Below are 49,170 nucleotides of genomic sequence, written 5' to 3'. Positions count from 1 at the left end.
TATTTAGTTTCTACTAATGCTGGTGATGATGGTATTGACTTTGCTGATGGATGGAATGGTAACGGTGAATTCTGGTATGTTTCTGGTTCTGCTAAAGCTGGTTTAGAAGGCTCTAACCTTAAAAACGAAACTGCTTCTGTAAATCCTGTAACTACAACTACATTAAGTAACATTACTGTTGTTGGTCCTGTAACAGAGGGGGCATTATTTTACAAAGAAGGTGGAGGAAACTTTACAATAGACAACTTTTACACTAGTGGCGTAAACAAAGGAATATCTGTAAAAGATTCTGATACTCCTGCTGCAACAAGAATTGAAGCTGGTAACTTAGTAATTACTAACATCCAATTTGATGCTAAAGCAACTGGATTTGTTGAAACTGATTACACAGGTGCTAAACAAGACTTCTACACAGAAGGTACTGCAACTGGTGCTGGTAATGGCGCTGATGCTCCTGACTGGGCTACCGGTTGGACAGTTGGATTATAAGAGACATAAAAAATAAATGATTAACCGCCTAAACACAGTTTAGGCGGTTTTTTTATGCTTAAAACAGACTTATAGTTTGTGAGGTTTTTTCTTTCTTTTAAAAAAGTTTTTTCCGTTTATCGAAAATGTTAAATTTATTGCAACGTTAAAAGCTTCAGTTTAGTATATTTGTAGTATATTTATTGTATACAGCTTTATATGAAACAATTATACCTTGTATTATTCTTTGCTTTTTCTACAGTGGTTGCCTTTGGGCAAGACACTAAAAAGGTGTCTGATATTGAAGGTTTAAAGCTTTACCCCAACCCTGTGACTAATGGCAAAATCTACATTAGCACTAAAAAAAATGCTCCTAAAAAAATATTAGTTTTTGATGTTTTAGGAACAAAAGCACTAGATACTAAATTAATTGGCAAAGAGTTAAATGTTTCTAATTTAGATGCTGGCGTATATGTAATACGCATTTTTGAAAAAGATAAAGTTGCTACACGTAAACTTATTATTAAATAGAAAGTTGCAGTTCATCCGAGCAACGCATTTTTCAAAATTTTATTTCTTAACAACTAAAAAAAGGTGATTTAACCTACAATAATTCCCTTTTCACAACATTAAATATTTTTAAGCTTACACTTACTCTACATTTACACAGCTAATCCCAAATCAGCAAAAAAAAATGAAGAAAATCTACATTTTGTTTTTAATGACGTTTTGCTTGCTAGTTTCTGCCCAAGAAAAGGTAGTTAACTTACCTATGCAAAATAGCAATATTCCCCAAATTGCAGATTTTAAACTATACCCTAATCCGGTAGCGGACAGAACCGTTTATATTACTACTAAAGAAAACAGAGCTAAAGACATTGTTGTTTATAATATTTTTGGCGAAGTAGTTTTAAAACAACGGTTAATTGCTAAACAATTAAATATTTCTAAGTTAATTCCTGGGATGTATTTAATGCAAGTAACAGAAAATAAAAAAACAGTGACACGCAAATTAGTCGTGAAATAAAAATTAAACCCAAACAACCACATAAAGGCCCTAACAACTTGTTAGGGCTTTTTGTTTTTTACAACTAAGTAGTTGCTTACTTTTGTACTATTATTTGTAAAAATGAATACAGAAACTATTTTTAACATACAGACTAAAGAAGATTTTAATACAACGGCATTAGATGTATTTAAATTTCAGTACAACAATAATTTAGTCTATCAGGAATTTTGTAATCATCTACACAAAGATTGTAGCAACGTAATTAATTACACAGATATTCCTTTTTTACCTATTCAGTTTTTTAAAAGTAAAAAGGTACTTATAAATAATACCACTCCTCAAATAACTTTTAGCAGCAGTGGTACCACTGGTATGGTCACCAGCAAACACTACGTATCTAATGTGCAAGTTTATATAGATAGTTACTTAAAAGGGTTTAAGCACTTTTACGGTAACATAAAAGAATATTGTGTTTTGGCTTTACTACCGTCTTATTTAGAACGAGAAGGATCTTCTTTAATATATATGGCAGACGATCTTATTAAAAAAAGTGAACACCCAGATAGCGGCTTTTACTTGCATAATATTGATGCTCTGGTTACCAAACTAAAATCACTAGAAGAAAAAGGCACAAAAGTACTTTTAATTGGCGTTTCTTTTGCTCTATTAGATGTTGCTGAACAATACAAACTTCACCTTAAAAACACCATTATTATGGAAACTGGTGGTATGAAGGGAAGAAGAAAAGAATTAATTAGAGAAGAGCTACACCAAGAATTAAAAAATGGTTTTGGCGTTGCCAACATACATTCTGAGTATGGAATGACCGAGTTACTTTCTCAAGGGTATTCTAAAGGAAATGGTATTTTTAATACTCCTCCGTGGATGAAAGTACTAACTAGAGACCCAGAAGATCCGCTAACACTACAAAAAACAGGAAAAACAGGCGGAATTAATATTATAGATTTAGCCAATGTAAACTCCTGCTCGTTTATTGCCACACAAGATTTAGGTAAAGTACACCCTGACCAAAGCTTTGAAATTATTGGTAGGTTTGACAATTCTGATATTAGAGGATGTAATTTATTAGTATTATAAACTAATCAAAAACAGTTAGTTCACCTTCTATAATGTTTCTTATCCCTACCAGATTAGGGTATCCATTAATTTTGGCTTCATTAAAATATTTTTCTCTAGAAATTGAATCTCCTGCATAATGAAAGGCAACGCATAAATTTGCTGCTATAACAGGGTTTCCTTTATCTAACTCATAACTTTTAACTCCTACCTCTGTTGCTTTTTCAAACTCTTTCTGCTTTAAATAAATTACAACTAAACTAGAGTAAGCCTCTGCGTATTTAGGGTTTATTGCTATTGCTTTTTCATACAACTCAGCTGCTTTTTCATAATCACCTTCTATACGAGCAACAATTCCTAAACCTGTAATTGCTTCTTCCATTTTTGGATCTACTCTTACTGCATTTTCAAAGGCATTTTTAGCTTTAGCATCCTCCTCCAAATCAATATACGTATTACCTAAAAGTGCCCAAGCATACTCATTCTCTTTTTCGCTTAAAACATAAGTTTCCATTAACTGACTAGCAACTTCAGAATTGCCAGATAAATACTTTTCGCTTGCATCAGAAATATCTAATCGCTTGCTAAGATCAGATTTCTCACTATTACCACAGCTTATTAATGTTAGTAATAAAACAAGCATTAAAAAATTATTTCTCATATTTTTATTTTAGTCGTTAATATAAAACCCTATCAAAATTAGCTGGTAACATATTTCTTGTTTTTATAAGTTTACCAGTTGCAGAAAACCAATACTCTTTATATACTTTTTTATTATCTTTTTTACCTTTAACCAATAGTTTGTACTCCATATTTGGCACCATTAAATTCATAAAAGCACTTTTGTACACAGTATCTTCGTCTTCTTTAGATTTTACAGGATATTGCTGGTACATTCTTCTAATTTTAAATTGATCAAAAGATTCTACTAACTGATTATTTATGGCGGTAAAAGCTTCAAAAGGAAAATCTACTTGCTTTATTCTAAATCCTATATTTTGTAAATCTCCATTTGCAGAATACTGCATTTGATATTGCAATTTTACCTTTTTAAATTTTGCTCTGTACACAACTTCTTGCGCACCAATTTCTTTGTAATATTTTATTTTTTTTACATCATTACCCAACAATTCTTTGGTGTAACTAATTTCTGGGAACTGAGATTTTAAAATTCTGTGTTCTCTTTCTATTTTATTTTGAGCTGCAACTGTTATCACACAGAAAAAAAGTAGAACAACAGAGAAACCAATATTTTTTAATCTAAACATACTATACTTCATTATATCTAAAGCAATTAACCTCATGATCATTAACCATACCCGTTGCCTGCATAAAAGCATAAACAACTGTACTACCTACAAATTTAAATCCTCTTTTTTTTAAGTCTTTACTTATAGCATCAGACAAAGGCGTGTTTGCAGGTGCTTCTTTATAATTAGTTAACGCATTTTTTATTGGCTTGTTGTTTACAAAGCTCCATATGTACACACTAAAACTACCAAACTCTTTTTGTATTTTTATATAAGCAGCTGCATTGGTTATAGCAGAGTTCACTTTTAGCTTATTTCTAATAATGCCTGCATCTTGTAGCAAAACATCTATTTTATCTTGTTTGTAATTTGCAATTTTTTTATAATCGAAATTATCAAAGGCTTTTCTAAAATTTTCACGCTTGCGTAAAATTGTTATCCAACTTAACCCAGCCTGAAAAGTTTCTAAAATTAAAAACTCAAATAACAATTTATCATCTTTTACAGGAGTTCCCCACTCTTCATCATGGTATGCTTCATACAAGTCATCTCCTACACACCAACCACATCTATGTTTTTCCATAATTTTAATTAGTTATATGTTTTAAAGGTATGTAAGTTTATTTTAAATTTTTATAATTCATTTAATTTAAAACAATAATAAGTCTAAAGAACCAAACAAAAATATGCTTGCAAACACACAAAAAATAATTAAAAAACTAAATTTATAGTTTTCAGCATTACAACTCCTATATTATCAAATATTAAACTTAAGGTTAAGTCCGTAAGTAATGTTAAAAACTAACATTTTTCAGTTTGTTGCTGCCACTACTTTTGCAGCCAATTAAATAACAAACTATACAAAATGAAAACAAAATACAAGAATTACTTACGGGTAATAGCTTTATTTATTTTACTAGGAACTTCACTAAACTCCTATTCACAAGCTACAAATGCAACTATTAAAGGCTCTGTAAAAGATAACATTGGAGAACCTCTTATGGGTGCAGAAATTGTAATAAAAGATATTTCTACAGGCTTTATCTCTGGTACATTAACTAATGAAAACGGAGATTTTAAATTTCAACAACTTCCATTAGGCGGACCATACAAGGTTACGGCAAAATACTTAGGTTTCTCAGAATCTGTTAGAGAAGGTATTATGCTTAATTTAAGTGATGCAGTTACTATTAATTTTGAACTACAAGAGTCTTCTACAACATTAAATGAAGTTGTAGTATCATCTAACAGTTTATCTAAAAGAATTGAACAAATTGGTGCTTCTACAAAAATTGGAGCTACCCAAATTAAAAAACTTGCTACTGAAGGAAGAAACTTTACTGGCTTAACTAGTTTATCTCCACTGCAAGGTGGCGGAAGCTATAATTTAAGTGGACAAAGAGGAACTTCTACCAATGTAACTATTGATGGTACTAATGCAAGAAACCAACTAACTGCTGGCGATATTGGTAGCGGACCTTACACAATATCACAAGAAGCTATTAGAGAATTTGAAGTTTCTACTAATGATTATAATGTTACACAAGGCAGACAAGCCGGAGGATCTATCTCTGCTGTAACCAAATCTGGTACTAATGAATTTAAAGGTAGTACTTTCTTTTACCACAGAGCAGATGGCCTACAAAGTAAATACAACATTCAAGGACAAGAGCGTACTGCAGATTTTTACAATTCTCAGTATGGTGTTAGTTTAGGCGGACCAATAGTTAAAGACAAACTTCATTTTTTTGCTGTTTTTGAAAGACAAGATGCCGGAGAACCTAGGTATATTGCAGATATACAAAGTACAGATGATGAGAATAGATTAGGCATAACACAAAACAATTTAGACCGCTACTTAAGCATTGGTAGAAACTCATACGGCTTGGGTAACCAACAACAAATTGGTCAGTTTGATCGTGAAACTGAAGCAAATAACCTTTTTATTCGTTTAGATTGGCAAATAAATGACAAGCACAGACTTACACTACGTAACTTATACAACAAATGGGATAATCCTTTTAGTGTTAGTGACAACTCTAGCATAGAATTAGCAGAAACATATTCAGATTTTGCATCTAAAGAAAATAGTACTATGCTTTCTTTACGCTCTATGTTTAGTCCTACTGTTACTAACGAATTTAAGTTTCAATACCAACACGCAGAAAGGGCTTACACACCTAGCTCACAACTGCCATCATCTAATATGCCAAGAGCAATAGTACAGGTATCATCTGTTTTACCAAACGGGAACAACAGTACTAAAAGTGTACAGTTAGGTGGGCAACGTTATTCTCCTGAAACTAATGTAGAAAATCAGATACAGTTTACAAACACTACTTACATTAATACAGACAATGCAAACTTTACATTTGGTACAGATAATATGATTACGTCATTAGAGACATTACTTTCTAATGAGCAAAATGGTCGTTTTTATTTTGATTCTTTAGATGATTTTGAAAACTTAACTCCTTCTAGATACGCTAGAGAAGTACCTTTACAAGGTTTACCTATTGTTAAGCAAACCGTTTTAGATTTATCTTTATTTGCACAAGTAGATTTTGATATTACCCCAGATTTAAATTTGGTAGCCGGCGTACGTTGGGATGCAACTAAGTTTTTAGACGCTGCAGAATACAATCCGGTAGTAGACCAAGAATTAGGTATACGTACAGATGAGAAGCTAGATGACTACAACAATATACAACCTAGGTTTCAGCTTACATACAACCTAAAAGGAGAAAATAAAGACGTATTTAAATTAGGAGGAGGCGTTTTTTCTGCTCAACCTCACTACTACGCACAAGTAAACAATATTCAAAATAGTGGCACGCTATTAGGCGCAATAGATGTTACTGGCAGTAATGTTCCTACGCCAGATTTTCAATCATATCGTAATAACCCTAATACTGTTCCTGGTGTACCTGCTGGTGTTACTCCTTTTTCTACAATAAATGCTGTGGGTAAAGATTTTGAAGTACCAACAACATACAAAGCTAACTTAAGCTACACTCACTTTTTTGGCAGTAAATATAGTCTTGGCTTTAATACTTTATTTAGCCATACCAAAAATAATTACACATACCAAGAAGCTAATTTAGTTAAAGAACCTTACTTTGTTACACAACAAGGAAGAGAGGTTTTTGTACCTGCAAATACTATTACAGAAAACGGATCTGTAGACTGGAAAAACTCTAGAATATCTAACCAAGTTGGTAGAACTTTAGTAATGACTTCTGATGGTGTGTTAGACAACCTTGCTTTTGTTTTAGAAGGCTCTGCACAAATTGGGAAAGATGGTTATGTAAACGCAAGTGTTACTTTTAATAGATCTAAAGATAACTCATCATACAATTGTTGTGTTGCTAACACCTCTACTTTTTTACCTGTATCTGGAGATCCTAGAGATTTAAACTATGGCTTTGCAGACAACCATTTTGACACTAAACTTGTTGTAAACGGTGCTACACCTACCTGGAAAGGTTTTACATTAGGTGCAAAAGTAATTGGCCAAGGAGGTACTAGATATACTTTTAAAGTAAATAGTAACACTAGTGCTAACGGAGACTTTAACCTAAGTAATGATGTTGCTTATATTTTTGATCCTAATGACCCAAGTACTCCACAAACTATTATAGACGGCTACAACCAAATACTAAACGACCCAGAAACTCCAAATGGTTTTAAAGAGTATTTAAAAGATAGTTACGGAAGTTTTGCTGAGCGTAACGGCGGAAAAAACCCTTTTTCTGCATTTGTAGATCTAAGATTGCAAAAGCGTTTTGAAACTAAAAATAAAAAACAAGGTTTAGAGTTATCTATGGATATTTTCAACTTTGCCAATATGCTAAATAAAGATTGGGGACAGTCTCACAACTTTGGCAATAGAAACTTAATGAGAATAACTGGCTTTGATCAAACTAACCAAAACTATAATTATTCTGTACAAACTTCTAGCGGAACAGAGCCTATAAACGGAACTCCTTGGAGATTGCAATTGGGTGCTAGATATACCTTTAATTAAGAATTTTAATTTTTGTTTAATAGTAGAAGGGTTTGCTAATAATAATTAAGCAAGCCCTTCATTTTAAAAATAATATGAAAAAAATTGTATACTTATTAAGCCTTTTAATTTCCTCTCAAATTTGTGAGGCGCAAGAAAAGTTAATTACAGAACACGTAATCTTAATTTCTGTAGATGGTTTTAGACCAGATTTTTATTTAGAAGAGAAGTGGCCGGCTCCTAATTTAAAAAAAATGGTTAAAGAAGGCGTATCTGCTAAAGGAGTTAGAGGTATTTTTCCATCTGTAACATACCCTTCACACACTACTTTAATTACAGGTGCTTACCCAAAAGAACACGGCATTTACTACAATAGTCCTTTTGAAGAAAAAGGACAAACTGGTCGTTGGTATTGGGAAAACAATCTTATTAAAACAAAAACACTTTGGACCGCTGTTAAAGAAGCTAACAAAACAAGCGCTAGTTTTCTTTGGCCTGTGTCTGTAGGCGCAGATGTAAACTACAACATACCAGAATATTGGTATTTAAAAGGAGATTACGGTAGTATTAAACCTATGCGAGATTTTGAAACTCCTAAAGGTTTTTTAGCTGAAATGGAAGAAGAAGTATTGGGAAAATTAAATAAGAATACATTTAATGGCGATTATCTAAATAGAGAAGATAGAATTGGAGAGATGGCGGCATATACACTTGAAAAATACAAGCCAAACTTTATTTCTATTCATTTATTTGCTGTAGATCATTTTCAGCACGAGCAAGGCAGAGATGGCGAAAAAGTATACACTTCTATTGCTGCAGTAGACAGGGCTATTGGTAAAATTATGGAAGCCTCTAAAAGAGCTGGCATAGAAAATAAAACAACATTTATTATAACTGGTGATCACGGTTTTGTAGACATACATTCTGCATTAAACCCTAATATTTGGTTGGTAGAAGAAGGTTTAATGGAGAGTAAAAAAGATAGAGGAAATTGGAAAGCTACTTTTCACACATCTGGAGCTTCTGCATTTTTAATGGTAAAGGATAAAAAAGACAAAAAAACGATTGAAAAAGTTCGCAACAAACTAAATAATTTACCTGATAATATTAAAAAATTATTTAGAGTGGTTAACAGAGAAGAATTAGATAAAATTGGTGCAGACCCAAATGCTGTATTAGCTTTAGCACCAATACCTGGTATTGCAATGTCTGCTAGGTCCAATGGCAGTATACTATCTCCTAGAAGAGGAGGCACGCACGGTTTTTTTCCGGACTTTAAAGAAATAGAAACTGGTTTTGTTGCTTTTGGAGCAGGCATTAACAAGGGTAAAACCATAGAAAAAATAGGACTAGAAGATGTAGCTCCTGTAATTAGTGAGTTACTTAAATTAAACTTTACCGCAAAAGACGGAATTCTCTACCCAGGTATTTTATCTAAAACAAACTGATTATTTTTTAAAGCATTAGCTATAGTTTGTCGGGTGGCCCCAATAAGGTCACCCTTATCTTTTTGGGTTAATAAACAATGTATATTATAAGCTTTACCGTTAGCATCTAAAACATTAAAGTTATATACTGTTTTTAAAAAGTTTAACTTATCTGTAATAGACCTTTCATTTACTTTGCAAAGCTTTTTTTCTGCCATATACCACCTTTTGGTTAAATAACTAAAAAACCATTCTGCAGAAATAGGGTGACTTTTTACTTCTTTCTTAAAAAAATTTAAATCGTATACTCTAACTCTTACATCTACTAATGCCTTAGCAAACTCAGAAAACTGACCGTTTAAATACATTAAGTTTCCAAAAAACTCTCCTGTGTGTAATACAGCGTAAGTATACTCATCTCCTTTTTCTGAGTACCCTCCCAGCTTTATAGCGCCTGTTACTATTTCATAAATATAGTTTTCTACTTTAGGCGGCTCGTATAAATATTCATTTTTATCAAAAACTACCTCAAAAACATTCTCATTTAAGCTATCCATCTTTTTCTCCTTTAAAAATTTATAAAGAGAAAATGTTTCATAATCACGTAAATCTGGTCGTATACTTTTCATAAAAAATGGATCAACAATTAAAAAAATCAAATCTATTTTTTCTATGTTAGAAATCTATTATTTAAAGTTTAAGTTTACTCTACTATGTTAACTAATTGTAATGCAATTCTGTTAAATTTATCTTAACAATATACATTGTAAGTTTTTATAATTTTCTACTACCAATATGACGATTATCAGCTTATAAAAATAGTTTCTATATTATTTTTGAATAAAAAAGTAAAGCCTTTAGTTATGAATTCTACAAACACAATAAATAATACAGTAACCACATTATTAACCAATGCAATCTCTTCTGCTATGCCTTACTTAGAGTATAGAGAACTAATGCGTAATTTGGTTGCTAACAACAAATCTACTGGTATTGTACAAACAGATGCTTTAGCAAATTACACTATGCTTAATGATAAACGTATGAAGCGTTTAGATAAAACAACAAAACTACCCGATGCTACTATTGGCAAAATAAAACAAGTTAAAGCCAAAACAACGTGGTTGGTTTTAACAGAGAGCTGGTGTGGAGACGCTGCACAATCTATGCCCGTAATGCAAAAATTTGCAGATCAAAATCCTAATATTGATGTAAAAGTGATTCTTAGAGATGAAAACCTAGAGTTGATGAATCATTTTTTATACAATAACACATTATCTATCCCTAGACTTATTGCCTTTAATGAAGACACGCAAGAAGTTATAGGTGATTGGGGGCCAAGACCTAGTAAACTAACTAAAATTGTTGAAGATTTTAAGGCTAAAAATGGTGGTTTAACACCAGAATTTAAACAAGATTTACAAGTTTGGTACAATAAAGATAAAGGCCAAAATACTATTGAAGACTTAACACAATTACTTGCCTTGGAATAGGTAGGTAATTGTTCCTTTTTGCTTTTCTTTAGATGAGTTACTAAATTTAGATTTTAATGCATACTCTATAGCATTATCTACCAAACACCCATTACTAGTACCAGAACTCTTTTTATTAAATTCTGCATCTGTAACGTTACCAAAGCTATCTACCTCTATATTTATAACCACTTTACCACCTTCTATACACGTATATGTTGGTGGTGGTAAATCATAAGCATTTCGTTTTACTAAAGAAAAAGAAATAGATGTTTTACGTTTTGCTAAGTTATGAGAAACCTCATCTTTTTTTGCATCTTTTTCACCTAACTTTTGCTTGGCTTCTTCTCGTTTTTTTGCTAATTCTTTTAGACTAGCTGCGTAACCATTTTCAGAACTTATTAGTTTGGAGTTTGGGTCGCTTTCTGCATCAGACTTAGCTTCCTCCATTAACTCTTCTAGCGTTTTTAAAGGCTCTGGATTACCATAGGTTGGCTTTGCCTTTTCATTATACGCCATATGGCTTTTAATCTCTTTTTGTTGGGTAGGCTGCTGTTCTTCTTCTTTCTGCATCTCCTCTAACTCTTCATCTTCTTCTAGCATTGCTAGTTCTACCACATACTCTTCCTTCTCCTTTGCTCCTAAGTGTATATTGTACAAAGACAATACTACAATAGACATAGAAAAGAATGTGATTAAAAATGATAAGTATCTACTATCTTTAAGCATATAACTAATAACCCGTTTTTTAAAAAAATATTTTATACTCTTTTTAAAAAATATAGATTTAACTACTCTTTTGGTTTAGGCATCCCCAACACTATGGTATGAAAATCTGCAGGGGTTACTGCTTTATCTACGTTAAAATCACCTATTTTGGTTCTTCTAAGGGCAGATAAGTATCCGCCACTTTGCAATGCTTTACCAAAATCGTTGGCCAAAGAACGTATATAGGTGCCTTTACTACACACTACTCTAAACTCTACTTCTGGTAAATTTATCTTTGTAATTTCAAATTCTGTAATCTCTACTTCTCTAGATTTTACTTCTACAGCTTGCCCTTCTCTTGCATACTCATACAAACGTTTACCATTCTTTTTTAATGCTGAAAAAACGGGTGGAACTTGCTGTATTTTCCCCATAAAATTAGCAGTAGCAGCGTTTATTTGCTCTTCTGTAATATGTTCTGTTGGGTAACTTTGGTCTACTTCAGTTTCCATATCATAAGATGGTGTTGTACCGCCCAATGTTACAGTTCCTGTATATTCTTTAACTTGACCTTGTAGTGTTGGTATCTTTTTAGTGAATTTACCAGTGCAAATAATTAATAAACCTGTAGCCAAAGGGTCTAATGTACCTGCGTGGCCAATTTTAATTTTTTTTAGTTCAAATTTTCTGCGAATACCCCATTTTAAAGCATTTACTGCCTGAAAAGATGACCAGGTTAATGGCTTATCTATAAGCAATATTTGCCCTTCTAAAAATTCCTCTTTGGTTGTCACGCTTTAAAAATTAGATTACTGTTAATGGGTATACAAAATAGTGAATTGCCAATATTGCTAACCCAACTACAATACGGTAGTAACCAAACATTTTAAAGCCGTGTTTACTTAAGTAGCCAATAAAAGTTTTTATAGCAAATAAGGCTACTAAAAAACCAACTACGTTACCAATAATTAACAAGTTAACCTGCTCCCCTGTTAATGTATATCCTAGCTTATAAAAGTCGTAACTCTTTTTTAAAGTTGCACCTAACATTGTAGGTACCGCTAAAAAGAAACTAAATTCTGCTGCTACTGTTCTAGATAGTTTTTGAGACATACCACCTACTATACTTGCTCCACTTCTACTAACACCAGGTATCATAGCTAAGCACTGAAAAAAGCCAATTTTTAGTGCTGTTAAGTATGTAATTTCTTTTTCTTCAGAGTCTACAAACCAATGGTCTACTCGCAATAAAATAAAACCTCCTAATACTAAAGATATGGCTACCGTTATTGGACTTTCTAGCAAAGAGTCTATAACGTCGCTAAGCAACAAACCTAAAACTACTGCGGGTATAAATGCAACTAGTAACTTTAAATAAAAATCTACACTCTGAAAAAAGCGTTTAAAGTAAAGTACAAATACAGATAGTATTGTTCCTAATTGTATTACTATGGTAAATAATTTTGTAAATTCTTCTTGGGCAATCCCAAAAAAAGAAGAAACTATAATCATATGCCCTGTAGATGATACTGGTAAATACTCCGTTATACCTTCTACAATTGCTAAAATAATTGCTTGTAATATGTCCAAAATTTAGTTTTTCTTCTTGTGTGGATTTAACAAAATGGCATACACCTCTATACCTAAACCAATTAACACCAAAGTTGGTGCAAGGCGAATTCTTCTAAAATTATATATTTCAGGATTAAAAACATTTGGATCATCACTACCACCACCACTCATTAACACAAAACCAAGCGTTAAAAAAGCAAGACCTACAGCCATAAAAATATAATTCTTCTTTTGAAAAATAAATTCTCTTTTAGAATCTTCTCCTGTGGTATTACTATTTTTTTTCATTTTGTAAAAAATTTAATCCTTATCTAATTTTTAACAGTGCAAATCTAATAATATAAATCGTCTGTCCTAAGATTTAAGAAACGTTGTGTAGCTAAAAATGTACTTATAAACGAAATTAATACACCCAGAACAAAAATTGCAGCAAATAACAACCCTAATGTTAATGGATCTTGAAATAAAGTTAATTCTGGAAAAAAATCGTTTACATAATATATAGTTATAGCCAAACCTATCATTGCTATTAGCGCACCTAACATTCCTAACTTTATATTTGTCCATAAAAAAGGCCTACGTATAAAGCGTTTTGTTGCCCCAACCATTTGCATTGTTTTTATTATAAAACGCTTAGAGTATACAGACAAACGTATAGAACTGTTAATTAGTAAAAATGCAATAAATGCAAATATGCCACTAGCTACTAATATCCACAAACTAATTTTTTTTACATTATCATTTAATAAAGAAATAAGGGGTTTATCATAACTTACTTCCTCAACATAATCTTTTGCTTGTATATTTTCTGCTATTTCTTCAATTTGGGTAGGCGATACAAAGTCTGCTTTTAATTGTACATCAATAGAATTTTTTAAAGGATTGTACCCTAAAAATTCTATAAAATTCTCTCCTATTACCTCTGTATGTTGCTCGGCAGCTTCTTCTTTAGATACAAAAATAGCCTGCTTAGTATAATCTGCCATTGCTAAACTTTTTTGCAATTGGTCTATTTCTACTTGTTTTGCCTCGTCCTTTAAAAATACCGAAACCGTAATTTGCTCTTTAAAATGATCTGCCATTTTTTTGGTATTAAGCACCAATAAGCCAAGCATACCTAGTAAAAATAATACTAAAGCTATACTAAGCACTACAGAAAAATAAGAGGAAATTAATTTCCTTTTTTGATAACGTTCAAAAGATTTACTCATAACTTAAAACATTACGTAAAAATAGTAAAGTAATTTGGATTACAATACTTTCTATACAGATAGACTTTAAAAGCACAACAATACACTTTCTGCTTTCAATGATTAACCTTATTTTTGCCCCAGTATTTAACACTAGATAACGTCTAGAAAGACAAGCATATGAACTACGATTTTAAAGAAATTGAAGCCAAGTGGCAAAAATATTGGGCAGAAAACCAAACTTTTAAAGCAGAAAATAATTCTGACAAAGAAAAATTTTACGTTTTAGATATGTTCCCTTACCCTTCTGGTGCAGGGTTACACGTTGGCCACCCACTTGGGTATATTGCAAGTGATATTTATGCTCGTTATAAAAGACACCAAGGGTTTAATGTGTTACACCCAATGGGATACGATTCTTTTGGTTTACCGGCAGAACAATATGCTATACAAACAGGGCAACACCCTGCAGTTACTACTAAAACAAATATTAACAGGTACAGAGAACAATTAGATAAAATTGGTTTTTCTTTTGATTGGAGTCGTGAGGTACGTACTTCTAATCCTGATTATTACAAATGGACACAGTGGATATTTATTCAGTTATTTAATTCTTGGTACAATAACAACACCAATAAGGCTGAAGATATTTCTACCTTAATTCAGGTTTTTGAAAAAGAAGGAAACGCAACCGTAAATGCTGTTTCTGATGATGATATTAATGTTTTTTCTGCTGATGAGTGGCAAGCATACGACACTAAAAAGCAACAAGAAATTTTATTACAATACAGACTAACATACTTAGCAGAAACCGAAGTAAACTGGTGTCCTGCTCTTGGTACTGTGCTAGCTAATGATGAAATTGTTAACGGAGTGTCAGAACGTGGCGGACATCCTGTTATTCGTAAAAAAATGACACAATGGAGTATGCGTATTTCTGCTTACGCACAACGTTTATTAGATGATTTAAATACAATAGACTGGCCACAACCTTTAAAAGACTCACAAACCAACTGGATTGGAAGAAGTCAAGGTGCATCTGTTACTTTTAATGTAAAAGACCATAAAGAGCAAATAGATGTTTTTACTACTCGCCCCGATACTATTTTTGGAGTTAGTTTTATGACTCTTGCTCCAGAACATGAGCTTGTTGCAACTATTACAACACCAGAGCAAAAGCAAGAAGTAGAAGATTATATACAAGCCACTGCAAAACGTAGTGAGCGCGAGCGTATGGCAGATGTAAAAACCATTTCTGGTGCTTTTACTGGCGCTTACGCAGAACATCCTTTTACAAAAAAACTTATTCCTATTTGGATTGGAGATTACGTATTAGCCGGCTACGGAACAGGAGCTGTTATGGCAGTACCTTGTGGTGACCAGCGCGACTATGATTTTGCTAAACATTTTAATATTGATATCTCTAATGTTTTTGAAGGTGTAGATATTTCTGAAGAAGCTTATGCAGATAAAGAAAAAACTATAATTGCCAATTCAGATTTCTTAAACGGATTACCATATAAAAAAGCAATGAAACTAGCCATTTACGAGCTAGAAAAAATAGGCCACGGTAAAGGTAAAATTAACTACCGCTTGCGCGATGCTGTTTTTAGCAGGCAACGTTACTGGGGAGAACCTTTTCCTGTGTATTATGTAGATGGTATGCCACAAATGATAGATGCCAAACATTTACCTATTACATTACCAGAGGTAGAAAAATACTTACCAACCGAAACTGGCGAACCACCATTAGGTAACGCTAACGTTTGGGCTTGGTGCACTAAAGAAAATAAAGTTGTAGACAATAGTGAAATAAACAATGACACTATATTTCCGTTAGAGTTAAACACAATGCCAGGTTGGGCAGGTAGTAGTTTTTACTTTAACCGTTATATGGATCCAAATAACACAGATGCCATATTTTCTAATGATGCAATTAACTACTGGCAAGATGTAGATTTATACATTGGTGGTAGTGAGCACGCAACCGGACACTTATTATATGCACGTTTTTGGCAGAAATTTTTGTTTGATAAAGGCGTTGTTCCTAAAAATGAGTTTGCTAAAAAACTGATTAACCAAGGAATGATTACAGGTACAAGTGCTTTTGTGTATGAAGCTCTTCACAATGATAAAAGTTTACAAATTTATGAATCAGCAGGGTTATTTGACGGTCCAAACTACCTGCATTCAGAACATCCTAAATATAAGGAACATTTAAAAGTTTTAAATAGCAAAGGAATTTCTGAAAATGAACTTTCTGAAGTTTCTTTTAGATTAATACACGCAGATGTTTCTTTCGTAAATGCTTCAGATGAGTTAGACATTGAAGCTTTTAAAAACTGGAGACCAGAATACAAAGACGCTGAATTTATTACTGAAGAAGATGGTACTTTTAAGGTTAAGCGTGAGGTAGAAAAAATGTCTAAATCTAAATACAATGTGGTTAGTCCAGATAGTATTTGCGAAGATTATGGTGCAGACAGTTTGCGTTTGTACGAGATGTTTTTAGGCCCATTAGAGCAATCTAAACCTTGGAATACTGCTGGTATTACAGGTACTCACGGTTTCTTAAAAAAACTATGGCGTTTATATTTAGATGACAATGGCGCTAAATTTACAGATGCTACACCAACAAAAGACAACTTAAAAACATTACACAAAACCATTAAAAAGGTTGCAGAAGATATAGAGAACTTCTCTTTTAACACGTCTGTATCTACCTTTATGATATGTGTAAACGAGTTGTCTAGTCAAAAATGCACTAGTAAAGAAATTTTAGAAGCCTTAGCCATTTTAGTTTCTCCTTATGCACCACATATAGCAGAAGAATTATGGCAGCAATTAGGACACACAACTTCTATTGCAACAGCTCCTTTTCCAAAGTTTGATGCATCACACCTTGTAGAAAGCAGTAAAGAATATCCTGTTTCTTTTAATGGTAAAATGCGCTTTAAATTAGAATTGCCATTAGACTTATCTAAAGATGAAATTGAAGCTACAGTAATGGCACATGAAAAAACTATTGCTCAATTACAAGGTCGCGAACCTAAAAAAGTAATTATAGTTCCAGGAAAAATAATAAACATTGTGGGGTAAAAACCTTAAAAAACAATATATTTTAGACACACCCCTATTTTTATAGGGGTGTTTTTTATTTAAATGATAATTTTAACCACACACCCCTTAATTTTATCGATTAATTAGAAGTAATTTTAATAATTAATTTAATTTAGCACCAAAATCTAAAATAGTTAATTATGATTGTTGGTATCCCACAAGAAATTAAGAATAATGAAAGCCGAGTTGGTATGACACCTGGTGGAGTTTTTGAGTTAACAAAAAACAATCACACCGTATACGTACAATCTGGCGCAGGCTTAGGCAGTGGCTTTAGCAACAAAGACTACCAACAAGCAGGAGCAGCAATTTTAGACACCATTGCACAAGTATACGCAATGAGTGAAATGATTGTAAAGGTTAAAGAACCTATAGAAGAAGAATACGAGCTTATAAAAGAAGGACAAATTTTATTTACATATTTTCATTTTGCATCTAGTGAAGCATTAACCAAAGCTATGATAAAGCAAAAAGCTATATGTATTGCCTACGAAACTGTTGAAGACAATGACGGCACTTTGCCACTACTAACTCCAATGTCTGAAGTTGCAGGAAGAATGGCAATACAACAAGGTGCAAAATACTTAGAGAAACCAGTTAAAGGTAGGGGCGTACTTTTAGGTGGCGTACCTGGTGTTGCTCCGGGCAAAGTTTTGGTTTTAGGCGCTGGTGTTGTTGGCGTACAAGCTGCTAAAATGGCAGCTGGTTTAGGCGCGCACGTCACCATACTAGATGTAAACATGAAACGCTTACGTTATGTTAATGATGTAATGCCACCACATGTTACAACAGAATTTTCTAACGAGTTTAACATTAGAAAACACATTAAAACACATGATCTTATTATTGGCGGTGTACTTTTAAAAGGCGCTAAAGCTCCTAACCTTATCACCAGAGATATGCTAAAAGAAATGAAACCCGGTACTGTAATAGTAGATGTTGCCGTAGACCAAGGCGGCTGTGTAGAAACTACCAAACCAACTACCCATGAAGACCCAATCTACATTATAGATGATGTTGTACATTATTCTGTTGCAAATATGCCAGGAGCTGTACCTTACACCTCTACAATGGCATTAACCAATGTAACACTGCCTTACACCTTAAAACTAGCCAACTTAGGGTGGGAAGCTGCTTGTAAAAAAGACGCCTCTTTACATAAAGGCTTAAACATTGTATTAGGTAAAATAGTTTACAATGAAATTCTTGAAGCTTTTGGTTGGGAAGAAGCATTAGCATAAACTTAAACACATGTCAGTAAAATAAACCTCGCTAAATTTGGCGAGGTTTTTGCTTTTTAATTGTTATATTTATTTTTTAAAACACAAACTATGTATACATATTATATTATTATTGGTGCAGTTGCTTTAGTTAGCTGGATTGTTAGCAATAGACTTAAAAGCAAATTTAAAAAGTACTCTAAGGTGCAATTACGCAACGGAATGAGTGGCGCAGAAATAGCTGAAAAAATGTTAGCAGATAATGGCATTAGAGATGTAAAAGTGATTTCTACTCCTGGTATGTTAACAGACCATTATAACCCAGCAAATAAAACAGTAAACCTTAGTGAAGGTGTTTACAACCAACGCAATGCAGCTGCTGCAGCGGTTGCAGCTCACGAATGCGGACACGCAGTACAACACGCTACAGCATACCAATGGCTAACAATGCGCTCTAAATTAGTGCCTATTGTTAGTGTAACATCTAGTATGTCTCAATGGGTAGTTTACGGGGGCGTTGTTTTAATGGCAGTGTCTGGTATTGCTGGTGGTGTAGGATTTTGGATAGCAGTTGCCGGTTTGGTAATGATGGGTTTTGCTACATTATTTAGTTTTGTTACTTTACCTGTAGAGTACGATGCCAGTAACCGCGCATTAGCTTGGTTAAAAAATAAAAATATGCTTAGCCAAGAAGAATATGCTGGCGCTGAAGACGCCTTAAAATGGGCTGCCAGAACATATTTAGTTGCTGCTTTAGGTGCATTAGCCTCTTTAATATACTGGGCTTACCAAGTATTTGCTAGAGATTAACTATTTACAGTACATAAAAAGCAAAAGGGTGTCTTTAAAAGACACCCTTTTTTATTGGGCATAATGTTGCTCTAAAAAATTCCCCAAACCATTAGAACCAACTCTAGTTAGCGTTGCTCACTACACCCAACTTTACTTTGCTATATGTTAATGTTTAAATACAATGAAAACCTGTTTTTAACCTCAACCTTTCCGTTGTTTAAATCCTGATCTATTGGCAACATACTTGTAATACCTAAAGAGTACTTTTTATAACTAACCTCTACGCTCAGCTTACCAAAAAAGACATCGCCACCCGTATTTAAAACCGTTAAGTTGTAAGACTCATCCTCACTATAATTTTCACCACCAACACCAATTGCAGGTGTTAGCGCAAAATTAGTAGACAAGTAATATGTTTTATAAGTATTTAACCCATAATTTAACTGATTACCAAACTGATAGTCTTTAGAGTTTTTTGTTTTAAAAGTATAATTTACCATTGCAGACATTCCCCAATTGTTATGAGAAAGTCCGTAATTTACCGCCGTAACATAATCCCAACTCCCTGTTCCTAGCTGAAAACTGGTGTTTACACTGCCCGTATTATTAGCTCTATCAAAACTACCGGTTGGCATTTTTACACCACCACCTATTTGCAAAGAGTGTTGTGGGCCAACCACCATAATACTATCTTGTTTTGCTAATATTTTGTAAAAACCTAAAACTGTTATATCTCCTAAACCATTAATATCCTGAGAAGATTTGTTTGCAAACTCTCTATTATGAAAATGATAAGGTACAATTGCATTTACCAAAAAACGCTTGCCAATTGGTACTCTACCCCAAGCCTGTAGTGTATTAAAGTTTTCATCTATCCAAGGAGAGTCGTTAAAAATACCATCTCTAGATTGGTAACTTTGAGATATGTAACGCACTCCTGTAAAATTAGTATCTAAACCAGTACCAAACCCCATACTACCGCCATTACCACTACAGCCACAAGTGTCACAAAAGTCCTCAAAAATGTAATGCTTTGTAGTTGTCACCGTTTGCAAACTATCTGTTGGCTCCGTTTTATGTATTGCAAACACATTGCACACAACCAATAGATATGCTATTATTATTAATTTTTTCATATTCTATTTTTCTGAAAATCGTTCGTCTGTTAAAAAGGTATTATCCGTAAGGGTATTTAAAAAAGCAATAATTGCTACCCTCTCATCCTCTGTTGTAGCAATACCTAAATTACCATTGTTATTTAACAACGGATCTAGCGTTTCTGAATCTACAACTCCTTCATTATAAAAAGCTAATACCGCCTCTAAAGATCCAAAACGCCCATCATGCATATATGGCGCTGTTACCGCTATATTTCTAAGACTTGGCACTTTAAATTTGTAATTATCAGCCACAAAACCAGTTACTTTTCCTCTTCCTATATCATCTAATTTAGGATTAGGTTGCAAGCCATTATTTCTAAAACTTCCATCAGAAAACAATGCTGTAGCGTGGCAACTAGCACATTTTTGCTCAAAAAGAGCTAAACCCTGTTCTTCCACTTCGGTTAGTTGAACTTCTTTATTTATGTACTTATCATACTTTGCATCTGCAGAAATCATAGTTACCATAAACTGCGATAATGCTAACAAAAAGTTTTCAGAATTCACTTCTCCATCTTCAAAAGCCTCAGCAAACAGTTTTTTGTAACCAGATTTGTTCTTCAGTTTTTCTATAACATTTTCTAGCGTCTCATCCATTTCTACCTCTGTAGTAATAGGAATTACAGGAAAAAGGTCTAAATGACCAGTTGCACCATCCCAGGCAAAATTTTCTAAAAAAGCCATATTTTGCACAGGCGGCGTGTTTCTTGTTCCCTCTAAATCATTTACGCCATGGCTAAATGTATGTCCGTGATGTGTAAATGCATATTTTTGTTCATGACAAGATCCGCAAGAAATTGTACCTGTAGAAGATACTGCACCATCATAAAACAATTTGCGACCAAGCTCTATTCCGTTTTCTGTTAACGGGTTGTTAGTTAAGTTGTACGTGACCTCCGGAAAATGAGCTGGCACCTCTAGTTCTACCGAAACATTGGTGTAACCATCGTCATTATTTTGACAACCCACAACAGCTAACAAAGTTAAAAAGAAACTAATTTTCTTCATATCAACTAAATAAAAAATAGGAGCTACAAGCCCAGCTAAAACCAAAACTAAAACCAGGCCCGTAACACACTATTAAATTTTAATGACTACTGTTACCAGCTTCATTATTATGTACGTGATCTACCTTAAAAACTAATGGTACGTTAGCCGCTACTTTTACAGCACCTTCGCCACCCATAATTGCATTGCCATAAGCCTCTAAACTTACTGCTTCTTTAGCTGTTAAAAGTGCATTTGCATCTGTAATAATATGTACTTCTGGAGCCATATCTTCATTTACAATAATTGCAGAACCTGCAGGAACCTCTATAGTTGTTTCTGTATAATTAGTAACCTCATCACTAGCTCTACCCAAGTGAACTTTAAAATTTTCATCTGTAGTTGTACCAGATGTATAAGCTCCTTCAAAATTAATATACTTGTAACCAGAAGCCCAAGACCATGTCATATCATACTCACTAGCAGCATCCCAAAAATCTCCTGCTCCGCTTAAACCTTGGTCGTATTTTTCTTTATCTACACCAATACCAAATTTAACTGCCTTGTATGTACCAGCTGGCACACCTTCTAAAACTATTTCTGTATTATCAGCAAGCTCATCATTAGAATCTTCACTAATAATAAAGTAACTATTTTCTTTTGGGTATGTATACTCCATACCGTCTTCATCTATTAAAACAATGTTACTTACTATGTAGTTTAAACGAGATACTGTTAAAGCCTCACCGTTTGCATTTGCTGTATTGGCCGTTCCTAGTGTTAACTCATTTCCTGCAAAGCCACTATCAAACTCTAAAGTAACCTGTCCTGGATTTACATTATCCATATCTCCGTCATCATCAGACGAACAAGATGCTAATGCTATTAAACTAAAACTTACTACTATCGATTTTAAAAAATTTGTTTTCATTTTAAACTTTTACTTATTTCTTATTCTATTTTGTATGATTTTATTGTGCGTTTAGTTCTAAAAAAATCATATTACAGCACCATATTTCTATAAAACGAAATGGGAGTATTGACTTTTTTTAAAAAAATAAACAGCGTCGTTGTTAAGCTTTAGGTTGATAATAAACAACACAAAGAAATTATGATTTTACTAAAGACTGAAAAATCACATTAATACGAAGCTTAACTAATAAAATTTAAGAAATAGGAGGACGTAAAAGGCCAAAAACCGATTTGTAGTTATAGGTACTCTCTGCAGAAAGTATTTTCGATTTTTTTTCTAAAGTAGATTGTGAACTCAAAAAAAGATCTTCACTATTTTGATGAAACAACAACTGAAACTCAGATTTTACAACACCTTGCTCATTGTGCTCTTCTTGTGTAGACTTCTCTATAGATTTCATTAAAGCACACTTACCATTACACTCTAACTCTGGCTTGTCTTGATTTATACACAAAACCTTAGAGATATAATCATAATTAACCACATACTCCATAAACGGGAATATTGGTTTAAGACATATAATAAATGCTATTATGAGTAACGTTTGTTTCACGCCGCAAATTTACTATTAAAATGAGTTTAAAACTAGAACATTTGTCATAAATAGCTACAATTATATCTGTATTTGCCTATCTATTTGCTGATCTAATGATATAAAAGTCTCTGTTCTAGAAATACCTTGTATTTGTTGTATTTCTTTATTTAACACCTGCATAAGGTGCTCATTATCTTTACACAAAACTTTTATTAAAATAGACCAGTTACCCGTAGTATAATGACACTCTAAAACCTCTGGAATTTTCTCTAGCTCTTTAACTGCACTTGGGTTACTCATAGCTTTATCTAAAAAAATACCAATATATGCCATTGTGGTATAGCCCAAAACTTTAGGATTTATAACAAACTTAGAACCAGACATAAGTCCGGACGTTTCTAACTTACGTAAACGTTGGTGAATTGCAGCACCAGAAATTCCTATTTTACGAGCAATTTCCAAAATAGGCTTACGAGCATCTTGCATTAGATACCTTATAATTTTCTTGTCTATTCCGTCAATTTTTATTCTATCGTTATCAAATTTCATAAGTCTAGTTATAAATTAACCGTAAATATACCTATATAGCTTTAAATGCTAACTATATTCTACTGTAGAATTGTACCCTTTATACTCTGTATTATATTCTTTAAACACAATACCATACTCTTGTAACTCGTTTAAAATAGGCTCGTAAATATCTTTAGTTATAGGTATTTGCACACCGTAATTTTTAACTTTATTATTTAAAATTAGCAAGGTTGCTATGGCAACTGGCAAACCAACAGTTTTTGCCATTGCAGTATGCGTTTGGTTTTTACCCAAAGCAACCATATTAGAGTCTATTTGTTTTTGTTCTCCGTTAAGTGTGTAGCCAAATTTATGATACATTACAATCATGTCTTTATCATCCTTATCTAACGTCCAGCTTTGCTCTAAAATTTGTTGTAATATTTGAGCAGGAGTACCATTTTTTAAAGTTATAAATTTAGAATCATCAAAAATATGAAGCTCTAGCAGCTTACCCCACATAACATCATCCTGATCTATTTTTAGGTAATGACGCAATTTAAGCTCCACAGAATCTGTTGGTGAATATGGCAAAAACAAATTGGTAAACGATCTGTAACTCATATTTTCAGAGTTTTCAATAGTATAGCTATCATCTGTCATTCCTAGTTCTACAAACATATTCCAAGCCTTAGAAAAACCAACCCTGCGCATTGTTCCTCTATATAAAGTAAGTACATCTTGTAAGCCATAAGCTTCTCTATATTTTAAAGAGTCTCTGTTTGCGTAGCCTTCAAACCTACCAAAACCTTCTACATTAAAAAATTCGGTTCTTCTAAACAGTTTGTTATAAGGTATGTATTTATAAGTACCCTCTTGTATAAATTTTGCTGCACCGCCTTGACCTGCAACAACAACGTTTCTTGGGTTCCAAGTAAACTTATAGTTCCATAAATTAGTATCGCTCTCTGGCGCTACTAAACCACCAGTAAAAGACTCAAACAACAACATTTTACCGCCTTGCTCTCTAATATTATCTATAATTTGCATGGCACTCATATGATCTATACCAGGATCTAATCCTATCTCGTTCATAAAAACAAGTTTATTTTCTTTAACCTGCTTATCTAAGCCCATTAACTCATCACTAACATAAGATGCTGTAACTAAATGCTTTTTAAAACCAACACAATCTTTAGCTACTAATATGTGCAAACTAGCAGGCAACATAGATATTACTATAGTAGCACTTTGTATTAGCTTTTGTCTCTCTTCAATATTAAAAATATCTAAACCAACAACTGTACACGCATTGTGGTTTGCAATATTTGGAGCTATATTTTGCGGTTGTAGGTCTCCTATAGTTATATGTAAGTTTTCTTCTTTTGCCTTACCAAGTAAATAATCTAATAAATAAGCTGTAGATTTTCCGGCTCCCAATACAAGTATTTGTCTTAACATATGTTTTATTACTTTTGATAGTGATACTGATGAAAACATCAGTTTTGTTACATTTATAAATTTACAAACGTTTTTTGTTATGAACAAAACAATTTTAAGTGCAGGAGTATTTTTTGGTTTTACGGCTGTAATCATTGGTGCATTTGGTGCTCATGGATTAGAAAATTTAGTAGATTCCAAGTCTATTGCATCATACAAAACCGGAGCTCAATACCAAATGTATCACGCCTTGCTTTTACTTGTTTTAGGCCTAATACCACAGCTTACAGCAAAGCAAAAGAAACCAATTTTTTACGTTTTAGTAATAGGTATTATTCTTTTTAGCTTCTCTATATATGTTTTAAGTATTGATACTATTTTAGGATTTAATGCAAAATCTATTGCTTTTGCAACTCCAATTGGTGGATTATTTTTAATAATTGGATGGTTTTTATTAGGTTATCGCATTTTTAAACATTTTAACTAAACATTTGATAATTAAACCATATAACTGTATTTTTTTTTTAGCTTTGCATTAACATTAAAACTAAAACTATGAGCACTTATAGTCCAGACACGAAAACGATTTCGTTGGAGGAATATGGTATTACAAGCACTGACATTAATTATCAATTATCTCCGTCAGAATTGCACAAAATAACTTTGGAAAAAGATATGGGTAAAGAAGCCTCTTCTGGAGCTTTAGCAATTAATACTGGCGAATTTACAGGTAGATCTCCTATGGATAGATTTATTGTAAAGGATGATGTAACTGCTGACAAAGTTTGGTGGGGAGATATTAACATTCCTTTTGCACCAGATAAATTTGATGCACTTTATGACAAAGTGATTGATTATCTAAACGAAAAAGAACTTTATGTTAGAGATGCTTACGCATGCGCTGATAAAGATTACAAGTTAAACATTAGAGTTATTAACGAGTACCCTTGGTCTAATATGTTTGCTTACAACATGTTTTTAAGACCAACTGTAGAAGAGCTAAATGGCTTTGATCCAGAATGGACTGTTGTTAATGCCCCTGGTTTTATGGCAGATCCAGAAGTAGATGGTACACGCCAACACAATTTTGCAATTTTAAACTTTACAAGAAAAATTGCTTTAATTGGTGGTACTGGTTACACAGGAGAAATTAAAAAAGGTATTTTTTCTGCGTTAAACTTTATTTTACCTGTTTACAAAGACACATTGCCTATGCACTGTTCTGCAAACGTTGGTAAAGATGGTGACACTGCTATTTTCTTTGGCTTATCTGGTACAGGTAAAACTACCCTGTCTGCAGATCCTAACAGAAAATTAATTGGTGACGATGAGCACGGTTGGACAAACGAAAATTCTGTTTTTAATTTTGAAGGTGGTTGTTACGCTAAAGTAATTAACCTATCTGCAGAAAACGAACCAGAAATTTTTGGTGCAATTAAAAAAGGTGCCATTTTAGAAAACATTGTAATGGATGATAAAGGTGTTGTAGATTTTGCAAACACTTCTATTACACAAAACACAAGAGTTAGTTACCCTATTTATAATATAGAGAACATACAAGAACCATCTATAGGTACTAACCCTAAAAATATATTCTTTTTAACAGCAGATGCTTTTGGTGTACTGCCTCCAATATCTAAACTAACTCCTGCACAAGCTGCTTACCACTTTATATCTGGTTACACTGCTAAAGTTGCAGGTACAGAAGCTGGGGTTGTAGAGCCGGTACCATCTTTTTCTGCTTGTTTTGGCGCACCTTTTATGCCATTACACCCAACTAAATATGCAGAAATGCTAAGTGCAAAAATGCAAGAAGCAGGTGTTAATGTATGGTTGGTTAATACTGGCTGGACAGGCGGACCTTACGGTGTTGGTACACGTATGAAATTAAAGTACACACGTGCTATGATTAATGCTGTATTAAATGGCGATTTAGGTTTATACTCTTATGATAAATACCACATACACTCTGTATTTGGTGTTGCACAACCAAGAGAGTGCCCAGGTGTACCTACAGAAGTACTTAGCCCAAGAACAACTTGGAATGATGATGAAGCATACTACAAAACTGCTTTTAAATTGTCTAACGCGTTCCGCGAAAACTTTGCCAAGTTTGAGTCTTACGCTAATGAAGAAATTAGAAGAGGTGGCCCACAACGCTACGCCTTTTAAGCATAACACTGTACTTAGTACAGCTTAATAATTTTAATTACAAAATCCAGAGGAGCTAGCTTCTCTGGATTTTTTGTTTTTAAAAATGTACGTTTCATCAATTATAACAAAAAAAGAACTTTTACATTTATTTGCATTTGTGAAGTGAATAAAGCCTAAAACCTAAGTGAGTGTGTTTATAGCATATGGGAAAAATAAACGTAATACATTGAGGTTATTAGGTGGTTTTACACAATTATGAAGAAGATTACATCATTAATCCTATTTTCTTTTCTGCTACCTTTATGAGTGTCTTTTTACACGCTACGTTTATACAAAATACAATTAACAAAAATATACTGTAACATTTTAGCGAGTTAATTGTCTTATGAATAAACTAACACATGAAACACTTATACTTAACTATTACATTATTATTTATACTATTTAATGCATATTCTCAGCAAACACTCTCCGAAATAATAAAGAAAAATACTTCAACTTTTCATTATCAGGATAATCAGTTTAAGGGAGATGGATGGGAAGAAATATTGGGTCAAATAAAAGAACACAAGAATGTTCTAATTGGTGAAGATCATTTCTTTAATGAAATTCCGTTATTTATCTCTAAAGCAACATCACAAGTAAAATTTGACAACTTTTTTTGCGAAATAGATCCTTATTCTGCAAAAATAATTGAACAAAAGATACATACCTTAAATGAAAATGAACTTACACAATATGTAAGTGACCTAAGTAGTAATCTTTCATTTTCTTTTTATTCTATGGTACCTGAATTTAATATGCTAAAAGGTTTAGCCCAAGCTAACACAAACATAATTGGCACAGACCAAATTATGTTAACTGCAGATAAACTAATGGCAATAAAATTACTTGAGATAACAAAGAATGAAGTTGCTAAAACAATATATGAAGATATAAAAAAGAGGTCTGATGAACATTTTCAATTATTTATAAATAAAAAAGGAGGTCCCTATTTTTTTTCTGAAAAGTTTGAACAAAACCTTAAAAAACTGGAAACACTTAAATTAAGTTTAGAAGAAAAATTGATTATAAAAGATTTAAAGTTATCTAGAGAAATATATATTACACAAAATCACTATCTAAGAATTCAATTAATGAAAAATAATGTTTTCAAAAATATTGGACTTTTAAAAGAACATAAAAATTTATTTAAATATGGAGCAATTCATATAAATAAAGGCGAGAGTATATTGGGTGGTTATGACATTGGTAATTTTGTTTCTAATATAACTGATGCAAATTTTGACTCTTCTTTACATGTAATGATAATAGGCAAAAATGGAACACAAGGAATTCCTTTTAGTAAGGAAGTTCAAAAAATAGATTTAAATAGCAAAGATTTAAAACATTATAGTGTGTTTTTTGAAAATACAGAAGGAAAAGAATGGCACTTGTTTAACACATCTAAAATTTTAAAAGGTGTAAATTCTAACAAAATAAAAATAGACAATAAGGTATTGCTAAAAACATTAAAAGGCTTTGACTATATAATTGTAATACCTGAAGTTAGTGCCGCTTTAAACATAAATTAACCTTTGTGAAATTAGCTATTTAAACCCAATACATAATATTTATTTTTAGCCAACTTACAGGTCAAAACTAGAGTACTTATTATCCCTACTAAATTTTATACATAAACGCCTTACCAACAATTTAAAAATAATAAATGAGTAACAAAACAGTATATGTAATAGGTGTATTAGCCACAATCATATTTATAAGTAGCGCTCTTATTGGAGGTTTATTAATTGATGATTACAGTGTTACTAGCCAATACATAAGTGAAACTTATGCAGTAGATACAGAATATGGGGTATGGTTAAGAATCTTAGGTTACATACCTAGTGGCATCTTATTTACTATTTTTTGCTTTGTTGCAATTAAGTATTTCCCTTCTTCTAAATTAATAAAAACTGGATTTTTGGGTGTTGGTGTATTCTATGGTATTGGAACTATTGTAACGTCAATATTTGCTTGTGATAGCGGTTGCAATCCCGAATTTATAAACCCAAGTATTTCGCAAGTAATACATAATTTATCTGCCTTATTAATATATGCCATTGTTCCTATAAGCATTATTATAGCAGGTATTGGTTTAACAAAATTCTCTAAATACAAGGCTCTTTCTTTTTCATCTATTATTTTAGGTACTCTAAGTGCTGGTTCTGTTTTTTTATTATTTTCTAATCTTCAATCAGATTTTTTAGGCCTATACCAACGAGTTATCGAATTATTAATTTTAACTTGGGTATTGATATGTGCTTTTAGAATAAAAAAAACAGGCAATAATGATCTTAATTGATATAATTTTTGACATTTAATCTAAGTTAAATACTAATTTCTTATACCAACTATAATACTAACCACTTGCTATAACACAAAAAAATGAAGTTTTTAATTATCATTGGAATAGTTTTACTGATTATAATTTCTGTTTGGTATGCTAAAAAGACTGGTGTAAATTCTGAATTTCACAATAAACAAAAAGCACTAACTGTTTCTGACACTATAGATAATCCTTTAGATTTTGGATACAAGATGGTTTGGATTGCTGTAAAAACAAATCAGAAAAAAAGACTTGCTGAAATTATTAAATTAAAAAGCATTAAACCGGCAAATTGGAAAAGTGGTATTAAAACAGCTTATGAGGACGGAATTTACATTACTCCGCAAATTGGAGAATGGACCTTAATTACCGGAAATAGATTGGTAAACAAAGGAGATAACAAAGAAAATATGGCTGCCTTAGAAACTCTCTTAAATTATTTAAGTGCAGAGTTTGGAGAAGCTCAATTCTTTGGTACCAACCGAGTAGTAGAATACCATAGTTGGATGAAGTCTAAGAATGGAAAAATGGAACGGATTTATTCGTATCTTGGAGAAAGTATGGAAAACATTAAAGTGTTTGGACAACCAACTGATGCCGAGGACCAATTAACCCTGTTTAATTCTTTCTCTAAAGATGCTGAGAATGAAGCATATTTTGAAAGACAAGATTTAACCTATGCAGATGAAATGTTAGTTATGGAGATTGCTGGTAAATGGAGTGTAAATCCTACTATATTATCTAAACGAACAGATATAAAGAAAGAATTAGGACTAGCAGGAAAATAATTGTTTTAACCAACAAACGTAGCCTTGCACAGTCTTCTAATGCTTGTATACACTGTCAGTTTTTTAAGATTTAAAAAAAATATTATGATAAAACTATGAAAATAAAATTTTCATCAATTTTAATTCTAATTACTCTTATTTCTTCTGCTAGTTATGCCCAAAAAACAAACAAGTTTAAAATGACTAAAGAAGTAAAGCAATTGATAGAATTAGGTAGAGATTCTATTATTAAGCTGGCTCTGCCTTTGGTCGATAAAAATGTAAGCTTAGAAAATTTTTCTAAAACTAGCGTACAAAGTAACGGCACAGAGGTTTATGTTGCTTTTTCTAATCCTGTTATGTACTTGCCATTAAATACTGTTTTTTATGACCATGTTGGTGTAAATTTAACTACTGGATCTGGTTACAAAAGCACCGTTGCTAATCCTGCAGGTTATAATACTCAAGAAAAAACACCTTATTATTTACAAACAGAATCAATTAAAAAAAACATAGCGTTTATATGTAATGCCATAGACTCTTTTAATTACGCAGATATAGCCAATTTTAATGGTAGTATGCGCATTTTAGAAAAAGAAAACCATTACAACATTAGTGTTGTATCTGAAACGCAAGAATCATGGTATAAGGTTAAAAAAGTGACTGGTAAAATGTTTGATGAAGGTCACGCTCATCTAGAGCTACCACCAATTACAGAGGATAAACAAAATACGTTTAAAGAAGTACTTTTTAAGGAGTAAGAATAATATGCAGAATTAAGAATGAATAAATTACCCTTATTTTTTTTATTATTTTTTCATTTAGCCATAGTTGCACAAGACCAGGAATCTGTTTATCAAAAGATTGAAAAACACATTTTTAAGGACAATATTCTATTTCGCAACGTAGACACTAGTTTTACCGCCAACGAACTTATAAATAGCACAATAACCCAACAAGGTGCAAGCAATTCTAAAAGTGACATCTATTTTGTAAACAACAAGTACTACATCACCATTAACGCATCCGGAAAAAAAACTTTAGGCACTTATAAGTTTAAAGTACTTCATAAAATACCTATGATTATTCTTTTTGGCAGATCTGGTGAACAGGATACAAACTATAAGGCTTTAGTTGTAAAACAGAACAATAATAAATATAAAGTTGATTGGAATTACTATAAGAATTACACATATACCCAAACAAGAAAAGCCTACAGGGACTCTCTTATTTTAATTGATAACGAAATAGTTAACGACATTAATTATTACAACCCAAATATTAGTTTTGATGTCCTTAATTCTAAAATAGGCGTTACTCTAAATGGTAAAAAAATTATTGATAATGTTTGTGATTCCCTTAAAATTTATGGCAGTATGGCCGCCGTTTTCAAATCAGATCAAACATCATTATATAATTTAAAAGGAAAATTACTATGTAAAAATATAAAGTCATTTTACCCATACTCAACCATATATCATCAAGTTATAGATGCAAAAAATGAAATGTATTTTATAGACTCTTTAGGTGCTACTTATGATAAACCTGTAAAGCAAAGGACTATGTGGGGTAATGATAGTGATCCAAATACGAGTACAACATATTACACTTTTAAAAATAAAATTCTTAAAGTCAGACACAAATCTTTTAGTCTAACCAAATACACAGAATTAAGCCGTAAAAAACTTGACATTTTTAATGACTCTACTCAATCTATTATGACTATGAGTATGTTAGAATACGATGTTAAAAGTATAAATCAGGATAAAAAATATTTAAAACTTAATGAAATAGAGAATCTTGCTCGTGACAAAGAGCTTGAAGATTTATTTTTATTAAAAAAAATATTTAAAGCAGACAAATACAGAGAAAAATTAAGCTATTACCTACTATCAGATATTACAACTACTACAATACAGCTACCTAAAGAATTTAAAAAAGTAAGGTTTGTTAATAATAATACAACAGAAATTAGCGCTGAAGATTATTGGTATTATAACGGTTTTTACAAGCCACTTAAACCAAGTTATATTGTTGTTAAAAAGAAAAAATCATTTGGCGTTTGGGACATAAAAGAAGAAGAAAATAGTATTCTTTTTAATTACAATAACATCACCCCAAAAAAAGGAACTCACCTACTTTTAGAAAAAAATAATTTAGTTACGTACTACCCGTATATTGGTCTAACTCCAAAATATGAATATTTAAGTGACTATATAGAAAATTACGCTAGGTTTAAATACCCTAATGGTAAAAAAGGATGGGTAAGCAGAGAAGGAATAGAGTATTGCGATTAAAAAATAATAAGTAACAACATTTATAAACAATACAACGTTTTAAATAAAAAGAGACTGTTTTAAAAAGTCTCCCTCCCATTTAATAAACGCTATATTTAGACAATTTATATCCAAAAAAATCACATAATTCATTTTAAAATTAGGATCTCAAATTCTTAACCAAAAAACAACCGTATTACAATGTCTAACTTAAACGAAATAAAGAAAAATTATTCAGTTTTCACTACCGATAAGCTATTAAATATTGCTAAAGAAATAGACGGTTTAAAACCTGAAGCTATTGTACTACTACAAGAAGAGTTAATTAAACGAAATGAGTTAGAGGAAGCTTCTAAAATAACCAAACACCTTATAAACCAAAAGAACGAGCAAGAATTAAGAGACAATTTTGATCCTGAAAATTATATTAAAAAAGAATTAGAAGCTGGAGAATCTATTGAAAATATCAAATTTAAGCTGAATACAATGGGCATAGATATGTTTGATGTTATAAAGAAAGAACAGTCACAAGAAAATATAATTGTAAACTATATTGAATCTAAAAAACTTGAAGGAGAATCAAAAGAAACAATAGATAATGATTTGAAAGAAAACTTTAATGTTGACTCTAATTATTTAAATGAAGTAAAAAATAAATTAAGAGAAAAAGGAAAAAAGAACATAACAATTGGTATTGTATTACTGGTTGTTTCTATTTTAATTAATATTTTTTTACTTACCAAAGGAAGCATAAGCATACCTGCAATATTACTTTTTGGTTTAGGAGTTTGGAAATTAGTAAAAGGAGAGCATCAATTAAGAAAAAATTAAAAAAAACATTTAAACAAAATCTCCTAAATTTATCATTTAACACACAACTAATCTACTAAAAAAGCGTTAGTTACTACTGTAGTGTATACAAATTACACCTTAACCAAACTGTAAAAAAGCATATTACTGCTTTAAAAAAACCAAAAATTATGGGTTACATTAAATTAATCTTATTTGCTATTATGCTAGTTGTAGGTATTATAAGTATCATTAACTATTACCAAGGCAAAGGAGATATGAAAAGGACACAAGCCAGTATTTTAGAAAACTTAACCCATGATAGAGTCCTCACAGAAAAAGAAATAGACAGTTTAAAAAAGCTATACAAGATTAAATTAGAACGAAATACGCCTGTATATTCTATATCTGGAACTGTTGGGTATATTGTTTTTGAAACCAATGGTCAAGGTCAAAAAGAATGGCAAATTGGAGGTGTTATAATTGCAAATAAATCTGCTAAAATTTTAGCTAAAAAAAATATTGCTCTTGAGCAGTTTATTGTAAACGATAAAGATGTAAATCCTAAAATAGAAGCTCTTAATAAGGAACTAGAAGCAAACACTATAACCGAAGAAGAAGCTACTGCAAAAGCTAATATTATATTTGAGAAGTATACAAACAACACTATAGAGTTTGTAATAGCAAATCCATCAAAAAAAGAAAAACCTGTTTACGTATTAAGCTATAAGAGTAATGATATGGTTACTCCTGTTAATTTGTTAGCTTAGTGTAATAAAACAACCTATGAAAACACTTTTAATTTTTATTTTAACAATAAGCACAATGAGTTCTTTTGCACAAAAAAAAGATTCGTTAATTTCTGCTTTTGGAACCAATTTTAAGCTGTATAAAAATTTAAATACAAACACTTTTGAGGTACATAAGAATGATGAAAAAGTGATTTTTAAAAACCTAAAAACAGCTGTACGCTTAAATGGTTTTTTACAAGTTTTAGATGAAAAAAATAGTATGTTTTATATTAACGAAAATGGCGTTAAAGTAAAAGAAGCTAACTTAATAACAGAAGTTTGTGGCACAGTACCAAATTACACCTATAAAATACTACGCAAAAACAATACATTTATTGTAACAGAATTAGTGGGTTACGATGGTGAAGAAAACGTTACACCCAAAGAAATTGAAAGTATAAGTGCTGCGGGAATTGATAAGATTAATTTTCCGAATGGAACAAAAAAAGTAACGTTTGATGCTAACGAATCTATGTTTTACGCTACAGAAATATTTTTAAATGCTGTACTAATTAACAAAGGCAAAAAACAAGGTGTTTTATACAACAATACGCTACGTTATTTTGATGCTGTAACCTACGCAAACGGCATTTTAAAAGTACAGACAAACAATAAGGTTGGGTATTACAACATTACAAAAGTTAAATACAAAGATGTAGAGCCTTTTGTTAACGGATTGGCTAAATTTACAACCACCAATAATAAAACAGGTTATATAGACGCTAACGGAAACGAGTATTACGATTAAAAGCATAAAGGCTTGGCAATAAACTTTAAAAACATAGCATACCTTAAACACGGAAACCAAAGACAAAGATTGGCTTTTTCTGAGTTAAACAAATATAAAATTCTAGAAAAACTTAAAAAGTACAATCCTATTTTAACTGGTACAATACCAATAGATATTGATATTGCAGAGAGTGATTTAGATATTATTTGTGAATGTAAAAATAACGCTGAGTTTTTAGCATACTTGCAACAGGAATTTTCTACTTATAAAAACTTTAAAGTTTACACCACTTTACAAAACAACATTACAGCTACAATTGCAGAGTTTAGAACAGAGCATTTTTTGTTTGAAATATTTGGTCAAGATATACCTACAACCAAACAAAATGCATACCTGCATATGGTTATAGAGCATCAGATTTTACAAGAAAAAGGAGTTGATTTTAAGCAGCAAATAAAAGAATTAAAAAATAGCGGCATAAAAACAGAACCCGCTTTTGCTAAATTATTAGGTTTAAAAGGAGACCCGTATGCTGCATTACTAGAACTTAAAGACAAAATACACTAAAAACAACTTTGTTTAGGCAACGTTATAAGCGTTATTAACGTCTAGTAAGTAAACAACCTTACCAAGACCATTTGTTATGACCAAAAAACAGTTCTGGAATCAGCTATTACTTTTTATTACAGCTCTACTTTTAATTTTAAGTACAAGAGAATACCTATCATACCTTTTCATTCAAAAAAAAATTGAATCCTATGCCATACACACACTTTTAAATATTTGTGCCAATTTAATTTTAATTGTTGTTTCTTACTTTTTTATTCAAAAAAATAAGCTTGGAGAGTTAGCAGGGCTTCAAAAAAGAAAAGTAAACAAATGGTACCTGCTACTATTTCCTCTAATATATTTAGTACTCTTAAACATACTAATTATAGATGTTGTAGATATACAAACATTGCTACCAAACGTATTGCTTTTTTTAACATACTGTATTTCTATAGGCTTTGCAGAAGAATTAAGCATTAGAGGTTTTTTACAATCTCACCTTATAAATTACTTAGGCAACACGCGTAAAAGTAGTATTATCTCTGTTTTTACCGCAGCACTCTTTTTTGGTGTTATTCATCTTTTAAATTTTGATACCGGTATTTATGGCGAGTTGGCACAGCTTATTTACGCTACTTTTATTGGTGTAATGTTTGGCTTTTTATTAGTAATAACAAAAAGACTATACCCTTTAATTATTGTGCACACCATAATAGATTTTGTAGCAGATTTAGATGTTGTAGGTATGCCTATTAAAGAAAAAATAAGCGAACTTATGTCTTTAGAGACTGCTGCACTAATTACAGTATTAGCCTTGCCTTGTTTTATTTACGGCATATTTTTAATGACAAAATACAAGCTTGTAAAAACTACTGCTAGTAATGCTTAAAAAAGCATTACTACTTTTTACTTAATAATTTATACACCAGTTCTTTGGTTAAAGGTTTGTCTGCTGCTTTTTCTCTTAACAAACTAAAAGGGTACTTAAAATCACAGCCATTTTTATAATTACTACAACCATAAGCTGTTTTGCCTTTTAGCACACTACCTGTAGTACAAACAGGGCACGGCATTGGGTCTGGAACCTTTGGTTGTTGCTCTTTTTTCGGCTTTACAACGGTCTTTTTTTCTTCTAACACCAAGCTAAAATCATCATTAAAACGCAACAAACCTTCTGTGGTTCCGCTATCTGTTTTAAAACCCTTTAAATTTACTGTACAGCCTTTATCTAACAAACGTATGTATTGCTTTTCTGATATTTTTTTATCCATAAAAACAAAAGGCAACACCAAAGTACAGCCTGTTTTATAAGCGCTACAACCGTAAGCAGTTTTCCCTTTTAAAAGTTGACCTTGTTTGCATTTAGGACAAGGTTTACCCTGCATTGCTGCCGTTTTCTTTTCCTTTTTGGGTTTTGGAGCTGCTGCTTTTGCTGCTGCGTGCGATATTTTTACGTGCCTTTTTTCTGTACGCACCTCGTACACCAAATCATCAATCATTTGCTTCATGTTCTTTATAAAAACACCAGCATGGTAATTGCCACTTTCAATTTGCTTTAATTGTTTTTCCCACATACCAGTAAGCTCGGCAGAAGTCAACAATTTATTTTTTATAATATCTATAAGCTGTATGCCAGTTTGGGTTGGCAACAACTGCTTTTTTTTACGCTCTATGTATTTGCGTCTAAAAAGTGTTTCTATAATATTTGCCCTGGTAGACGGTCTTCCAATACCGTTTTCTTTCATCAACTCTCGCATTTCATCATCATCTACCTGCTTACCTGCGGTTTCCATTGCACGCAGCAAACTAGCCTCTGTGAACTGATTTGGTGGCTTTGTTTCCTTTTCTAAAAACGATGGCTCATGCGCTCCTTTTTCGCCCTTTACAAATGTTGGTAAAATGCCTTTTTCTGGTTTGTTTTTAGCATCCGGATTTTCAAAAACTACACGCCAACCTTTTTCTAAAATTTCTTTTCCTGTAGTTTTAAAACTTACCGTATCTACCTTACCTACTACCGTAGTGTTAGCAACCTCACAATCTGGATAAAAAACAGCAATAAAACGTTTGGTAATAATATCATACACTTGTTGCTGACTGTATTGCAGGTTCATTTCTACACCTGTAGGTATAATAGCGTGGTGGTCTGTTACTTTTTTATCGTTAAAAACCTTGGTAGATTTTCTTATTTTACCCGCTAATACGGTGGTTGTTAAATTTTGATATTTGGTTAGCTTTTTTAAAATTCCGGCTACTTTTGGGTACACATCATTAGGTAAAAAAGTAGTATCTACCCTTGGGTATGTTACCACTTTTTGCTCGTATAATTTCTGAACTATTTTTAAAGTCTCATCTGCAGAAAACCCAAACTTGGTATTGCAATACACCTGCAGCCCAGTAAGATCAAACAACTTAGGTGTATACTCTTTTCCTTTTTTCTTGGTTATAGATGCAATTTCAAAATCGTTTTCTTGTACTTTTTTAGCAAAAGCCTCACCTTCTTCTTTCTTTAAAAACCTACCTTCCTCACAATTAAACAAGGTATCTCTATACAAGGTTTGCAGCTCCCAATATGGTTGTGGTTTAAAATTTTCAATTTCTTTAAACCTATTTACAATCATTGCTAAAGTAGGCGTTTGCACACGCCCAACAGAAAGCATTTGTTTGTAACCACCGTGCTTAACGGTGTACAAGCGTGTGGCGTTCATCCCTAAAAGCCAATCCCCAATGGCTCTAGAAAAACCTGCGTAGTATAAATTATCATACTGTGTAGAGGGTTGTAATTTAGTAAACCCTTCTTTTATGGCCTCTGTAGTTAAAGACGATATCCATAAACGCTGTACCTCACCTTTGTACTCTGCCTGGTCTATAACCCAACGTTGTATAAGCTCCCCTTCTTGCCCAGCATCACCACAGTTAATTACAACACTAGCTTTGTCAAATAATTTTTTTACAATGCCAAATTGTTTCTGAATTCCGGCATTGTCTACCACCTTAGTTTTAAACTTATTAGGTAGCATTGGCAAGTTATTAAGGTCCCAACTTTTCCAGTGTGGTTTATAGTCGTTAGGCTCAAACAAGGTACATAAATGGCCAAAAGTATAGGTTACTGCATAGCCATTGCCCTGGTAATAGCCATCATGTTTGGCATTAGCACCTAATACGGAGGCAATTTCACGGGCAACACTTGGTTTTTCTGCAATACATACTTTCATAACTAAAAACAAAAATAGGTTTTTATTGGTGGTTTTTTTTAGGGTTGGTACAGAAAGAAATTAACAAAAAGCAAGCCTTAGTGCTGCTTTTACTACCAAAATAAAAAAACTAATACCAACTATACTAAAAAATTACCCAATTACACATTTCCGTAATTAGGGTATAAAAAATAGTTTTACATTGTAGGAAAATTTAACAACCAAAAAAAAGTACTAGCAAGCCAAATGTGCGTTTACACAACCATATTGGCGGAATAAACGCAATGATTTGAGTTTATATATAGTTGGGCAACATAAAAAATGACGCGTAAAAAAATAATAGTTCCTTCAAGATTAACTTTTCAGAACTCAATTGATTTTGTGAAAAATTTGCGCGCTTTAAAACCACGTAAAGAAATTAATTTCGACTTTTCAAATTTAGTAACAATTGACCCTTTTTCATTACTTCTAGTCTCTAGTGAAATTCAGAGATGTAGGAGTCGACTGAAAGAATCAAAATTCTTGGCAACTAATTTTGAACATTGTTCTTACGCAGCTCATATGGGATTTTTTCAAGCTTTTGGAATGAATTTCGGCAAAAAACCAGGAGAAGCTAAAGGCAGTTCGACTTATATCCCGATTAATATTTACAATACACAAGAAATTAAAAAAGATGCTCGTGATTTAATGATTAATCCCGCTGAATTTTTAGAATCGAAAGCAAAGGAGATTTCTAATATTTTAACTCGTAGTGAAAGTGGAGATTTAAATGAAGTTTTGACTTATTGTTTACGTGAGATATTTAGAAATGTAATAGAACATAGTCATTCAGAACAATTTGGATTTTGTGCTCAATATCTACCTTCATTAAATAGAGTTTCCTTTTCTATTATAGACAGAGGAATTGGACTGAAAGAATCTTTAGAAAACAATCCTACTCTAAATTTGAATAATGATGAAGATGCAATTAGAGCAGCTTTAAAACCAGCTACTTCTGGAAAGGTTTATAAAGGTCAGAAAAATAAACCAAAAGGGGAATGGGCTAATTCTGGATATGGTTTATTTATGACAAGTAATATTTGTAAAAGAGGTGGTGGTTTTTTTATTGCTAGCGGAGATTTTGGATATTACACATCTGAAAATAAAGAAAGAATATTGGAAACACCATTTAAAGGAACTGCTTTGAATTTAGCACTTGACACAAATCGAATAAAAAACTTGTATACTATGTTAAGAGAAATAGATAACAATGATATAAAATCGAAAAGCAAACCATCAAAATCCTCAATGGGCTTAATGAATAAAAAATAATACGTTGCCTAACACCGCATATAATTTATTTGCTAGTTCTAGCCTACTTACAAAAATCCTCGCGGATTTTCTATTTGGTTTGTATTTGCTAACTTTAGTGCTTAAACACGCAACAAACCATATATAAACACGTTAGTAGCAATTTAAGCCAACCATTAACTAATGAAATATTTCATATCATTAATATTACTTATTATCATCTTGACTTACGGACAAGTAATGAAAACTGAATTTCCTCTTGCTCTGAATATTGCGTTGGTAGTTTCAATTTTAATGACAGCTATTTTATGGGAATATTCCGCTCTGAATAAAAACTATGAATCTGACTTTAAAATGCGAAGTCAGCGAAAAGTATTCGGAATATTTGAGTTTATTAATGCTATTGCTTGGACTTTATTGTTATGGTTTGGAAATGATAATTATAGAAATATTATTTTTTTAATTTTTATATTTTGGACATTTCCGATAACCGATTTAATTATGTGGTTTATTTATAAAAAGAAAAAACCATTTACGCTTTTTATAAAAGACAATGACTTGATTTTAAACAAACGTTGGACTCAAAAAAGAAATCTGACTGAACTCACTCAAATCCGATTTGACCGATTTAGTAAAAATTTAAAACTTGATTTCAAATCAAAATCTGAAATCTCAATAAAAACAACGGAATATAGAACTGACGAAATCCAAACTTTATTAGGAATTCTAATTGAGAAATCGGAAAATGAAGTTTTTATCCCGAATAATTATAAACCGAAAATAAAAAACAGCTGATAACACCGTATAAAATAATTACGGCTTAGTGCTTAAAAATAGGTAATTGCGTGTTTGGCTGCATCTGATTTTCCTTCCGAAAATCAGATGCAGCCAAACCCGTAACTATTCTTATACATAAACGTTGGCAGTAATTAAAACCAAATGAGAGACCTACTAATTTTATTAATGTTTTTTACTTTCAACGAACTGATTTCGCAAGAAATAATCGAAATGAAAGAAGTCTACATTGAGAATAATTTGGTTTATAAAAACGCTACTGACCAACTGTTTTCTGGAGTTGCTCAAAGCAAACGGAAAAACGGACATTTAGTTTATGAAGAGGAATATAAAAATGGAGTTATTCTGTCGAGTAATCTATATTATAATGGAAAAGAAATAAGAGTTTCCAATAAAACGATATATAATCCGAATAAACCATTAGCCCTTTCAAAAGAAATTAAATATCATTTGGATGGCGAAATTTTTGAAACTACAACTTATAATGATGACGGAATAAAAATCCTTGTTGAACAATTTAAAAACGGAAAACTGACTTATAGTTGTCAATATTTAGGAAAAAAGAAACACGGACTTCAGTTTTGTTATGGAGAAAACGGAGAGAAAATGACATATCGATGTGAATTTATTAACGGAAAGAAAAACGGAACGGAATACTACCTGAATGACGACGGAACTGAAACCAAAAAAGAATATCGAAACGGAAAGAAAATAAAATAACTATTGCCAACTATACTAAAAAATTACCCAATTACACATTTCCGTAATTAGGGTATAAAAAATAGTTTTACATTGTAAGAAAATTTAACAACCAAAAAAAACAACTAGTAAGCCAAATGTGCGTTTATACACCCATATTGGCGGAATAAACGCAATGAATTGCGTTTATATGTAGTTGTAACACATTTTGAGAAACCTCTTAACATACATATTAACTTTTGCGATTTGTTTCGGATGTTCTGAAAAAGACACAGAATGGAACTCTGAAAAGAACGCAACAATATTCTTTGGTTCTGAACCGAAAAATGAAAAATTCACTCTGACTTTTAATAAAACTGATAAATCTCTGAATTATAAATATGTTAATCAAATTGACACATCAAAAACGATATCAATAAGAAAAAGCACAGATTCAGATTCTCTTCTTTTCGGATTTGAAAAATTTATAAAGACTAATAAAAAACCTTTTAGAAATAAGAAACTTAATGATTTAGAATTTGACTATTACGATTTGGAAAATCCTGTAACTGACGGAACTGGACCAATATTATTTAATTCAAAATATGGACTTCTTGCAATAAATAATGTTTTTGGACCAACCATTATATTTCTTGATAAAAAAGATAATACTCTGACTGAAAAAATAATTGACAAACTGAATGAGTAAAGTTTAATTCAAAAAGATGACAGAATTTATAATAATATTGATTTTAATTATACTCTTTGGAGGATTTTTGTATTGGGCATACTTACCTGATTATAAAAGAAATCCTAAAGAATTTTGGCGAACATTAATCGGAATGCCTATTGGAATGTTACTTGGCGGAATTGGATTTACAGATTTGAACGAAAAAATAAAAAATTGGGCTTTGAAAAAAAGTAAAAAAAATAATAACGAAAAATAAAAAACGTGTTACAACAACGTATATAATTTATTGCTTGGTTCTAGCTTACTTACGAAAATCCTCGCGGATTTTCTATTCGGTTTTTATTTGTTAACTTAGTTGCTAAACCACGCAACAAACCATATACAAACACGTTGTATATAATTATGAAAAAACTATTACTTCCATTTATACTAATCGCATTATCATTAAACGCACAGCAAAAAGAAACTGTGGATTTAAAGTGGAAAATAAGCGATACGCTGACTTATAAAACAGTAATGCGAAATATAGTTCTAGAGAAAAGCGAAGAACAAACCGAGAACGATTCTATTTCAAAAAAAATGAGCGGAATGTTTAAAGCAATGCAAGAACAATTATCTAACTTGAAATACGAAACAAAACTATTTCCTGACAAAAACGGAAATGTGGACATTGCTATGATGCTTAAAAAAGAGAAAGCAGACACAACCAAAACTTTATTTTCAGGAATGGCTAAAATGAATGGAAATGTAGTTTTAAGAGGGAAAGTAAGTCCTGATGGAGAATTGTTGAGTTTCTACTACAAAAGTGCTCAAAACAACTTGATTTCGATATTGTTTGAACTTCCGACTAAACCAGTTTCAATTGGAGACCAATGGGAAGTGAAAGTTGATATGATTTCGATGGACCAAAACTTTAAAGCGGATACACTTTCCAAAAAAAACGTGGTAAAACTTAAAGACATTAAAAGCGATAACGGAAAAAAGATTGCTGTTGTCGAATATGATATTGAAGAATTCGTTTCTGGAGATTTCGGAAATAGAATTATGAATATGTTTTCTAAAAATAAAGCTGATAAAAAAACATTTATGAGAATGTCCCACAAAGCAATAGCTGAATTTGATTTAGAAAAAGGATATTGGATATCATATGACGGAATTATGGACGTTGAAACTAATTTTTCGCTTATGGGAATGGGTGGAAATAAACGAACTGAATTTAAACTAACTCCTGAAAAATAACTGTGGGCAGCAATGGCTATAATTATACGGTTTTTAGGCTTTAAGCTAAGGGCTGTGTTTATTTAGAATGTCCGCCAAATCTTTTGGATTTGGCTTTTAAAAAAATAAAACAACTAGCAAGTGTGCGTTTATACACTAGTTAGGCACAATCTGAAAAATCACAATGCGAAAACTAAATATCCTTTTCCTCGACTGGAGACTTTCAAGAAGTTTAACGGAAAGTGCATTGTCCTCTGAATTGAATTCTTCAGTTTTTAATTTAACTAAATTATTAAAGGAACAATTGAGGAATAATGACGATTTGGGGAAAGAAATGATGAAATTGTTAGAAGGTGGAGAATTACTTACAACGGAAATTATCGGGAGGTTTATCTCAAGAAATTTAAAGACAATCAATGGAGATATAATACTACTTGAATACCCAAGAACTTTGGAACAATATGATGGATTAAGAAAAGTCTTGAAAAATGACAACATTGAGTTTGAAAACATCTGGTATTTTAAACAACGTGAACCAAATCAATTTATGAAAGAACATTTTGAAAATCCAAAAGAAAAACAATTGATTGATAAATATGGCTTGGAAATAATTGAAAAATGGGAAACGGAATTTAAGAAAAGACGTGAACAGATTATTGAAATACAAAACGTATCTGATAAAACTAAATGGAAAATAATAGAAATGGATTATGTTGCGGATTTAAGTGTTGAATATATAAAACAGCGGATAAAAGACTGTACCTAACAAGGTGTATAAAACATAGCTAGTAAGTGCTAAATCCTACGATTTGTGCTTATTTGCAAAGACCGCCAAATTTTTAAATTTGGCTTTTAGAATAGAAAAATTAAAAACAAAACATAAAAATTCGGCTCTGTGTTAATCCGAAAAGCTAGTGTCTTTTTACATACTACGTTTCATACACAGAACGTTACCCAACATTTGAAGAGACATTGAAAAAACGAAAAATTATATTAATACATCTATTGTCATTTATAGTATTAACAGCAATACTGATTTTTTCATCTGAACCTTTACTAAATGTATTTGCTTCTGGAATTCACAATGTTAGAATGTGGTTGAATTTAATAATTTATGGGACAATTGGAATTTTGATTTTGACTATTATTTCTTATCTGATTTTCCTAAAAAAACGAACTGAATGAAAAAAAGACCTGTTTTAATTTCAGCAATAATTCTGACCTTAGTTGTCGAACTAATTTTAATGATTTTGGTTTATAATAAAGTTGGCGGAGAAAGACTTCCTTCTCAAATGGGAAGATTTACTGTTCAGCTAATTTTAATCATTTGGGTTTTGTACAATAAATCTAACATCGGATTATTTTTACTAGCTGCTTATCATATTGTTTCTGGACTTTTTGGAATGTATTTAAAAGGTTCAGCAGAATTACTAGGTCAAATATTAATTGGGTTTCATATCTTAATTGGAATAATAATTTACTTTCACGATTGGATTGAAAACAAAATTGAAATAAAAGTATGATTGAGTTTTTAAAAGGAGGAAAAACTCTTAATGGAGTTAAAATGGGAATGACTATCGAAAATTTATATTCCATTTTAGGAAAGCCCACAAATGTTAGTGGAGAAAAAAATTATGGTTATATACATTATGGAGAATATCGTTATGGATTTACTGATGATATAATTAATGAAATGGCAATTGAGTTTAAACTGATTGAAAAACCATTGGAGTTTCCAAATTTAGAATACAAAAAATATGACATTTCACTTTTCGAAAATTTTAAAATCAAATCCAAAAGCAAAATTCATAAAATAATGGGATTTATCAATCACCTTCAACTGAATTGGAAAGCAAAAAGTGGAATTGACAAAGATTCCTTAACAATAAAAATTGAGAATGGACCATATATAGTTTTTAACATCTATGACGGAACAGTTGATAAAATCTCAATAGTTGACGGACATCAAAAAGATTAAAAAACGTTGGGCAACAACACCTATGCGATAATACGGACTTTAGGGCTAAATCGAAAGATTATTGTTTATTTGGTATGTTACCAAAGATTTAAATTTAGTATTTTAGAAAATATAAAAACAAAACATAAACTTTGGCTAAGTGCTTAATCGAAAGAACAGTTCTTTTTTATTACCGTACTAATCATAGCCTAGACCGTTACCCAACATTTGAAATGAACAATCGTAATTACATTATAATTTTAGTTTTAATATTAAGTTTATCGTCTTGTAAGGATGAAAATAAAGAACAAAAAACTAATAGAATAACTGAAAGTGTTTCGACTGACTTAGATGTTGACCATTTTAATATTTGGGTTAAAAATCCCAAAACGACTAAACAGAGATTAACCGAAATTGGATTTACTTCTGTTCCTGATTCACTTTCTCAAATTCATAAAGGACAAGGAACAGCAGGAAGATATTTCAATTTTTTAAATGGCTATCTCGAATTAATTTTTGTTTATGACCAAAACGAATTGGAGAAAAATAATAAGAATAATAAAAATTTAGATTTTACAGAAAGAGCCGACTTCGAAAAAAATGGAGCCTCACCTTTTAGTATTGCTCTAAAAGTAAAAGATTATGACTTAGAAAAAATTCCATTTGAAAAAGTTATTTACCATCAAGATTGGATGGAAGAAAATGCAAATATTTTTTCAGCCAAAAATTCAAAGACACATCTTAAAGAACCTTCAATTTTTGTTATATACCCTGAAATTGAATCGGATAAATTTGAAACATTAGCTGACTTAAAGAATATCCCAGACGAATATGCATTTGCACGTGAATTTTATAAACATCCAAACGGAGCAAAAAAAATCACAAATATTATTATTACATCAACCGATTTAGATTTAAAAACAGAAACAATTAAAACACTTAACAGAATCCAAAACTTAACAGTCAAAAATGGAACTGAGCATTTAATGGAACTGTATTTTGACAATAATATTCAAGGTAAATCATTTGATTTAAGACCTGAATTACCATTGATTGTATATTTATAAAGGATAAAAAATGTGTGTTAACACCGCGTATAATTAATTACTTGGTCATTGCCGACTTACGAATCACGAAGCGTATGGACTTGCGGACTTTCTATCTGTGATTTATTTTCTAAATTAGGTGTTTAAACACGCAACTAATCTTATACAACAACGTTACAAAACATTAAAAATGAATCGCTTATTAATAATATTATTGATTTTTATTTTAGCTTCTTGCTCTTTTACAAATAAAGAGAAAAAGAATAAAACCGTTCAAAATAAAACCACACAAGTCTTATCACAAACAGAAATAATTGAATCTGTACTTAATCAACTTAAAATTGAAGAAAAAGATTGTAAGACTGAATTAATTGCTATAAAAAAAATACCAAGAAATGATACTGAAAGTATACTAGTTATACCTGAAATAGTTTCTGAAGACGAGCATTTTTTCGAATTAAATAGTCATATTTTAATAATAAATAGCAAAACAGGAAAAATAATAAGCAAGTTTTTTGAAAGTTCTCAAACTAATGAATGGGTTTCTGATGCTTTACAAATGGTTGAAATATCAATAGATACAGCACCTTATATCGTCCAAAAAGGAAAACGAGCATTTGGAATAAAAGTAAGACATCTTGGAAGTTCTAAACCAAACCCATATGAAATCGAAACAATTTCATTATTTATAAAAAATAAAAAAAAATTAAATCGAGTTTTAAAAAATTTCGAGATAAGTGACAATTCGGGAGAATGGGATACAGATTGTGCAGGGGAATTTAATACTGAAAAGAAAATACTAATAATTTCAGATATTATAACAAACGAATATTACAATATAATTGTTAAAAATAAAATAATTAACTCCAAAACCTTTATCAACAAACAAGGAGATTGTGACGAAAAGGAAAAAACTCAAACTATTAAGACAATACTTAAATTTAAAGATAATGGATACATCGAAAACGTTTTGTAACACGGTATAAAAAACATAGGGTATTTATGCTTAACCACGCAACAAACCATAGACGAAACCGTTAGTCACAATATGACGAAAACCCTAATCCGAAATATAATAACGAAGATTCATTTCTACTTTTTGGGATTTGCTTTACTGAATTTCACGCTGAAAAGCACGATTGAAATAAGTCTGAATTATAGACTTGCTTACATTATAAACTTGTTAGTTTATGGAAGTGGAATTATTCTCTTTTTCTGGTATTTAAAACCATTTAAGAAAATTGGATTTTACTTAAGTTTTTATGTCTTTACGCCAATTTTAACTTTATTATTCAGGTTGTTTGGTGGAATATTTTTTGCAATTCTAACTTCTACGATTCTATATCCAATTTATCCAAATGAAATAAAAGCGGAAAACGAAAAGATTGTGATTTATAGCAAACACCAAGGATTTATGGGAGCTTGTTGTCCTTACCAAGTGACAGAAAAAAAATACTGGCTGATGGAAAAGAAAAAAATGGAAATAAATCTACAAGGAGTAATTGATTTTGACAAAGCTGTTCTGAAATCTGAAAATGGAAAGTCGGAATTAAAAATTAAGTATAACAAATATGAATTTGGACCTGAAAAAAGTATGGAAACGGACACAATAATTAAAATAGAAACTGAATAAATAATGTGGCTAACAAAACCTATAATTAATGCGGTTTTTAGTACTTAACCCAAAGTTTAGATATTTTAACAAAGTCCGCCAAATCTTTTGATTTGGTATTAAAAGAGAAAAGATAACCTTAAGATAAAAAGTTACGCTAAATAATTAACCAGAAATAAACTACTTTTATTTTCTGTACTAACCTTATATAAACACGTTAGCAAATATATGAAGACACTAGTAACTTTATTGGTAATATTTGTATTTTCAAACTGCTTTTCACAAGATTTTAAGCATTTCGAAATTAAAAGATTAAATTCGTTTGGAATCGAATTGGATTTAGACAATCAAATGAATGAAAGTTATAATTTTGATCTTAACACAATTCTGAAGAAAGAAAGAAAAAGAAGAAAAAATAAAACTGCTGGAATAATTTTTACCTCATTAGGTGCATTAACTACAAGCTTTGGAGTTCTGATATTGTCTAATAAATCTGGAAATGATGAAGGAAAAGCTATTCAAGGATATATAGGAGGAATGTTTGTAGGAACCGGAATTGTTAGCGGAGGCATTTCAATTCCTTTTTTTAAATCAACAAAGAAAAGAAGAAAAGAACGAGACAAACTGATTGAAAAATATGCTATTGAAAAATAACTAGTACCTACAATTTTTAACCGCAATTACGGCGAATTCGATTTTGGCCGAATCCATTTAAAATTGCTAATGTCTGTGCTTAATCTAAATTTATGGCTAATTTACCTGTAACTGACGTTTATACGAGACCGTTGTGTGCCATTTAAAAACATCATTGATAAAATTATGAAACAACTGATTTACGGACTATTATTATTTGCTTTCCTTAGTTGCGGACAGACTTCAGTAAATTTCTCAAAATCTGAAATATTATTATTTGAAAATGTTGGCTTTGACAAAGAGATTTTGTCTGACTTAAAAAAAGCAGCTGCTGAAGAATTTTTTCTATTAGAAATATCCGAACCTGGATATATTATTGACAAAAATGGAACGCAAAGTAAAACTGGAATCGAAAAGTTAAATGGAATTTCATTTAAAACATCCGAAAAACGGGCGTATGAAATTATTCTAGAAAATAGATTGGAATTGAAAAGTAAAGGTTATCAATTGTTTTTATCAGAAAGCGGATACGAAAGTCCTTCAACCGTTTCTGTTATTAAATCAATGGACAAATTTGATATTCTTAAAACTCAAAAAACCGATGGAATTAATTTCGGTATTGAGAACAAAGATGTTATAGAAAAGCTCAAAGTTTGGGACAAGAAATATGGAATTGAAATATTAGGAGCTGATTATGACTGGGTTGACTTAACATTTAA

General features: G+C 31.6%; 51 protein-coding genes and 1 pseudogene. 36 read left to right on the top strand and 16 right to left on the bottom strand.

The annotated features are described in order from the left end of the window. The 4 genes and pseudogenes from ABJD66_RS12050 to ABJD66_RS12035 all read left to right on the top strand — a co-directional run. Positions 1–489 (top strand): annotated as a pseudogene (locus tag ABJD66_RS12050) (hypothetical protein); the annotation flags it as partial. A 198-nt stretch (positions 490–687) separates the two neighbouring features. Continuing rightward, positions 688–999, top strand: coding sequence for a T9SS type A sorting domain-containing protein (locus ABJD66_RS12045; RefSeq protein ID WP_100894813.1), 312 nt, complete (start codon positions 688–690; stop codon positions 997–999). A gap of 163 nt (positions 1,000–1,162) precedes the next feature. Next, on the top strand, positions 1,163–1,495 hold the full coding sequence (locus ABJD66_RS12040; protein ID WP_100894812.1) for a T9SS type A sorting domain-containing protein: 333 nt from the start codon (positions 1,163–1,165) through the stop codon (positions 1,493–1,495). 102 nt (positions 1,496–1,597) lie between these two features. After that, positions 1,598–2,575 (top strand): acyl transferase, encoded by a 978-nt coding sequence (locus ABJD66_RS12035; RefSeq protein WP_348131912.1) that lies wholly within the window; start codon positions 1,598–1,600, stop codon positions 2,573–2,575. A 1-nt stretch (position 2,576) separates the two neighbouring features. Here ABJD66_RS12035 and ABJD66_RS12030 read toward each other — a convergent pair whose 3' ends face one another. Genes ABJD66_RS12030 through ABJD66_RS12020 form a run of 3 tightly spaced genes read right to left on the bottom strand, consistent with a single transcriptional unit; the run spans position 2,577 to position 4,387 of the window. Next, a complete protein-coding gene (locus ABJD66_RS12030; RefSeq protein WP_348131909.1) occupies positions 2,577–3,215 on the bottom strand; it encodes a tetratricopeptide repeat protein in 639 nt (212 codons plus the stop codon). Positions 3,216–3,231: 16 nt separating this feature from the next. Further along, positions 3,232–3,822 (bottom strand): hypothetical protein, encoded by a 591-nt coding sequence (locus ABJD66_RS12025; RefSeq protein ID WP_348131906.1) that lies wholly within the window; start codon positions 3,820–3,822, stop codon positions 3,232–3,234. A gap of 1 nt (position 3,823) precedes the next feature. Continuing rightward, positions 3,824–4,387 carry a DNA-3-methyladenine glycosylase I gene (locus tag ABJD66_RS12020; protein WP_100894808.1) on the bottom strand — a complete coding sequence of 188 codons (564 nt, stop codon included), beginning with the start codon at positions 4,385–4,387 and terminating at the stop codon, positions 3,824–3,826. Positions 4,388–4,669: 282 nt separating this feature from the next. On the opposite strand from ABJD66_RS12020, the gene ABJD66_RS12015 reads away from it, so the two are divergent. Together ABJD66_RS12015 and ABJD66_RS12010 are read left to right on the top strand one after the other, a co-directional pair. Further along, positions 4,670–7,831 carry a carboxypeptidase regulatory-like domain-containing protein gene (locus tag ABJD66_RS12015; RefSeq protein WP_348131903.1) on the top strand — a complete coding sequence of 1,054 codons (3,162 nt, stop codon included), beginning with the start codon at positions 4,670–4,672 and terminating at the stop codon, positions 7,829–7,831. A gap of 74 nt (positions 7,832–7,905) precedes the next feature. Beyond that, complete coding sequence (locus ABJD66_RS12010; protein WP_348131900.1) at positions 7,906–9,258, top strand: ectonucleotide pyrophosphatase/phosphodiesterase; 1,353 nt, start codon at positions 7,906–7,908, stop codon at positions 9,256–9,258. Here the strand turns inward: ABJD66_RS12010 and ABJD66_RS12005 are convergent. Beyond that, positions 9,228–9,866, bottom strand: a complete 639-nt coding sequence (locus ABJD66_RS12005) for a Crp/Fnr family transcriptional regulator (RefSeq protein ID WP_348131897.1) — start codon at positions 9,864–9,866, stop codon at positions 9,228–9,230. The two genes, ABJD66_RS12010 and ABJD66_RS12005, sit on opposite strands and share 31 nt — an antisense overlap. A gap of 234 nt (positions 9,867–10,100) precedes the next feature. Here ABJD66_RS12005 and ABJD66_RS12000 point away from each other — a divergent pair, with 234 nt between their 5' ends. Further along, entirely contained in the window at positions 10,101–10,730 is a 630-nt protein-coding gene (locus ABJD66_RS12000; protein ID WP_348131894.1) for a thioredoxin family protein, read from the top strand. Here the strand turns inward: ABJD66_RS12000 and ABJD66_RS11995 are convergent. From ABJD66_RS11995 to ABJD66_RS11975, 5 genes are all read right to left on the bottom strand, one after another. Further along, positions 10,713–11,438: a hypothetical protein gene (locus ABJD66_RS11995; RefSeq protein WP_100894806.1), complete on the bottom strand. Its 726-nt coding sequence runs from the start codon at positions 11,436–11,438 to the stop codon at positions 10,713–10,715. The two genes, ABJD66_RS12000 and ABJD66_RS11995, sit on opposite strands and share 18 nt — an antisense overlap. 62 nt (positions 11,439–11,500) lie before the next feature. Next, the gene (gene truB / locus ABJD66_RS11990) at positions 11,501–12,211 is read right to left on the bottom strand and encodes a tRNA pseudouridine(55) synthase TruB (RefSeq protein ID WP_100894805.1); all 711 of its coding nucleotides are present in this window, start codon (positions 12,209–12,211) and stop codon (positions 11,501–11,503) included. A gap of 10 nt (positions 12,212–12,221) precedes the next feature. Then, complete coding sequence (locus tag ABJD66_RS11985; RefSeq protein ID WP_348131889.1) at positions 12,222–13,007, bottom strand: undecaprenyl-diphosphate phosphatase; 786 nt, start codon at positions 13,005–13,007, stop codon at positions 12,222–12,224. A 3-nt stretch (positions 13,008–13,010) separates the two neighbouring features. After that, positions 13,011–13,277: a DUF3098 domain-containing protein gene (locus ABJD66_RS11980; protein WP_100894803.1), complete on the bottom strand. Its 267-nt coding sequence runs from the start codon at positions 13,275–13,277 to the stop codon at positions 13,011–13,013. Between the two features lie 44 nt (positions 13,278–13,321). Continuing rightward, positions 13,322–14,200, bottom strand: a complete 879-nt coding sequence (locus ABJD66_RS11975; RefSeq protein ID WP_303542906.1) for a permease-like cell division protein FtsX — start codon at positions 14,198–14,200, stop codon at positions 13,322–13,324. Positions 14,201–14,359: 159 nt separating this feature from the next. Between ABJD66_RS11975 and ABJD66_RS11970 the strand changes: the two genes are divergently transcribed. The 3 genes from ABJD66_RS11970 (at position 14,360) to ABJD66_RS11960 (ending at position 19,329) form a co-directional block, all read left to right on the top strand. Further along, positions 14,360–17,278 (top strand): class I tRNA ligase family protein, encoded by a 2,919-nt coding sequence (locus ABJD66_RS11970; protein ID WP_348131885.1) that lies wholly within the window; start codon positions 14,360–14,362, stop codon positions 17,276–17,278. A gap of 161 nt (positions 17,279–17,439) precedes the next feature. Continuing rightward, positions 17,440–18,540: an alanine dehydrogenase gene (gene ald / locus ABJD66_RS11965; RefSeq protein WP_100894799.1), complete on the top strand. Its 1,101-nt coding sequence runs from the start codon at positions 17,440–17,442 to the stop codon at positions 18,538–18,540. Positions 18,541–18,630: 90 nt separating this feature from the next. Continuing rightward, on the top strand, positions 18,631–19,329 hold the full coding sequence (locus ABJD66_RS11960) for a zinc metallopeptidase (protein ID WP_100894798.1): 699 nt from the start codon (positions 18,631–18,633) through the stop codon (positions 19,327–19,329). 140 nt (positions 19,330–19,469) lie between these two features. On the opposite strand, the gene ABJD66_RS11955 is transcribed toward ABJD66_RS11960, so the two are convergent. The 6 genes from ABJD66_RS11955 to ABJD66_RS11930 form a co-directional block, all read right to left on the bottom strand. Then, positions 19,470–20,447, bottom strand: coding sequence for a transporter (locus tag ABJD66_RS11955; RefSeq protein ID WP_348131880.1), 978 nt, complete (start codon positions 20,445–20,447; stop codon positions 19,470–19,472). Positions 20,448–20,450: 3 nt separating this feature from the next. Continuing rightward, on the bottom strand, positions 20,451–21,479 hold the full coding sequence (locus ABJD66_RS11950; RefSeq protein WP_348131877.1) for a cytochrome c peroxidase: 1,029 nt from the start codon (positions 21,477–21,479) through the stop codon (positions 20,451–20,453). A 79-nt stretch (positions 21,480–21,558) separates the two neighbouring features. Then, on the bottom strand, positions 21,559–22,389 hold the full coding sequence (locus ABJD66_RS11945; RefSeq protein WP_348131874.1) for an MbnP family protein: 831 nt from the start codon (positions 22,387–22,389) through the stop codon (positions 21,559–21,561). Between the two features lie 235 nt (positions 22,390–22,624). Next, positions 22,625–22,924 (bottom strand): hypothetical protein, encoded by a 300-nt coding sequence (locus ABJD66_RS11940; RefSeq protein WP_100894796.1) that lies wholly within the window; start codon positions 22,922–22,924, stop codon positions 22,625–22,627. A 120-nt stretch (positions 22,925–23,044) separates the two neighbouring features. Beyond that, entirely contained in the window at positions 23,045–23,515 is a 471-nt protein-coding gene (locus ABJD66_RS11935; RefSeq protein WP_100894795.1) for an Lrp/AsnC ligand binding domain-containing protein, read from the bottom strand. 48 nt (positions 23,516–23,563) lie between these two features. Continuing rightward, the gene (locus tag ABJD66_RS11930; protein ID WP_348131917.1) at positions 23,564–24,937 is read right to left on the bottom strand and encodes a saccharopine dehydrogenase C-terminal domain-containing protein; all 1,374 of its coding nucleotides are present in this window, start codon (positions 24,935–24,937) and stop codon (positions 23,564–23,566) included. A gap of 79 nt (positions 24,938–25,016) precedes the next feature. Between ABJD66_RS11930 and ABJD66_RS11925 the strand changes: the two genes are divergently transcribed. The 12 genes from ABJD66_RS11925 (at position 25,017) to ABJD66_RS11870 (ending at position 36,229) form a co-directional block, all read left to right on the top strand. Beyond that, positions 25,017–25,403, top strand: a complete 387-nt coding sequence (locus ABJD66_RS11925) for a DUF423 domain-containing protein (protein WP_348131871.1) — start codon at positions 25,017–25,019, stop codon at positions 25,401–25,403. Positions 25,404–25,471: 68 nt separating this feature from the next. Beyond that, complete coding sequence (gene pckA / locus ABJD66_RS11920; RefSeq protein ID WP_100894792.1) at positions 25,472–27,088, top strand: phosphoenolpyruvate carboxykinase (ATP); 1,617 nt, start codon at positions 25,472–25,474, stop codon at positions 27,086–27,088. A gap of 383 nt (positions 27,089–27,471) precedes the next feature. Next, positions 27,472–28,644, top strand: coding sequence for a hypothetical protein (locus ABJD66_RS11915; protein WP_348131868.1), 1,173 nt, complete (start codon positions 27,472–27,474; stop codon positions 28,642–28,644). Between the two features lie 134 nt (positions 28,645–28,778). After that, positions 28,779–29,414, top strand: coding sequence for a DUF998 domain-containing protein (locus tag ABJD66_RS11910; protein WP_348131865.1), 636 nt, complete (start codon positions 28,779–28,781; stop codon positions 29,412–29,414). A gap of 83 nt (positions 29,415–29,497) precedes the next feature. Continuing rightward, complete coding sequence (locus ABJD66_RS11905; protein WP_348131862.1) at positions 29,498–30,226, top strand: hypothetical protein; 729 nt, start codon at positions 29,498–29,500, stop codon at positions 30,224–30,226. A 95-nt stretch (positions 30,227–30,321) separates the two neighbouring features. Further along, complete coding sequence (locus ABJD66_RS11900; protein WP_348131859.1) at positions 30,322–30,966, top strand: hypothetical protein; 645 nt, start codon at positions 30,322–30,324, stop codon at positions 30,964–30,966. Positions 30,967–30,987: 21 nt separating this feature from the next. Further along, complete coding sequence (locus tag ABJD66_RS11895) at positions 30,988–32,502, top strand: hypothetical protein (RefSeq protein ID WP_348131856.1); 1,515 nt, start codon at positions 30,988–30,990, stop codon at positions 32,500–32,502. A 180-nt stretch (positions 32,503–32,682) separates the two neighbouring features. Next, a complete protein-coding gene (locus ABJD66_RS11890; RefSeq protein ID WP_348131853.1) occupies positions 32,683–33,312 on the top strand; it encodes a hypothetical protein in 630 nt (209 codons plus the stop codon). Positions 33,313–33,461: 149 nt separating this feature from the next. Beyond that, a complete protein-coding gene (locus tag ABJD66_RS11885; protein WP_348131850.1) occupies positions 33,462–34,040 on the top strand; it encodes a hypothetical protein in 579 nt (192 codons plus the stop codon). A 16-nt stretch (positions 34,041–34,056) separates the two neighbouring features. Continuing rightward, positions 34,057–34,809 carry a hypothetical protein gene (locus ABJD66_RS11880; protein ID WP_348131847.1) on the top strand — a complete coding sequence of 251 codons (753 nt, stop codon included), beginning with the start codon at positions 34,057–34,059 and terminating at the stop codon, positions 34,807–34,809. Positions 34,810–34,821: 12 nt separating this feature from the next. Beyond that, positions 34,822–35,358, top strand: coding sequence for a DUF4269 domain-containing protein (locus ABJD66_RS11875; protein WP_348131844.1), 537 nt, complete (start codon positions 34,822–34,824; stop codon positions 35,356–35,358). A 76-nt stretch (positions 35,359–35,434) separates the two neighbouring features. Then, the gene (locus ABJD66_RS11870; RefSeq protein WP_348131841.1) at positions 35,435–36,229 is read left to right on the top strand and encodes a CPBP family intramembrane glutamic endopeptidase; all 795 of its coding nucleotides are present in this window, start codon (positions 35,435–35,437) and stop codon (positions 36,227–36,229) included. A 10-nt stretch (positions 36,230–36,239) separates the two neighbouring features. Here ABJD66_RS11870 and ABJD66_RS11865 read toward each other — a convergent pair whose 3' ends face one another. Beyond that, positions 36,240–38,552, bottom strand: coding sequence for a DNA topoisomerase 3 (locus tag ABJD66_RS11865; RefSeq protein ID WP_348131839.1), 2,313 nt, complete (start codon positions 38,550–38,552; stop codon positions 36,240–36,242). Between the two features lie 300 nt (positions 38,553–38,852). Between ABJD66_RS11865 and ABJD66_RS11860 the strand changes: the two genes are divergently transcribed. The 14 genes from ABJD66_RS11860 to ABJD66_RS11795 all read left to right on the top strand — a co-directional run. Continuing rightward, entirely contained in the window at positions 38,853–39,842 is a 990-nt protein-coding gene (locus tag ABJD66_RS11860) for a hypothetical protein (RefSeq protein ID WP_348131836.1), read from the top strand. A 219-nt stretch (positions 39,843–40,061) separates the two neighbouring features. After that, the gene (locus ABJD66_RS11855) at positions 40,062–40,616 is read left to right on the top strand and encodes a hypothetical protein (RefSeq protein ID WP_348131833.1); all 555 of its coding nucleotides are present in this window, start codon (positions 40,062–40,064) and stop codon (positions 40,614–40,616) included. Positions 40,617–40,760: 144 nt separating this feature from the next. Then, positions 40,761–41,336, top strand: a complete 576-nt coding sequence (locus ABJD66_RS11850) for a hypothetical protein (protein WP_348131830.1) — start codon at positions 40,761–40,763, stop codon at positions 41,334–41,336. A gap of 187 nt (positions 41,337–41,523) precedes the next feature. Then, the gene (locus ABJD66_RS11845; protein WP_348131827.1) at positions 41,524–42,003 is read left to right on the top strand and encodes a hypothetical protein; all 480 of its coding nucleotides are present in this window, start codon (positions 41,524–41,526) and stop codon (positions 42,001–42,003) included. A 16-nt stretch (positions 42,004–42,019) separates the two neighbouring features. Continuing rightward, entirely contained in the window at positions 42,020–42,241 is a 222-nt protein-coding gene (locus tag ABJD66_RS11840) for a hypothetical protein (RefSeq protein WP_348131824.1), read from the top strand. 146 nt (positions 42,242–42,387) lie between these two features. Further along, positions 42,388–43,224: a hypothetical protein gene (locus tag ABJD66_RS11835; RefSeq protein WP_100894776.1), complete on the top strand. Its 837-nt coding sequence runs from the start codon at positions 42,388–42,390 to the stop codon at positions 43,222–43,224. A 163-nt stretch (positions 43,225–43,387) separates the two neighbouring features. Next, a complete protein-coding gene (locus tag ABJD66_RS11830; RefSeq protein ID WP_348131820.1) occupies positions 43,388–43,969 on the top strand; it encodes a nucleoside monophosphate kinase in 582 nt (193 codons plus the stop codon). A gap of 415 nt (positions 43,970–44,384) precedes the next feature. Beyond that, positions 44,385–44,726 carry a hypothetical protein gene (locus tag ABJD66_RS11825; RefSeq protein ID WP_348131817.1) on the top strand — a complete coding sequence of 114 codons (342 nt, stop codon included), beginning with the start codon at positions 44,385–44,387 and terminating at the stop codon, positions 44,724–44,726. Beyond that, positions 44,723–45,181, top strand: a complete 459-nt coding sequence (locus ABJD66_RS11820; protein ID WP_348131814.1) for a hypothetical protein — start codon at positions 44,723–44,725, stop codon at positions 45,179–45,181. The genes ABJD66_RS11825 and ABJD66_RS11820 overlap by 4 nt, the downstream gene beginning before the upstream one ends. 131 nt (positions 45,182–45,312) lie before the next feature. Further along, positions 45,313–46,227 carry a VOC family protein gene (locus ABJD66_RS11815; protein WP_348131811.1) on the top strand — a complete coding sequence of 305 codons (915 nt, stop codon included), beginning with the start codon at positions 45,313–45,315 and terminating at the stop codon, positions 46,225–46,227. A 169-nt stretch (positions 46,228–46,396) separates the two neighbouring features. Then, the gene (locus ABJD66_RS11810; protein WP_348131808.1) at positions 46,397–47,182 is read left to right on the top strand and encodes a hypothetical protein; all 786 of its coding nucleotides are present in this window, start codon (positions 46,397–46,399) and stop codon (positions 47,180–47,182) included. A gap of 123 nt (positions 47,183–47,305) precedes the next feature. After that, a complete protein-coding gene (locus ABJD66_RS11805; RefSeq protein ID WP_348131805.1) occupies positions 47,306–47,839 on the top strand; it encodes a hypothetical protein in 534 nt (177 codons plus the stop codon). Between the two features lie 207 nt (positions 47,840–48,046). Beyond that, the gene (locus ABJD66_RS11800) at positions 48,047–48,472 is read left to right on the top strand and encodes a hypothetical protein (protein ID WP_348131802.1); all 426 of its coding nucleotides are present in this window, start codon (positions 48,047–48,049) and stop codon (positions 48,470–48,472) included. A gap of 165 nt (positions 48,473–48,637) precedes the next feature. Then, on the top strand, positions 48,638–49,170 hold a 533-nt coding region (locus ABJD66_RS11795; protein WP_348131799.1), incomplete at its 3' end, for a DUF4253 domain-containing protein.

This window comes from Cellulophaga sp. (assembly GCF_039943695.1).
Classification (GTDB): domain Bacteria; phylum Bacteroidota; class Bacteroidia; order Flavobacteriales; family Flavobacteriaceae; genus Cellulophaga.
This window is presented reverse-complemented; position numbering and strand designations above follow the sequence as displayed.

Coding starts and splice junctions, on each gene's coding strand:
- ABJD66_RS11880 (WP_348131847.1), top strand. CDS start 34,057: ATGAAAACACTTTTAATTTTTATTTTAACAATAAGCACAATGAGTTCT.
- ABJD66_RS12000 (WP_348131894.1), top strand. CDS start 10,101: ATGAATTCTACAAACACAATAAATAATACAGTAACCACATTATTAACC.
- ABJD66_RS12015 (WP_348131903.1), top strand. CDS start 4,670: ATGAAAACAAAATACAAGAATTACTTACGGGTAATAGCTTTATTTATT.
- ABJD66_RS12030 (WP_348131909.1), bottom strand. CDS start 3,215: ATGAGAAATAATTTTTTAATGCTTGTTTTATTACTAACATTAATAAGC.
- ABJD66_RS11900 (WP_348131859.1), top strand. CDS start 30,322: ATGAAAATAAAATTTTCATCAATTTTAATTCTAATTACTCTTATTTCT.
- ABJD66_RS11930 (WP_348131917.1), bottom strand. CDS start 24,937: ATGTTAAGACAAATACTTGTATTGGGAGCCGGAAAATCTACAGCTTAT.
- ABJD66_RS11835 (WP_100894776.1), top strand. CDS start 42,388: ATGAAAAAACTATTACTTCCATTTATACTAATCGCATTATCATTAAAC.
- ABJD66_RS11890 (WP_348131853.1), top strand. CDS start 32,683: ATGTCTAACTTAAACGAAATAAAGAAAAATTATTCAGTTTTCACTACC.
- ABJD66_RS11925 (WP_348131871.1), top strand. CDS start 25,017: ATGAACAAAACAATTTTAAGTGCAGGAGTATTTTTTGGTTTTACGGCT.
- ABJD66_RS12010 (WP_348131900.1), top strand. CDS start 7,906: ATGAAAAAAATTGTATACTTATTAAGCCTTTTAATTTCCTCTCAAATT.
- ABJD66_RS11950 (WP_348131877.1), bottom strand. CDS start 21,479: ATGAAGAAAATTAGTTTCTTTTTAACTTTGTTAGCTGTTGTGGGTTGT.
- ABJD66_RS11830 (WP_348131820.1), top strand. CDS start 43,388: ATGCGAAAACTAAATATCCTTTTCCTCGACTGGAGACTTTCAAGAAGT.
- ABJD66_RS11960 (WP_100894798.1), top strand. CDS start 18,631: ATGTATACATATTATATTATTATTGGTGCAGTTGCTTTAGTTAGCTGG.
- ABJD66_RS11910 (WP_348131865.1), top strand. CDS start 28,779: ATGAGTAACAAAACAGTATATGTAATAGGTGTATTAGCCACAATCATA.
- ABJD66_RS11970 (WP_348131885.1), top strand. CDS start 14,360: ATGAACTACGATTTTAAAGAAATTGAAGCCAAGTGGCAAAAATATTGG.
- ABJD66_RS11885 (WP_348131850.1), top strand. CDS start 33,462: ATGGGTTACATTAAATTAATCTTATTTGCTATTATGCTAGTTGTAGGT.
- ABJD66_RS11980 (WP_100894803.1), bottom strand. CDS start 13,277: ATGAAAAAAAATAGTAATACCACAGGAGAAGATTCTAAAAGAGAATTT.
- ABJD66_RS11800 (WP_348131802.1), top strand. CDS start 48,047: ATGAAGACACTAGTAACTTTATTGGTAATATTTGTATTTTCAAACTGC.
- ABJD66_RS11895 (WP_348131856.1), top strand. CDS start 30,988: ATGAATAAATTACCCTTATTTTTTTTATTATTTTTTCATTTAGCCATA.
- ABJD66_RS12040 (WP_100894812.1), top strand. CDS start 1,163: ATGAAGAAAATCTACATTTTGTTTTTAATGACGTTTTGCTTGCTAGTT.
- ABJD66_RS11940 (WP_100894796.1), bottom strand. CDS start 22,924: ATGGAGTATGTGGTTAATTATGATTATATCTCTAAGGTTTTGTGTATA.
- ABJD66_RS11855 (WP_348131833.1), top strand. CDS start 40,062: ATGAAAACTGAATTTCCTCTTGCTCTGAATATTGCGTTGGTAGTTTCA.
- ABJD66_RS11975 (WP_303542906.1), bottom strand. CDS start 14,200: ATGAGTAAATCTTTTGAACGTTATCAAAAAAGGAAATTAATTTCCTCT.
- ABJD66_RS12045 (WP_100894813.1), top strand. CDS start 688: ATGAAACAATTATACCTTGTATTATTCTTTGCTTTTTCTACAGTGGTT.
- ABJD66_RS12005 (WP_348131897.1), bottom strand. CDS start 9,866: ATGAAAAGTATACGACCAGATTTACGTGATTATGAAACATTTTCTCTT.
- ABJD66_RS11865 (WP_348131839.1), bottom strand. CDS start 38,552: ATGAAAGTATGTATTGCAGAAAAACCAAGTGTTGCCCGTGAAATTGCC.
- pckA (WP_100894792.1), top strand. CDS start 25,472: ATGAGCACTTATAGTCCAGACACGAAAACGATTTCGTTGGAGGAATAT.
- ABJD66_RS11820 (WP_348131814.1), top strand. CDS start 44,723: ATGATTGAGTTTTTAAAAGGAGGAAAAACTCTTAATGGAGTTAAAATG.
- ABJD66_RS11955 (WP_348131880.1), bottom strand. CDS start 20,447: ATGAAAAAATTAATAATAATAGCATATCTATTGGTTGTGTGCAATGTG.
- ABJD66_RS11995 (WP_100894806.1), bottom strand. CDS start 11,438: ATGCTTAAAGATAGTAGATACTTATCATTTTTAATCACATTCTTTTCT.
- ABJD66_RS11850 (WP_348131830.1), top strand. CDS start 40,761: ATGAGAGACCTACTAATTTTATTAATGTTTTTTACTTTCAACGAACTG.
- ABJD66_RS11935 (WP_100894795.1), bottom strand. CDS start 23,515: ATGAAATTTGATAACGATAGAATAAAAATTGACGGAATAGACAAGAAA.
- ABJD66_RS11905 (WP_348131862.1), top strand. CDS start 29,498: ATGAAGTTTTTAATTATCATTGGAATAGTTTTACTGATTATAATTTCT.
- ABJD66_RS12020 (WP_100894808.1), bottom strand. CDS start 4,387: ATGGAAAAACATAGATGTGGTTGGTGTGTAGGAGATGACTTGTATGAA.
- ald (WP_100894799.1), top strand. CDS start 17,440: ATGATTGTTGGTATCCCACAAGAAATTAAGAATAATGAAAGCCGAGTT.
- ABJD66_RS11870 (WP_348131841.1), top strand. CDS start 35,435: ATGACCAAAAAACAGTTCTGGAATCAGCTATTACTTTTTATTACAGCT.
- ABJD66_RS11825 (WP_348131817.1), top strand. CDS start 44,385: ATGAAAAAAAGACCTGTTTTAATTTCAGCAATAATTCTGACCTTAGTT.
- ABJD66_RS12035 (WP_348131912.1), top strand. CDS start 1,598: ATGAATACAGAAACTATTTTTAACATACAGACTAAAGAAGATTTTAAT.
- ABJD66_RS11915 (WP_348131868.1), top strand. CDS start 27,472: ATGAAACACTTATACTTAACTATTACATTATTATTTATACTATTTAAT.
- ABJD66_RS11945 (WP_348131874.1), bottom strand. CDS start 22,389: ATGAAAACAAATTTTTTAAAATCGATAGTAGTAAGTTTTAGTTTAATA.
- ABJD66_RS11840 (WP_348131824.1), top strand. CDS start 42,020: ATGACAGAATTTATAATAATATTGATTTTAATTATACTCTTTGGAGGA.
- ABJD66_RS11860 (WP_348131836.1), top strand. CDS start 38,853: ATGACGCGTAAAAAAATAATAGTTCCTTCAAGATTAACTTTTCAGAAC.
- ABJD66_RS12025 (WP_348131906.1), bottom strand. CDS start 3,822: ATGTTTAGATTAAAAAATATTGGTTTCTCTGTTGTTCTACTTTTTTTC.
- ABJD66_RS11810 (WP_348131808.1), top strand. CDS start 46,397: ATGAATCGCTTATTAATAATATTATTGATTTTTATTTTAGCTTCTTGC.